Genomic DNA, 57671 nt, shown 5'->3' on the forward strand with positions numbered 1-57671 from the left:
CCGTCGCACCTTGTATAGGTGCGTGGATTGAAATTGCTATTTCACTTTCTGTGGCATGTCTTAGAACTTGTCGCACCTTGTATAGGTGCGTGGATTAAAATATTTCCTTGTCTGTGTCAGTGATATCTTTTCCAAGTCGCACCTTGATAGGTGCGTGAAATGAAATAAATCAAGCCACTTTCCAAAATACAGCCAAGCCGAACAATATAAATGTTCGGCTTGGTTAGTTCTATCAGCAATTAAAAGCGGATAAGCCTCACCTGCTGCCACATTTAAATTCCATTAAAAACCTTTTCAGGTATAATTTCATAAAAACATATTGAAACCCACACCCTATCTAAATCGTAATAAACATAAATAGAAAAGAAGATATTTCTACTGCATTTATAAACTTATTTAGAAAACTATCTTATAAAAGACTGCAAAGGAAGGGTTTATTTTGTACAAAAACATAGAAGAACCGAAACGAAAAATTTCACCATACGCTATTAATGTATGGCGGATTACAAACACAATCGGACATACTATATTTCTCCTTATTTTAGTCGTTTTACTTATCATGGACTCCCACTTTGCTTGGTATAGCTGGATTAGTTATGTATTATGGGGCTTATTAGGTTTTACGATTATCTCTGCTGTTTGGAGTATAGTTTTTGAACCGACATTACTACAAAAATATTGGCGGTATGGTTTGAATAAGGAATTTGTCCAATTAAAGCACGGAAGATGGAATTTGGCACACCAAGTTATCCCTATGACAAAAATTCAATATGTTAGTCTACAACAAGGACCCATTTTACGAAAATACGGACTATCAAGTATCTCCATTGGTACCATGGCTTCCACTCATGAAATACCTGCTATACAAGAGGACGAAGCAAAGGCTATTCGAAATGAAATTGCTGAACTCGCCAAAGTGAAGGAAGTGGAGAACTAATGGATCAAAAAAAGCGCATGCACCCCATGATGATGCCCGTATCATTTTTTACATCATTAAAGGATATCTTTTTCGTATTTATTATTTTATTTGTAATTAACTACTCCTCGGAAGCAACGTGGGTAGAAATTGGTAGAATCTTATTTTTTGTCTACCTAATTTATAAATTTGTTTCCGTTATTGTAACGTGGTGGCGTACTACATATACCATCAACGAAAGTTTCATTGAAATCGAGCAAGGCCTATTCACACGTAAACATCATCAAATTCCGTATGATCGGATTCAAAATGTCCAAACAAATACCCCGTTTTATTTACGACCTTTTCATCTAACAGCGCTGACGTTAGAAACGGGGGCGGAAGATGAGGATTCATCCTTCACTTTTACAGCCATTACGAAGGAGGAAGCTAAACAAATTGAATATGTTTTAGACCATTACACGAAACAGAAAAGTTCAGATACGATAGACACAAATATAATAGAAACAGACGAAGCCCAAGCCATGACAAAAGAAGAAAAAGTTGTCCACTTTAATCCAACAAAAAAAGACATTTTAAAAGCTTCTGTCTTATCATTTAGCTATTTATTGCTTATCCCTGTATTAGCATCATTGTTTAGTAATATTGACGAAGTATATGATCTATCTGCAACGGGAAATAAGATTATTCAATTTGTAAAGGACTCCTGGTTTTGGATTGGTACTCTAATCATCCTATTTATTATCGTTGCAATTGGTTTTGGAATAATTCGTACTTACTTAAAATATGGTCGTTATGAAATCTCATCTGATCATGAACGGGTTTATATTCGTAAAGGTGTATTAAACGAGCAACACTTTTCCATTCGAAAGCAAAATGTGCAAGCCGTTCATATTGAACAATCATTGTTAAAACGCATGCTTAAAATAGCTGAAGTAAAGCTAATTAGTGCCGGTGGGGTTGACCTTTCAGGGGAAGAAGTAAATTCCCTTTATCCATTTTTACCAATTCATCGCGCATATACGATCATTGAAGAAATACTACCTGAATTCCAAGTACAAACAAATATGGAATCACTCCCGAAGAAATCGTTAGTAGCACGAATGTGTCAAATACCTGTACTTTGGATCATTGGCACCATTATTATTGTTATTTTCTTTCCAAAATGGTGGCCTATATCAATCATTTTGTTCCTATTCACGATCATGTCACGCTTACTAGATTATTATTTCACTCGCTTTTTAATTCATGGAGAAACACTGCAAGTCCGTACAGGAGGAATCTTCATGACAACAAGCATTACAACCCGAGAAAAAATCATTGAATTGAAGCTCGAACAAAATTTTATTCAAAAACGTTTTGACCTAGCAAATATAGAAACAGCAAATCGAAGTAAACCTGTTCATACCACTCCCTTATATAACATTCCTATGCATATGACACAACGTGCATTTATCTGGTATACAGGTCGAAACCCAAGAATAGAAGGAGGATTGGATGGAGAATAAAATTTATATTGAAGATAATTTTTTTTTCGTCTGGAAAAACGAGCATTAAAAACAGTCGTAACGAAAGGATTGGCGATCTAGATTTAAAAACCGCTTTTTCAACTAGTATTACGGTGTATGATATCCACAACCGAGAGCTTGCAGCAGGGAAGTTTAAACATTTCTTTTCGAGTAACTGGTTAGTAAGTAGCTCTGGAGAAATACGAGGAACATTAAAGGCAAACTGGTTTTCATTTGCAAAAAAGTATACGTATACGACACATAATAGGGAACATCAATACACCATTACTTCCCCTGTTCTGTCGAAATCATTTACGATTATGGATGAAAGATATCAAGATGTGGCAACCTTCACACGTGTTAACAGTTTTTTCTCTTCTTCCGCTTATGAACTGACCAACTTAACGGATCAATTATCAGCAGAAGAATTCATTGTCGTCGTCATGGGTATTAATGCAATGGAAAAAAATCAAACGGCGGCTACTAGCAGTTAGCAACCATAAACAATAACCAAACCTGCATGAAAGATACCATGCAGGTTATATTCCTTTTACTATATACTATAAGCTAGTACTTTTATCCGAGCTTTTTTTCCTGTGCTATCTCTACGGTTTGTTTATACTGCTTACTAGGCGAAGCTAAATAAGCGTAGATGCCTCCTAAAAAGAAACCACCTCCGACAATATTTCCAATCGTAACAGGAATTAGATTATAAATCGCTCCTAATAAGGTAATAGATTCTGGGTGAGGTGCTGTTAACGCTAATGAAAAAGTAACCATATTGGCAACACTATGCTCAAATCCTGACGCAACAAAACCGAACACTAACAACAGCATAACAAATATTTTAGCGCCATCGCCTTTAATATGCATAGGAATCCATACAGCTAAACAGACAATCAAATTACATAATATGCCTCGAAAAAATAGTTCCCATATGCCTAAATCCATTTTAGCGGCAGCTGTTTTCATTAAATAATGACTACTTTCTGTGGAAGCATACAATCCTGTTCCAACAATTAACAAGGCAAACAATACTCCGCCAATCAAATTCCCACTATAACAGGCAAGCCAATTTTGCACCGTATCCTTGACTGTCGTTTGCTTCCTCAACGTACTCATCGTAAAGTACATCGTGTTACCAGTAAATAATTCGGCACCACCATAAATAATTAACACGAGGGCAACACCAAAAAAGATCGATGCCATAATCGTTGCAGTCGGAGATTGAATATCAAAATATCCTTCTGCTAGCTTAAACGATAATATTAATCCTATACCCACATAAATTCCTGACAAACCCGCTCGCAGCATATATCTTATGAATGATGTATTTAATAATTCCTTCTTTTTTATAGCAAGATTCACCGCTTGCTCGATTGGCTGTCGCTCCATATAAAGTCACTCCTTTTACACGTATATAAACATTACGTGAATAATTTCACATTAATATTGACGGAAACACAATGTTTGTTTAACCCTAATGTTCACCATGAAGCTATTTGTTTAAACAAACATAATTAGATATTACCGTAAAATTCACGTAAAGAAAAGATGTTTCACATAATTGCAATAAAAAAGAGGGTGAACAGCATGGCTTCGAAAAGCAAATGACCTCTCTCCCTTTTACATTGCCACCTAAAAGAAGCATACGACGAAGTCTCTATAACAACTTATACGCTAAAACGTTAAATGATCTACTTCCCTATCGTGTAAAAAAAATCATGATAGTAAGAAAGATGAAAATCTGCTTCTGCATGCTCATTTTGAAAACTGCACGTCTTAATCCCTAGTTCTTTTGCAGGTAACAAATCAAGTTCTCTGTCTCCTATCGCCATATCAATACGGTGCTTATGATGTAAATAAGCATAGGAAGCGCTATCCGGCTTACGTGGAAATCCATCATCACTTGTAACGATATCATTAAAATAAGAAGTCAAACCATGGTAGTCCAAGATGCGTTTCACGTTTTTATAATCCTTATGTGTCATAATGACATTAATATCTGCTGCCTGTAATACGCGCTCCAAACCGTCAAAAGGTTTCACTTCCTCTGGTTGAATTTGATTAATAAGACGGCGCACCTCTAATTCCTGCTCTTTCGTCATATGAAAATGGGCAACGGCATGAGAAAAGGATCTTTTCAGTTCCCCATATATTTCCTCCTCTGTTACTCCTTTTCCTAAAACTTGCTGAAAACATTTCGTATACATCGGGTACGTATTTATCAGTGTCCCGTCAAAATCCCATAATAAGTGCATCTATTTTCCCTCATTTCTTCCTATAATGAAGCTATCTCCTATAAAGAAGATAGCTACCGATATTTTAATAGCCTTTATCAAAATGAACGGCATTCACTTTAGGTGTTTTTCCTTGAAGATATTGCTGTAAGTTAGGGAGAAAAATATCGTCTATAACTCGTTCATCATAATACTCCGTTGATCCAGCAGTATGAGGAGTTATAATCACATTTTCCATTTCCCAAAGTGGGCTATCTTCTGGCAAAGGCTCTTTAGCAAAAACATCTAAACCAGCTCCAGCTATTTCATTTGCTTGCAATGCTTTAATCAAATCCTCCTCCTGCACAATAGCACCACGCCCAATATTTATCAGTAGAGCTGAATCTTTCATCTGTTCAAACTGTTTTTTTGCAAACATATGTCTCGTTTCTTCTGTTAATGGCAGTGTAATAACAATAATATCGCTCTCTGCAAGTACGTGATCTAGTTGTTCAGGCTTGTACATATTATCCACATACGCAGTAGGCCTTCCAGAATGACGCACTCCGAGCACTTTCATGCCAAATGCTTTAGCAATTTTAACTGTTTCCTGACCAATTGCTCCAACACCGATAATACCGATCGTCTTGTGGTGTATTTCCTGATTCAAACGCGCATGATACCAAACTTTATCTTGTTGCTGCTTCACATACGTATGAATCTTTCGAGTAAGTCCCAATATAAGCGCAAAAATGGTTTCCGAAATTGGATAAGCATGCACACCATTCGCACTCGTAACGTGAACCCCTCTTTGCTCAAGCTCTGATAATGGCAGGTTATCAATTCCCGCACTCCATGTTTGCACCCACTGCAAATTCTTGTTTTCTTCAAATACAATGGATTCCATATCTTTTTTCCAATGCAACATAATTTCAGCTTCTTTTATATCGTCCTGCACTTCATCCAACGCTTTATTTGCCACAATTTTCCAATCTGGCAATGCCTGCTGAATGCTTTGCACATGTGCTTCTTTTATATCTACATTCATTACTAATGTCCGCTTAGTCATCCCATCCTCCCTTTCTAAATACACGACGGTTATTGCTTGTATAGAAGAATTTAGCTTGTCGCCAAAGGCTTTATGGAAAAAGCTCGTCCAATTTATTTATGACCATTTCCTATACTTTCAGTCCTGGCGTTTCAATGCTTTCCTACAGTGGAAAAACCCTTGTCCTAGAACCTTGTTCCGGATTAACTTTCACCCTCCTCCTGAAGGAGAGGACTTTATCGTTCAGAAAACATCTGTAATGCCCCTTTTTTAAAATTCGGTTCCTGTTGTACGGAGCTTTCAGAAAAAATAAATGTCCACGGCATGCTACACTTGGCAGGAACGATTAATCGCTTATCAGAAAAAACTTCCGTGGCAATAAGCTTATTTGCTTCGTAGTACGACAACTGCTCCCCACAAAGAACCCAGTCCGTTTCCAAACCATTTTGAATGAGCACCGTTACAAGCAAATCGTTACGATGATTACGCGCTTGGCTTAAGATAAAAAACGATTGCGATTCTTTCATTTCCTTTACTTGTTCAAAAATTTTTTCTATTTCTTCCCGATCTCTAGCATCGATTGTCTTTTCCCATGCAGCCTCAAAAAGTAAACGTTGCATCTTTTCACCTCATCTACGCTTAAGTATACCATCTGTCATCTTCTTTGTGTGCATAATCATCTACATCTACTACTTAGAGAAAGATTCTCCGAAAAATTTAGCTTATAATTATCCGTCGTGTAAAAATAAAATAGTGGTACAAGCTACATACTATGAATACAATAGTATGGAAATATACATAGCTGTTTTCTCCATGATGCGCCATCCAATCATTTTAAAAGAAGGTGAACGAATGAATTTCTTTAGCTATATCTTATTAGGAATTTCTCTCTCTGCACCCGTTGGACCGATAAACGCGGCACAATTAAATAAAGGGATGAATCACGGTTTTATCCATGCTTGGTTAGTTGGGCTCGGTGGAATGATTGGCGATCTGGTTTTTATGTTGCTCATTTACTTTGGCGTGGCGCAATTTTTAACGACGCCACTTATGAAAACTTTCCTCTGGCTATTTGGTTTTTTCATTCTTGTTTATACCGGAATAGAAAGTATCGTCAGCGCAAAAAAATCATTACACATTCATCGTTCTTCTCGACAAACATCAAAATTCAAATCATTTCGCGCAGGTTTTCTACTTGCTATTTCAAATCCGTTAAACATTATTTTCTGGCTAGGTATTTACGGTGCTGTATTGGCAAAAACAAGTGATTTATATAGTAATTTCCAGCTAATTATATATAGTAGTGGTATTTTTCTTGGTATTCTTATTTGGGATTTGGTGATGGCGAGTGTAGCTACTTCTTTTCGCAAATTTTTTCATGCAAAAGTGCAGTATATCATTACCGTTGGAGCTGGGATCATGCTTATCGGCTTTGGCGTCTATTTCGGATACGAGGCTTTCCTGCTGTTAACAAAGTGATATTTTACTTAACTCCTAACTTCATCATGCGTATAGGCAAGCACCTAATATGCCCCTTTTTCATACGTTACCACTAGAAAGGGGAAGTGAAAAATGGGTGCATTATATGAGAAACACTCACTTGATGCGGAAATAACCAATTTGCCACAATGGAAACAGCAAGCCTATCAGACCTTCACCAGTATGCTTATAGATACGAATACGTACCCTTGCGTTCCTGCAAGACAAGGTTTTTTAGACAATCAGCTTCGTTTCTGCTTCGTATCCGATCCACGTGAAACGAGCGCTTCAGAAGAGCTAGCAACTGCATTAAAAACATATGGCAATCATGCTAGAAGCTTTGGCAACTACACGTCATTGGCCGTGTTCTTTGAGACACCAGAGGATATGATTCGCAATTATTCCGTAGAAGATTATCGCAATTTGTTTTGGAATGCTTTGAATCAAGTTACTGCTTATGATGAACAACCGTGGCCAGAAGCAATTCCACAAGAACCTGAACACCATGAGTGGGAATTTTGTTTTGCAGGTGAGCCTTACTTTGCTTTTTGTGCTACTCCTGCACATCGAAAAAGGAAAAGCCGCTATTTTCCTTATTTTATGATAGCATTTCAGCCACGCTGGGTATTCGAAGACCTGAATGGAAACACCACATTTGGGCGCAAAATGAAAAATATTATTCGCAAGCGGCTATTGCAGTATGATGGGGTACCTGGCCACCCCGATTTAAAATGGTATGGCGAAGAGGATAATCATGAATGGAAACAATACTTCTTAAGTGACGATGATGAGAGTCCTAGCAAGTGTCCGTTTATGCGTATGAAAGAAAAAATGAGCTCGTTCTTACAATAGAAGAAGGTAATGAGAACACATGGATAGGACGCTCGTCGCCTATCCATGTGTTCTTGTGGAACGAGACAAGAAAGTAGCTAAAGCAATGAAACAAATAAAAACAAAGCTGACGAAAAAACCAATTCTACTCGTTTTCTCCACCCACGTACCAGATACAGCTATGGCAATAAGTAGCATTCCGATGAGCGGCTTTATTTTTTGCCACCCTGTTTGTTGCTTTTGTTTTAAGAACGTAGCTAATATAAACATCCAATTGTAGAGTAACATTAACCCAGCAGCAGTCGTCACATATTCAAATAAGCGCTCTGGTAACACAAGCGCAATAATAACGGATACCGCCAACCCACCTGTCGTGCATAAAAATGCTGGCCAAGGCACATTCCATTTCCCATGATGCTGAAAAATAGAAGGAGCATGGTGGTCTTCTGCTAACGAAACTAAAATCGTGAGGACTGCAAATAGTGCTGCAACCATCGTAGAAAAGCCTGCAATAATGAAGACCCCGGTAAAAATATCTGTTACATAAGGAATGGAGAACGGGTTAAGCGCTGTAATAAACGGACTTTCATCAGCATGGATCGTTTGCCATGATATAAGAACGAGAATGAGACTAATAGATATAATATAAATAGCAGTAAGGACAATCATCATTACCCTTCCAGCTTTAGGAGCCTCTTTCGTGTTTTTTAAATCAATAACTAGTAACCCCATTACCTCCACACCACCGAACGCATAAAAAGCATAAATCAATGCATGCCAAACACCGATTGGTCCTTCTGAAAATAGGTTTGTTTTGTTGAAGGAAGGTGATAAACTTTCTCCTCCTGCAAAGTTCACTAATAGAAATACCGCTACGAAAATAAACATAAGGATGGCAGCTGTTTTCATTACGCCAAATAAGCCTTCTATTTTTTCAAACCCTTTCATACCAGTTAAAATGACCAGTAACCCTAGCGCGCCATATATGGCACAAAGCAGCCATAAAGAAACATTTGGAAACCAGAATTGCGTAAATATCCCTAAGGCGATAAGTTGGCTACCCATAATTAGAATTTCTGAAAAAGCATACACCCATCCATTGCTAAAACCTGCCCAACTGCCAAATGCTTTTTGAGAATAGTAGCGAAATGACCCTTTATTTGGGTCATCCACTGACATACTCGCCAAAGAATCGTAGACGATAAACGTTCCTGCTGCCGCTAAAACAAATGCCACTATAACCAGAGGACCACTGTTTTTAATCGCCATACTACTTCCAAGGAAAAAGCCTGTTCCAATGGTACATCCCACACCTAATAAAGACAGCTGCCACCAGTTCATTTGCCCTTTTTTCATGTTGCCTATTTACGAACCAGAGGCAACGTCATACAACGGATACCTCCGCCAGCTTTTTCTAATTCGGAAACGTCTATTTCTATAAAGCGTTTGTTCTTTAATTTGGGATGGGATTTTAACATTTGCTTATGTGCTTGTTTACTAATTAATAATGTATCTGGGTTTATATTAAGAAAGTTAATATCAGGTATTGTCTCATATTTGTCCAACCAATATATGTCAAACCCATGACGATGCAAAAACTTCTCTGTCATGTCATAGCCCTTTATTCCTTCTTTATTGACAACTTGCACTGGCAAATAATACATATAGCTTTTAGCAATGACGACATCCTCTGCTGCCACATTACAATTCATATCTAAATGAAGCGTGTCTGCCCGCCTTGGCAAACTAATCAGTCCAATTTCTGTAAATCCTGCTTGAAAAATATGCCCCATCATTTGTTCCACACTCTCCAAGCTTGTACGCATACCAATATTAATAAAAACAGCATTTGCATTTAGAATGAGGACATCTCCATATTCTAATGCCTTTACACCTTCCGTGACGTCTTTAGTAAAAGTTTCTGGAAACCAGTTTCCCAAAAGTTTATGAACGTGATCATATTCTGCTCGCCGCATAAACGTCCCTGCGATCCCCGGGAGTATCGTGTTGCCAAATACACAAGCCAAATCACGTACAAAAAAACGATTAATTAATTGCTCATTTAATTGTCTCGTGACCAGATCCAAGTACAAAGCATAATCAATCACTTGAACACCTTCCTGTTTCAAAACAGATATAAGTGAATGATGATTTTCCATTGCTACATCCTGTTGAACTGGAGCATTCCATTGTACATTCTCTGCCACTTGTAGACTTGGAATACTTTGTACGGAGGGAGAACAAACGAGCACTGTTTGTAATGCACCATGCTCTGACCAGCAGTTTGGTTGCTCTAATCGCACTATGAACACCACCCTTTTTGCGTTATGGTTATATGTTTGCCAATAAAATAAAAGGTTATGTGTACGATAAAAAAAATTTAAATACATGAAATTAAATAAACAGGAAAATCTATGAAGGAAAATACACCATCAAGGAGGAATTCATTATGCACAACATGAATCAGCAAGGTAACCAGCAACAACCTGGATCGATGCCAAATCAGCAAAACACCAATCATGGAGGTCATGAATTATTTGATGCACATGAAATCATTGCGGGGATAATTAGTATGCTTGACCAATACCAAATGTATGATCAGCATATACAAGACCCCGAGTTAAAGGATATTTTACAACGACAAACCGCTTTCGTCACGCAAGCTTACAACACGATTGTGCAAACATTTCAAACCGGACAAGACCCAGCAGTGCCAACACAACAATATGAGATGCAGCAAGATAACAATGTCGTTTATGGCATAACCCCGGGTCAGCCCAAAAAACCAAACGCATCCATTAACGACTTATCTGATCAAGGGCTGTCTGCTTACATGCTCGGAAACACAAAATCTTTAAGCTCACTACTAGCGATGACAGCTACGGAAATGACAAACCCTGTACTGCGTCGCGTCATTGCAGATACCGTTCCAAACTTTATCGAAATGAGCTATGAAATCTTTCTATATCAAAACAAACATGGCTACTATCAAGTCCCACAGCTAGCACCACAAGACATGCAACATATGTTAAACAGCTATACGATCGTGCAGCAAGGTAATCAATTACATTAGATGGCGGACGGAAACGGGCATGAGCGCTTTTCCCGCGAGGTTGAGCGAAATACGCGTGGGGACGGGCGAATTACCGACTTGCTTGAGCGAAATACGCGCGAGGACGTGCGAATTACCGACTTGCTTGAGCGAAATACGCGCGGGGACGTGCGAATTGCAAACTTGCATGAGCGAAATACGCGCGGGGGCGAGCGAATTGCCGGCTTGCTTGAGCGAAATACGCGCGGGAGCGGGCGAATTGCAGACTTGCTTGAGCGAAATACGCGCGGGAGCGGGCGAATTGCAAACTTGCTTGAGCGAAATACGCGCGGGGACGGGCGAATTACCGACTTGCTTGAGCGAAATACGCGCGAGGACGTGCGAATTACCGACTTACATGAGCGAATATACGCGGGGACGGGCGAATTACCGACTTGCTTGAGCGAATATACGCGGGGACGGGCGAATTGACGACTTGCTTGAGCGAATACGCGCGGGGACGGGCGAATTGACGACTTGCTTGAGCGAATACGCGCGGGAGCGTGCGAATTGACGGCTTGCTTGAGCGAAATACGCGTGGGGACGGGCGAATTGACGGCTTGCAGGAGCGGAATACGCGCGGGGACGTGCGAATTGACGGCTTGCAGAAGCGGAATACGCGCGGGGACGGGCGAATTGACGACTTGCATGAGCGAATACGCGTGGGAGCGAGCGAATTGCAAACTTGCATGAGCGAAATACGCGTGGGAGCGTGCGAATTGACGACTTGCATGAGCGAATACGCGCGGGAGCGGGCGAATTGACGACGAACTCGAGCGACTTAAAAAAGCGTGTGTGCTTTTTCTAGCACACACGCTTTTTACTGCTCTTATTTATATATTGCTTTATGTTTTCTTGTGACTGCAGTCTTGGACATTGAAATTAATATTGTAATGATAGAAAAGCTAATTAGCACTCCGCCTGCAAAGGCATTTTGTTCCACGTGAGCTTGTTCAATGACAATACTGCCGATAAAAGAACCAAACGCAATTCCAAAATGTAAGGCAGAATTATTTAAGCTCTGCTGAATATCTGCTGTTGCAGGAGCCGATTCAATTAAATAACTTTGCAATGCTGGGGTGATCGCCCAACTCATCATCCCCCATATAATCATCACAATAATGAATATCGGCCATATAGACGTTGTGAATGGAAGGATAAATATAGATGCAGCAAAAAGAATTAATGTTGTAAGCATGGTTCGCTTTGTACCAAAACGGTCAGATATCGTTCCACCTATGCCTCCACCACTAACAGCTGCAATGCCAAACACAAAATAAATTACGCTAAGCCAACTACCACTAATCCCCATTGTTTCTTTTACAAATGGAGTGAAATAAGCATAGAGTATTGTATGTCCAGCCATAAATAAGAAAGTAGTTGAGTGCGCTAAAAATATTTTACTTTCTTTTAATGAGTTAATTTGTTCTTTTATTGGTACTTGCGGTTTAGGCTGTACTTTGTCCATGAAGAAATAAACACCGACCATGGACAGCAACGTTAATAAGACAATGAATAAAAATGGAGCACGCCAACCAAATGTATTGCCCAGTACCAACCCGATTGGTACACCTAGAACGATTGAACCGCTAATTCCCATTGATACAAAACCAATGGCACGTCCACGGTGCTTCTCACTACCAATGTTAGCAGCGATCGTTAAACAGAGAATAATTAATAGCGATCCACTTGCTGCTGAAAGCATTCGACCAACAAATAACATGCTATATACAGAGCTAAACGCAACAACTAAGTTACTTAAAGAAAAAAGCAGTAAGAAAAATAGCATAAGTCGTTTTCGCTCAAATTTTGCGGTGACAATCATTAGAATTGGTGCTGTAATGGCAAATACAAGTGAAAATATCGTAATTAACAACCCCGCTTTACCAAGACTGACATTCAAATCTGCTGCCACTAAATCTAATATGCCCCCGATGATTAATTCTACCATTCCAACTACAAATGATACGATAGTGAGTAAATATACACGTTTATCCATAAGATGACGCCTTTCTAAGAAATTGAAAAGAAAATATTTTGTTAGCAAAACTTAGCTTATCGCCACATCTTTATGGGGGAAGCTGTATTTTTTCTTATACTATAAACCATAGAAAATCAAGTTTTCCTATAGTACAAGTATAAACGCGCTGTCATCCCCAATTTTAAGCAAAAACTGGAAGGACGAAGCGCGACCTATGTTTCACAAAAACAAAATTATTTTCTTGTTGTAAATGAAAGTTCTCTTTCATCTATCCTATAATATTATAACAGATAGCTAGCTAAATTCTACCATAATAGCATTCATTTTTAATGAAGTTCAGGCCAATATTGCTTATTTGCTTCCATTAAATCATCAAGCAATTGCTTTGCTACTGTTGCACTTGGAACAGTTTGTGACAAAGTTAAAGCTTGCCATAGCTTTTGGTATGACTGATCGATCCATGCTTCTACTACTAACTTTTCAACAGCTACCTGCTGCTCCATAAGTCCTTTTTGGAAGGTAGGTATTTCTCCCATTGCTAACGGCTCATAACCATCTTTGCCGACAATACAAGGTATTTCCACCATAGCATCATCAGGGAAATTTTTAATAGCGCCTTTATTTTCAACAATAATTAACATACGTTCTTGCGTATTAAATGCTAACGCCGTTGCTAAATCAACAATAAACTCAGCATGTATGCCAATTTCAAGACTCGTGCCTTTGGAATGACCATTTTTTTCAATTTCCGCACAAGCTGTGAACACTTCCGTCTCTCTGCCGTCGATTACTTCATTGGCTCGTGTATAGCTTGGATCTGTATGTTCTACCACATAATCCGGATAGAGGTAATATTTTAAATACGTATTTGGAATGGTCGTAGGTTCGACAGCAACTAAATGCTTCGCAAATAGATTCGTCTCAAACCAACTATCTTTATTTTCCGTTGCCATTCCTTCTTCCCCATTAATAAAACCATATTGCTTCATATGTTCAATTAACGCTGGAAGTAATTCTTTTCCGGTTTTATCTTTTATAGAAGTATACCACCCGAAATGATTAAGACCGTAATAGCGAATATCTAAATCTTTACGAGAAGGAACACCAACAATATCAGCAATGCCATGTTCCATTCCGATTGGCATATCACAAATATTAATGACCCGTGAATTTGGTCGTAGTCTCCGAGTCGCTTCTGCCACAATAGAAGCTGGATTCGAATAGTTTAACATCCAACAATGCGGAGAATATTTTTCCATATAATCAATGTTTTCAATTACCCCGCCAATAGAACGCATGCCATATGCTATTCCACCTGGTCCGCATGTTTCCTGTCCTACACAATCGTATTTTAATGGTATTTTCTCATCCAATTCACGCATAGGTAATTGACCTACACGTATGTGCGCTAAACAAAAATCCACATCGGTATACGCTTCTTCAGGATCTGTTGTCGCCACATATTCAATCGTTGGGTCTTTTTCTTTAATTAAAATCTCGCATGCTTTAGCAACCTTATTTTGCCTTGCTTCATCATTATCATATAGCTTAATTTTGCGTAAAGGAAGGCGATCTAGGTTGTCCAACAGCATTAGAATAATTTCTGGCGTATACGTACTCCCTCCACCTGCAATAACGACAGATAATTTGTTTTTCATGCAACGTCCCCACTTTCATAAAGTATATCGCATAAGCTTATGTACTTTAGATGAAAAGGAAGTTCCGTTCACTCATGAATTGTCCTAGACTTAAAGTACCGGTGCTTGGTTGCACCTTTAGCATATCAATAACGTATCACCCACTCAATTAAACTTTTTCCGCTTACTTAGGAAACAAACTAGCTGTACTAATCTTCCACAAGTGTCAAGTAAACAAGAGCCAAAACCTCAATAAATGAATACCATTGTCCTTTTTCTCTATTTTAATGAAAAAACATCCAAAGAGCATCGTACTTTGAAAAAGTGATTTATAATGATGAAGAGTAACTTCATCCAATGCAACTGCACATAACTTAATTATCACTTTCTCAACCTTAGACAATTTTTATCACTACTTCTATTACAAGAAGTGAGAACATAAAAATTGTAAAACTATTATTAAGTGATAAATCTAGTCGAGCGACAGTAAAAAAAACCTTATTCAATTAAGAATAAGGTCAAGACGTTTGGACTTATTTTTTTCAAACCGTTTGGGACAGATAAACTCCCCCTCCTGACTATCTAATAAAAAGTCTCGTAGATTAAAAGAATGCTTTAATACTTGATAGAACTACTAGTATACCCACAATAATGACAAATGCGTTGGTAATATAATGTTTTCTGTATTTAGCTAGTGCAGGCACTTTATAAATTGCATACATTGGTAATAAGAATAATATTAACGCAATTAGTGGTGCATTAATCATATCGATAAGATCAAGAATACTTGGGTTCGCATAAGCAACTAGCCAGCATGTCACAATCATAAAACCAACAATGATATTCTTTACTCTTTTACTATTTATATCTTTTCCACGGGATTTAAAGGCTTGCACAATAATGTCCTCTAGCCCTTCATATGCACCTACGTAATGGCCAAGAAACGATTTTGTAATAGCAATAAAAGCAATGATAGGAGCTGCATAGGCAAATAACGGCATACTGTATTTATTAGCAAGAAACGAAAGTATTGGTAAGTTTTGTTCTTTGGCAATTTCCAATTCACTAGTAGTGACACTTAAAACAGAACTGAATACAAAGAACAACACAACTGAAATCGTTATGATATAACAAACTTTTTGTATTTTAGCACACTTCTGGTCTACATTTTCTATTCCATAGCTTTCCCGTTGCTTAATAACAAAAGTAGATATCATAGGAGAATGGTTAAACGAAAATACGATAATTGGTAGGATAAACCAAGTCATTCCTAAAACATCTGTAAAACCTACACCTCCATTTACAGATGCAAAATTACCAGCTAAACTTAAATTTGATAAATCCCATTGGGGAATTAAGTATAAAGATAAAAACACCAAGGCTGCTATAAATGGATATACAATCCAGCTCATTACTTTTACAGTGACATCATGACCAAAGTTCACCATAAAAATTAGACCAAGAACCAAAATAAGCGATAGGATAATTCTTGATGGCGCCTGCATATTCAATTGGTGCTCCATGAAACTTCCTGCAGTATTCGTTAACGAAACTGCATACATAAGTAAGATGGCATAGATCGAAAAGAAATAGATGATATCAAAAACCGTACTAGCTTTTTTTCCGAAATATTCCCTCACTGTAGCAGTAATCCCGCCAGCAGCAGATTCGGAAGAGTAGATCATTTTAGCCATTGCCCGATGTGAAAAGTACATGACAGGAAATGCAAGTACCGTAATTAAAAGTAAAGATAATATCCCCCCTGCCCCAGCATTAATTGGTAAGAAGAGTACCCCTGCCCCAATTGCTGTTCCAAAAAGACTCATTGCCCAAGTGGTATCTTGCATATGCCATTTATTAGGATTTTTATATTGTTTAACATCTTCTGTAGTTTTTTCAACTTCCTGTACTTTAGCCACAGTTTGACCCATTTTAATTTCCTCCTTGTGAGGTATAAATTTTAATTATTGTTCATAATTTCACAATTTGTTAGAAATAAATGTTTTATTTATAATGTAGTTCTCGCCCAAAAAGGTCACTTCGTCATTTTAATATATTGATTTATCATATTGTGGTTTTACGTCACTTGCTTTTTGGATAATCTTTTTGGGCGTTAACCTACTCAAATGAAGGATAAAACTTATTCTTCTTTTCCAAGAACTTTATTTCTAATAGCAATTCCTGTCGGCGTGTCTGCAACCCCACCTAATCCAGTTTCCCTTAATTCCCGTGGCATCTGTCTACCCACTTTATACATTGCCTCAACTGCTTCATCAGCATTTATTAGATTTTCTACACCAGCTAATGCTAAATCTGCTGCCACTAATGCATTAGCCGTTCCAACGGCATTCCTTTTTACACAAGGAACCTCTACTAAACCTGCGACTGGATCACAAACTAAACCAAGTAAATTTTGTAGAGCGGTCGAGAAAGCGTGCGCTGATTGCTCTGGTGTCCCTCCTGCAGCTTCTACTGCCGCTGCAGCCGCCATTGCGGAGGCACTACCTACTTCTGCTTGACACCCTCCTAAAGCTCCTGCAATGCACGCATTATTTGCTACAATCATGCCAAATAATGATGAAGTAAACAGAAAATGAATCTGTTCTTCACGACTTAACTGTAATGTTTCTTTAATAGTAAATAGCACACCTGGTGTGGTACCACTTGCCCCAGCGGTTGGCGTAGCGCAAATAACCCCCATAGCTGCGTTCACTTCATTTGTACCTATAGCATTCTGGACACCGTTCATCATTATATCACCAGAAAGCGTTTTCCCGTTAGCACGATATTTTTTTATTTTTACCGCTTCTCCTCCAGTTAACCCTGTCAGGGAAAATACGCCATCGCCTTCAGTGCTTTTATTCACAGCATTTTCCATCGTTTTTAAATTTTTTTCCATCTTACTCCAAGTTTCATCAAAAGTAGATCTCATTACTTCCATTTCCTGCTCTATTGCTAATGTATAAATGGGTACCTGTCTTTCATTTGCAGTATCTACTATTTCTTTAATGGACATATACATACCTGTTTCACCCCCTAGTAATAATTAAAGTATAATGACATTAGCTGTCTCACTGAGTTTTTCTAATTCTTTCCGAGCATCACTACTTAATTGTGAATCCAAATCGAATTGGTATAAGTATTTTCCGTCTTTCTCCAAACTGGTAGAGTTATTAATGTCCACGTCGTGTTTTTTAAATATTCTGTGCAATTCAAGTTCCAGATTGTCGCTTCCCGAAATTGCTATCATGATCGGTAATGAACCTTCGAGTTGTAAGGTAAATCCATCGATTTCAATATGTTTCACTTTAATCAATCCGCCACCAACTGAAATGCCCATTGTTCGAATATATCGGCTATCATCCTCGAGGTAAATATCAGCAGTATTGGGATGTCCAGCAGGGCTATCTCCTGACTTTTCTAAAAAAGTAATATCAATACCTTTAGATTCTGCTATTTTAATAGCCTCTAGCACCCTGCTATCATCAGCCTCAAAACCTAATATACCAGAAATAATGGCTAAATCTGTTCCGTGTCCTTTATGCGTTTCTGCAAAAGATTCGTAATACTTTACTACCACTTTTTTTGGAAGTTTTTTAAATAATTTATTTGCAATCAATCCCATTGCTAAAGCGCCTGCCGTATGTGAACTAGAGGGTCCTATCATAACTGGTCCAATCACATCAAAACAACTTTTGTAACTGACATTCTTTTTTTCTCTCATCGTTACTACGCTCATGACCAATCCTCCCTTGAATTTAATTAATTTCACAGAATAATCTTGAGATAACATTTATTAAAATGAAAACGCATTTAAATCCGGTTAAATTTTATTTGAAAATGCTTCTAATGTGGTCAAAGTGAATAGTTTACTAAATATTTGAAATTTTATAACAATATGAAGTTAAACCACTTGTTAGACTAGAAAAATAATAAAAGCAATAATTCTAAAATTGTAGTAATTACTTTATTTATTACGGATAGCAAGAACTACATATAACAAAACCGCTTTCAAAATACGTCAAATAATCGATAAGAAAACCGTTTCTAGTTGGTTATTTCTATTTTAGATTTCACCTCCTAATATTATTTTGAAATGATGCAAGAACAAGTTACCTAGTCTTTTTTTAAATAGCGCACGACTGTTCTGATAAAAAATTTCTAGCATAATAATTTATTATTACAAATTAAGAATATCACATGCAATATAAAGCGTCAACATATAATAATAAAATATTTTTATAACAAAAATTTATTATTATTATATTGGATTGTCTTTAAAATCTGTTATAATTATCTGTATAAAAAAGCGTTCCATTCTACCAATTTTTAAATGAAGAATGTTTATTATCTTCTTGTTTAGCAGTTGAAATCCGAGATGTTCCATTGCAAAACTTGTTCGTCTAGCATAATTTGTTTAATAAGTTTAGAAATATGTTTTAGCCGATTGTGAATTGAATAACAATAAATAACAAGGAAAAATGAATGGGATAAATGAAGAATGGGCATTTATTAAAGAACGAACAACCCTTTTTGAACTCTTTTTATCATCAGTAGTTGTTATACATTCATGATGATAAACAATTCGCGCTTAAATTTATCTTAAAAATGCATAACCAATCATTCAAAAAAAGAGTTATAAAAAGGAGGAGTACCGATTTGGATGATCAACTTTTTCGACACTATAAAAATATAATGAATTATTTTGGTGAAATTTGTGGTTCTAATTATGAATTCGTATTACATGTTTTAGATTCTGATGGAGGTTCTCACATTGGTCACATCATCCATGGCGAATTAAGTGGAAGATCATTAAATAGCCCCTTAACGAACTATGCCAAAAAATTAATTGAGGACAAAGTATATTTAAAGAAAGATTTTGTTGTAAATTATGTTGGAGAAGGGCCAAAGGGTAAGAAATTTCGTTCGTCTACCATGTTTATCAAAGACCATAACGGTCAATTACAAGGTCTTTTATGTATAAACTTTGATGCAGATGCCTATCGGAAAGTCGCAAAGGATTTATTACATTTAGCTAACCTAAGCTGGGATATAGAGTATATAGACAAACAAACCGAACAGGAACAATCCGTTGAAAAACTGACCGAAAATATTCACAACATTATTTATACACAAGTAGACAAAGATATATTAGAATCGGGTGCCCAATTATCAACTGAACAAAAAAAACTCGTTATTTCCAAATTAAAGGAACATGGTGTATTTGATATTAAAGGTACGGTAATGGACGTTGCTAAAGTCATGGGAATGTCTGAATCAAGTGTTTACCGTTATCTACGAATCGTATCGCTTAACGAAAATAACAATAATTGAAATATTGGGTTGCTAAACGCAGATATGTACAGTGGTAATATCCAGAAAACAAATGGAATAAATAAGATTGTCTAAAGGTTGCCTTCCGTGGTACGATGGGAGGCCAGGTTTAAAAGTTACTATGTTAAGTGCAGACAAAGCTCCTGACTATCATTTTTAGGTAGTGATAAAGATCTCTTCATCTATAGGCGCTCAATAAATGCACCGTGCTGTGGCAGGATTCCATGCATGATGGAGTTTTTTTGGCTCAGAGCCCATTTAAGAAACTTTAAAATGAAACGTATACGCGAATTAGTTGACATTAATGGGTAACGATAAGATCAACTAGATTTTCTGGAATCATGTTCGTTACTAAAATACTTGACGCGAATAAAACCGCCTTTTATGAAGCACAAAGCACGAAGCCATGAACAAAGGTGCAAGCATCTGTATACAGCGTTGCGAATGGAACGAATTAACGGGAAAAGGAATCATGCCATGAAAACAGGGAGATGATGCCGTTGGCCGTCAAACTCATTTTTAGTCGGCATGCCTCTTAGGGGCAAACCATGATGACGTATCGTAAAGCGTTTTCGTGAAATCACCTAGTTGGTAAGCAATGACGCAGACGTGTTAGTAAGTTTTTTCCGATCCACTAGCACCTGATTTTATACTTCTTATCTTTCTAAAAACGTAATTTATCTTATCGGGGAAAGCTTCTTATTTCTCCGATAATCCTGTCAAGATATATTTATCTACAACGTCAGTAAATCCATAACCCATTTCTAGGGATACTTCAAACAATTTTTTAAGGTGGTGACCACATATGAAATACAATTCTGTGTTCGATATTATTGGTCCTGTTATGATAGGACCATCCAGTTCCCATACTGCTGGTGCAGCGCGAATTGGTAAAGCAGCTAGAAATTTATTAGGGTCTGAACCGAACTGGGCCAAAATACATTTATATGAATCATTTGCTAAAACGCATAAAGGGCATGGTACAGATTTCGCTATAGCGGGAGGATTGCTTGGCTTTGAAACAGATGATCCACGTATGAATCAATCGTTAGAAATGGCAAAAGAACGCAATTTTTCCATTGATTTTATTGAAGATACAGCAGCTGTAGACCACCCTAATACAGCCCGATTAATCGTTGGTAATGATCAAAACCAAGTCGAGTTAGTCGGCATATCCATTGGTGGTGGCAAAGTCGAAATTACGGAATTAAATTGTTTTAAGCTACGTTTATCTGGCAACCATCCTGCACTGTTAATCATGCATAATGACCGCTTTGGCGCGATCGCTTCCGTAACAACCATTTTAGCCAAACATGAAATAAACATTGGTCACATGGAAGTAAATCGAAAGGATATTGGTGATGCTGCGTTAATGGTTATTGAAGTCGATCAAAATATCAAAGATACGCTTTTGAATGAATTACGCCAAGCACCACATATTACTAATGTTTGTACAATTATTAGTTAATTTAAGACGAAATATTTAAAAATCAGGCGATATAATGCTTATTTTATATTATAGCCTGTAAAACAGAAAGGAGTTTGTCTATGTTTCGAACAGTAGCCGAACTGGTGGAAATCGCCGAAAAAGAAAATATATTACTATCAGAAGTAATGATCCAACAAGAAATGGATGTTAAAGAACAAACGCGTGAAGAAGTAATCGCAAGTATGGAAAAAAATCTTGAAGTCATGGAAAATGCCATTGAAGAAAGTTTACAGGGCGTGAAATCTGTTACTGGCTTAACAGGGGGAGACGCCGTCCTAATTCAAAATTATATGAAAGAGAAAACACCACTATCTGGTCATCTGCTTTTAGATGGCGTCAGTAAGGCCATGGGAACAAACGAAGTAAATGCTGCCATGGGAACGATTTGTGCAACCCCAACTGCAGGGAGCGCCGGGTGTGTTCCAGGAACGTTATTTGCAGTTAAAAACCAATTACATCCTACTCGCGAGCAAATGATTCGCTATTTATTTACTGCCGGTGCATTTGGCTTTGTCGTAGCAAATAATGCATTTATCTCAGGAGCAGCTGGTGGTTGCCAAGCAGAAGTAGGATCAGCTGGCGCTATGGCTTCAGCAGCTATTGTGGAAATGGCTGGAGGAACACCTCAGCAATCTGCAGAAGCATTTGCCATGACTTTAAAAAACATGCTCGGGCTCGTCTGTGATCCTGTAGCAGGCCTTGTTGAAGTTCCTTGTGTAAAACGAAATGCTGGCGGCTCCGCACTTGCAATTGTATCTGCAGACATGGCATTAGCAGGTGTTACAAGTAGAATTCCTTGTGATGAAGTGATTGGAGCTATGTATCGAATTGGAAAAACAATGCCTTCTGCGTTACGAGAAACAGGAGAAGGCGGACTTGCCGATACTCCAACAGGACGCTGGTTGAAGGAAAGAATATTTGGCTAGAGGTGCATAGCCAAGCAGTCGTTGACCTACTATTCTACATCATGTTTGGCTATATTATCAGTCATCATGTGCTCCAACTAGATGGATTTACAAATGACAAAGAAATTATGATCCAAACAATTATCGATTTATTTCTGCACGGTATTAAAAAATAGGCTGCACCCTTACTTAGAGATGCAGCCTTTTTCACGTTCTAGCATAATATGGTTTGCAACCGTGGATAACTTATTAATTTATTAAGTCCCGTCCAGGTCCAGCGCCCAGCAACTAGGCGACTTCACGAATCGCCCTACGATCAGTCAGTCACCATCGGTTCGTCCTAAATAGGAAGACCGACTAAAGACGCTAGCATACCCCTGTTTTAGTGGCATGATTCCTAAAACTTCAGTTGATTCGTTCCACTCGCTACGTTACTAAACGGGCGACTCGAGCCTTTGCTCTTAAAACTGGTCTGGGCTATAAACAAATGCATTTGGCACTGCATTTTTTGGATCATACGTCTCCAAAATTTTACCGTAACGCTCACGATAATCATTGTCTACTTTCATTTGTGGGATAACCTTGGTTCCTTCTTCAAAGAAATGTTTGGAACCGCGTCCCATTTCTTTTCCTCGTTTTGTATGCTTATCCAATGCTACGTCCATAATTTCTGGTTTTTGCCCCATTGCAAAACCTTTAATTATAATATTTTTTAAAAAGTCACTCGATCTATCTTTCGTGCTTTCACATAAAATACGGATGGCATGAATAAAGTACATCGGCTGGTCACCATCACTGTATGGGAAATTTTTACGCATTTCATTTAAGTTTTGCACATGAATAGCAGCATCCAGATTACCAAATCCAATATCTTCTACAGAAATAGTTAATAATCTTCTCCACATTCTATCGAGTAATTGCGGGGAGCTAATATATAATTCATAAGCATATGCACAAGCTTCCTCCACCATCGCTCTGCGGATAGATTTTTGTAAAGATGAAACAACTTCATCCACCTGTAAATTATTTCTTGTTTTCGTTTCCGCCCATATATTATACGTTTCACTCATGTCTATTTATCTCCTTCATTATATAATCTACTATTCTTATCCTTTTAATAGGATTTTAGCTTATTTTGCCTGATGAATTTCCATTAATTCTTGCACTAATATTTTTATCGTTTCTGCATTCATAAGCTGGTCTTCTGCATGCACAAGTAGTAATGTTACTTGTGGCTCCAACTCTTTCATTTCATCAGATAATGCAGAGGCATGTACATGATGCGCCTCAGCAAATACATCGGAACCTTCTTGTAACTTTTTTTGCGCTTCTTCTACATTACCTTTTTTCGCATCTTCTAAAGCCATTAAATAATTCGATTTAGCAAGCCCTGCACAGGTAATAATTTTCATTGCTATTTCTGATAATCGCTCTACCTTGGACATAAATTATGCTTTCCCTTCCTCATGCATTTTGAAAGCTTGTTTCAAAGCCTCTTCACCATTCGCCATGGCATAAGTTCGTGGCTCCACAGCAGCAACCGGAATGCCTAAAGTTGCTTTAATAGAGTCAACCGCATAGATAATTTGTGGGCCTACTAAACAAATATCCCATTTTCCTACTTCTTCGTTAATAGCATTGTTCGATCTCGCTTCTACGACTACATCCAAATTTTGTGCAGCTGCAGCCTTTTTCATTTTATCTACTAAAATCGAGCTGGACATTCCAGCATTACATACTAATAATATATTCATTTCGTTCTCTCCTCTTTTAGAAAAACGTAAAGCTTATGGCAACAGCTTTCGTTTTTCGTCTACAGTAATTTAGTATAAAATTATTACAAAGTTACTCTATATAATGTTTGTTAAAAAACGATGTCGATAAGGCGATAATCTTCTCTAAAAATGCTTCTTTTCCATCTGCATCTAATAAACTGGCAATGGAATCCTGATCTAAAGCTAATTGCTGCATAAAGTGAAACAACGTGCTTACGTCATCATCCATTTTATTTTCAATGGCTAGCAAAAACACCAATCTAATTTTTTCTCCTTTATGCAAAAGAGGTTTTTTCAGCACCGCTACATGAACGGTTGTTTTATTGGCGAATGAAGACAATGGGTGTGGGATCATAAAATGTTTTCCAATCGTTGTTGGATAATTTTCCTCACGTTGGATAACATCCTTTACATACCCTTCCATATCCGTGATGCGGTGATGTCGTTTTAATTTCTGCGCCATAGTTTTAATTAATTCCTCAAACGTCAGCTGCTCTTCCTCATAGATGTCAACAAATTCTTCGCTGAACATGCGCAATATCAGCTTTTCATATCGATTACTATTTTTAATTTTGTGTATTTTATTCGTAAGTGAATAATAATCACTGCGCTCAGGAATGCGCTCAATAACATGACAAGGAATAGCTTGATTAAGGTTTAAAATATTCGTCGTAATGATTAAATCCACTTGATGATTTTCCACATAGCTGTCTAATGCGATTAATGGCATGCATGCAACTACCTCCACATGGTTCCTAAAATTGCTAGTGAGCCAATTGTGAATAATATCATTAATTCCCATGCTCGTATCGCTAATCACAATCGTCTTCAAACGGTTATTATTTTTTCGTAAAAATATTTCAATATAGATCGCAATATAAGAGATTTCATCATCTGCTAAATACTTCTCTTGATAACGATATACAATATGAACAATTAACATCGCTACTTCATACGAAAACGGATACCGTTTTTTTATATCATTTATGATTGGATTGGATAGTTCATAATTCGTATCTAAACGGCGGAGCATATATTCCATATGCACTTTCAGATTTTCCATCGTTTCTACGCTTTCCTTTAGATCGATACTATATTTATCCAATACTTCTCTACGAAATTCATTTAAAATGGTTAGTGCTGTTATACTAATATTTTCTTCTAACGAATTTGAGCTTGTTGGAATTTTAAGCGACCAGAAAAACCGATTAAGACTCGTTTTATCTTTTTCCTTGATATCGATGCCTGATTCCATTAATTCCTGTAATAAGGAACTAACATTACCGTTAAAATAGGACTGTACATCAGACTTTATTGTAAATCCAAATCGATTCCTTAACACCGTAAGATAAATAGCGCCAACCATCATTTCAAACGACTTATCATCTATAACGAGCTTCTGAGAGGCTAAATAATTTTTCATTTTAATTGTTAATAAATCAAACTCTTTTTGATCAAGGTGACCATTTACTAACAGGTTGACATCGGATAAATAATCGGGCTTGTCCGATAAAATAAGCTCCTTTAAAATTTTAAACAACAAATATCTAATTTCTTCTTCTGAGACAGAAAAATGAATTTGATTATGCTGGATTTCCATTGGCTGTATTTTATACTTCGTTTCCAAGAGTTGTCTTATTTTGCTTAAGTCCTTAAAAATCGTTTGTTCGGACACGTAGAGCTCATCCGCTAATTGAAAGCAATCCTGCTCTTTTAAAAACAGCACCTTTCCTAAAATAACATATAAACGTTGTTCCTGATTTTGAAATCCTTGACGTTGTATGTTGGTGGTAGGATTCATAAAAGCTGTTAAAGTCTGTATATATGCCGGCAAAAGATAATAGCCTTTTTTATTCGAAGACAAAATGCGCAACGATTCATGAATTAGCGTTTTATTGATGGAGGCAATATCGTTTCTTACGGTTCTTGTGGACACATTTAATTTATCAGCTAATTTCGCGCCAAAAATACCATTTGGATTTTTTAAAATTAACTCAATAATTTCCTTTTGTCGTTCCGTAAACATCGATATCACCTACTTATTATCTTTATTTTACTAAGGTTTCCTAATGAACACGCATCTTATAAAGCGGCACTTAAACTGTTTTTTCGCTCTCTTTTTTTATTTCGTTTGCTTCCATTGCTTTAAAGAATGGCAAATAGATAAGCGTCATTAAAATTAAACTAAGGAAAACAAATACAACTGCTCGCCAATCCAATGTCATGAGGAAGGCTCCTACCCCAGGTGGTAAAAATCCTGGTGGGTTAGCAATTGGCATACCCATTAGACCAGATGTCATGCCAAAATAAGTTAATGTCGTAACAATAAGTGGACCAAAGACAAAAGGAATAAACATAAATGGATTTAGTATGATTGGAGCGCCAAAGATAAGTGGTTCGTTAATTCCAAATAACGAAGGAATAATGGACACTTTTCCAATCGCATTTAAATTTTTCGCTCTTGAACGCATCATAAGTAATACGAGCCCTAATGTAAGTCCAGAACCGGACACTTGTAATATGTTATAGTATAACCCAAATGTAAAGATATGGGTTACATCAGCACCCGCTGCGTAGTTGGCAATATTTTCCGCTTGGTAGGTGATCGCAAATGGCGCCCATACAGCAGAAGTAATTGCTGGACCGTGTAAACCAAAAAACCAAAGAAATTGCGTTAGAAATATAACAATTAATAAGGATGGCAAGCTATCCATCGAACTGATTGCTGGTGCTAGCACATTCATAATTACTTGCGGAAAGGCAACCTCTCCTAAACTCGTTGATAAAATAGCTATAGTAGAACCGAGTAGAATATTAACAATCATTGGAAATAAATTACTAAAGCTGTCTCCTACCATTTGTGGTACGCTGTCTGGCAATCGAACAACCATTTTTTTCTTAATCATAAAGCGAGTCACTTCAACGCTTAAAATAGCAGATATAATACTAACGAATAACCCTTGTGCTCCTAAATAAGTCATATCAAGTCCATTTTCCGTAACAACACCGCTCAGAATCACATGGGTAATTACAGCTGTAATCCCATATTGCGCAGAATGCATCGCATACTTTTTCGCCAAGGAATCAGCAATAAAGAATGCAGCATAAACGGATAACAAACCATTTGTAAACTTATCTGGATACGTTAATTTATCAATATGGTTAGCAAAAAACTCATGAATAGGGCCGCTTTGGAATACATTCATAAATGCAATCGGCAATATAAAAAACGAACCTATGATGATAATTGGAACAATTGCAATCATTCCGTCTTTTATTGCTTGTAAATGCTTCTGTTGCTCCACTTTATTCGCAATCGGCATCAGCCATTTCATTAAAGTGGACTGAAGTTTTGAGCTGTTCATAGTGACCTCCTGTTTGTGAAGTATTTTTCTTGCTTGCTATAGCTTAACTATAATTGAAAACGGTTTTTACCAGCAAATAAACATTTTCCGCCATGCTAGGAAACGGCATGACATGTAGGGGAAATTCCTAGGTAAAAAAGAATGAAAGCCGTGCGTATTGTGCTATGTTGTTACACACAATCCCCTCTTTCCTATATGCAAGAACAAAGGCTCAGGGCGCCCGGTTAGCAACGTAGCGAGTGGAACGCGAATCAACGAAAATTTTAGGAACCATGCTCCTGCAACAGGAGTATGCGGGCTTCCTATTTAGAACGAACCGATGACTTAGCGTAGGGGAATAGAGTGAAGTCGCCTAGTTGCTGGGCGCTGGAGTCGGACGTGGTAAATAACTTAGTTAGTTTATCTACAGCTGCAAAATTTTATAATTTCCTAGATCATAAAAAAAAGACCCGTTCTAATATACGAACAGGTCTGCTTTACATAAATCCACAGACTTTACTTATAACACCTATTTATTCATGCTATCCTTCATAATAATTTTAGCTATGCTTCGTTTTACGAATACATAACAAACAGACGTCTCATTTATCCTCGGCTTTTGGCACATGCTTAAAAATATCACCAGACTCAAAAAATTCAATAAGCCGACTTATCCAATCCAAGTAATCGAGCGAACCTTTAATTTCTACTAATAAATTATCCAATTGTGCTTCTAATTCTGCGTTAAGCACACCTTCCTCACGCAAATGCAACAATTTTTTATATAAGCTATGTTCATGTAATCTACTTTTACTAATGGTTTTCCGCCAATTGGCTGTAAACAAAGCAATAAACGTCTGATAATAATCGTTTTCTACTTTTACTAAATCCTTGCGAACACCTTTCATAAAAACTTTTTCTGCGAGGTTTAATTCAATCATTTCTCGAACAACCTGGCTCATCCGCATTTTACTCATTCCCATAGCTTCAGACAATTGCTCAAGCGTCATCGGATCCCTATTTAACGAAATAATACCAAATACACGTCCAACTGTCTTGGAAACTCCAAATGTATACACATTATCTGCTATCTTTTCAACAACTTGATTCTCTAATTTTTCAATTTGATTTTCCAAGTTTTCCATGCCATTTTTCTCCTTGAACAATTTCTATGTACAAGTAAATATACCACAGTTTATTTTAAAAACAAAAAGACAAAGGAGTAGCTATTGTAAGAAAAATGAAGCATTTATAAGAATACTCTATTATAAAAAGTGTAAAATATATTTTTTATATATGTTATACTATATATGAGCATATACGCTATTTTGTTTTTAATATTCGATATTTTATAATTAATTCATATGGCGGCGCGGAGCCAAGCAAATCAGTTTGACAACATTAAAGGGGGTGCTTTGTTTTGCTTCGATTAGAACATGTATCAAAAATATTTGAAGACGGGACAAAAGCAGTCGATGATATTAACTTAGAAATAGGTAGTGGAGAGTTTGTTGTTTTTATTGGCCCAAGCGGTTGTGGGAAAACAACCACCATGAAGATGATTAATCGCTTAATTGAAACGACAGAAGGTAACATTTTTATTGAACAAGAAAATATTAAGGACAAAGACGTTGTGGAACTAAGACGTTCGATCGGCTATGTGATACAACAAATTGGCTTATTTCCTCATATGACGATCGCAGAAAATATTTCACTTGTTCCCAAATTACTTCACTGGCCGGAGGATAAGCGTCGTGCACGTGCAGAAGAATTACTACAGCTCGTAAATATGGATCAAGCTTACTTAGATAAATATCCAAACGAACTAAGTGGTGGGCAACAACAACGAATTGGTGTCCTACGTGCTCTCGCCGCTGACCCACCACTTATTTTAATGGACGAACCGTTTGGAGCACTCGATCCAATCACTCGTGATAGTTTACAAGAAGAATTTAAAAAGCTACAACAATCGTTAGGAAAAACAATTGTATTTGTTACGCATGATATGAATGAAGCTATCAAACTAGCAGATCGTATCGTCATTATGCGCCAAGGAAAGATTGTTCAAGTAGGAGCACCAGAAGAAATTCTTAGTCAGCCAGCGAATGCGTTCGTCGAAGAATTCATTGGAAAACACCGCCTCATTGAATCTAGACCAACATTACAGACCGTACAACAAATTATGAACGAAAACCCAATTTCCATTAATGAAGAGCAAACCATCTCTGAAGCCATTCGTCACATGAAAGATCATAAAGTGGACTCTTTACTCGTCATCGATGAAAAACATGTACTGCAAGGGATGATTGACATCGAAATGATTGAACAAAACAGAAAAAAACAAGGAAATGTGAAAGATATCATGGAAACGTCCATCTATAAGGTAGAACAACATGCGCTTTTACGTGATACAGTTCACAAAATTTTACGTAATGGTTTCCGCTACGTACCTGTTGTCGATAAAGAAAACAAGCTAATTGGCATTGTAACGCGCGCCAGCTTAGCGAATATTGTCTATGATTCCATCTGGGGAAACAACGAAAGCATTTCTGTGTAAAGCTTTCATGTAGTGGACAAGATGTCGTTCTCTATTCTTAAAACAGGCAAAGTTAGAACAACTTGGTTTTTGCCAAATCTCTATGGCGATGTAATACCGCCGTGCTGCTTAGCTATCGTATCAATCCATTCTCCCATTTACAAAGGAAGTGATAACGTGGAGACAATGCAAACATTTTTTTCGGAATACGGAAACCAATTGCTATTTAAAACGTGGGAACATCTATATATTTCACTCATCTCGATAACTTTAGGAATCTTCGTTGCTGTTCCACTAGGAGTGGCCTTAACACGTATTCCTAAAGTGGCGGACAAAATCATGTCCCTCGTAGGTATTATCCAAACATTCCCAACCTTAGCGATATTAGCCTTCTTCATCCCTCTTTTAGGAATAGGGAAAGTGCCTGCTATCGTTGCCTTATTTTTCTACTCTCTGCTCCCTATTCTGCGTAATACGTATACAGGTGTATATAATGTAAGTGACAACATTATTGAAGCCGGTAGAGGGATGGGCATGACAAACTGGGAACGAATACGCATGGTGGAATTACCACTAGCAGTCCCTGTAATCATGGCAGGCATTCGCATATCTACCGTCTACTTAATCGGTTGGGCAACGCTCGCCTCTTATATTGGCGCAGGAGGTTTAGGCGACTTTATTTTTGATGGTCTGAATTTATTTAAAACCGAATTCATTTTGGCAGGAGCGATTCCGACGACATTGCTCGCTTTAATGATTGATTATGTGTTAGGTCGACTAGAAACACGTCTAACCCCTACAGGACTTAGAAATCCATCGGAAGCTGCATAGAAAGGAGATTACGTACATTGTTGCATGTTAGAAAGATACTCATCATCCTGACGATCATCTTACTGCTACTAAGTGGTTGCTCGTTACCTGGTCTAAGCGGCTCTTCCAAAGATACATTAAAAATTGGCACCTTAAACACGTCTGAATCGATGACTGTTGGGTACATTATTAAGCAATTAATTGAACATAAAACCGATTATCATGCAGAGATTATTGGAAATATGGGTTCATCCATTGTCCAGCACCAAGCACTTGAACAAGGAGAAGTCGATATAACAGGAACGAGGTATACAGGTACTGACTTACCTGGCGCTTTACAAATGGAACTGATTACCGATCCAGATAAAGCTTTGAAAGTAGTACAAAGGGAGTTTAAGGAACGTTTTGACCAAACTTGGTTCAATCCTTATGGTTTTGAAAACTCCTATGCATTTACCGTTACAAGTGAACTAGCTAAAGAAAAAAGTTTAGAAAAAGTTTCCGATGTGGAACCGTATGCTGCTGATTTACGTCTTGGAGTGGATAATTCTTGGTTAAACCGTGAAGGGGACGGCTACCAAGGGTTTATTGATACGTATGGGTTTGAATTTGGCAAAGCATATCCGATGCAAATTGGACTAGTCTATCAAGCTGTTGATAGTGGCAATATGGATGTCGTTCTTGCCTATACAACAGACGGGCGAATTGAAGAATTTAATCTTGTCAACTTAGAAGACGATAAAGACTTCTTTCCACCATACGACGCATCACCTGTAGCAAGAAACGATGTACTGGAAAAGTACCCTGAGGTACGTGATATCTTGAATTCTTTAGCCGGAAAAATTGATGAAGAAACAATGCGTCATATGAACTATGAAGCAGATGTAAAAATGAAAGAGCCTTATGTTGTCGCAAAAGAATTTTTAGAAGAGCATCATTACTTTGAAGATGAATAAGGAAGGATAGTAGGTGATTTTTTGGAAACGTTAGTGGAGTTATGGAACTATTATGCACAAAATTATGCTTATGTATGGGAAGAATTTTACCGACATTTTCTCATGTCTGCTTACGGAGTGTTGTTTGCAGCTATTGTCGCTATTCCTGTAGGCATTTTCATTGCCAGAAATGCTCATTTAAGTAAGTGGGTATTTTCATTTACAAATGTTATTCAAACCATTCCAGCATTAGCAATGCTAGCAGTGTTAATGTTGGTACTAGGGTTAGGTCCAAACACCGTTGTCGCTGCATTATTTTTATATTCCCTACTTCCAATCGTTCGTAACACATATACAGGCATCCGCAATGTAGATCAAGCATTCATCGAATCAGGGAGAGGAATGGGAATGACAAAGTTGCAATTATTACGAATGGTCGAATTCCCCTTAGCTCTTTCCGTCATCATGGCTGGGCTTCGAACAGCACTCGTAATAAGCATTAGTATTGCTACAATTGGTGCTTTTATTGGAGGTGGCGGTTTAGGAACGATCATCATCCGAGGCACGAACGTATCCGACGGCACAGCCATTATTTTAGCTGGAGCCATTCCGACAGCACTCATGGCGGTCGTTGCTGACTTGGGCCTGGGGTGGATTGAAAAACGACTGATGCCGCGGTAAGATGCGTTTTCGTCGTGAGGTTTTAGATGAGTAAACCATATAAAGTGAATCTTCAATGAGTGGAGGTTTTCTCGCTTCTTTCACTGATTGTTAGTAGCTCAAGGGTATGATTTAAACGCCTCTTACAAAAAAGGGGCTTTAGGTGCTGTTATACTCTCGCTTAAATTTGTCCAGATCCAATCTACAAATTCTTGAAATGGCAGTCTTACAGCACCTTATATCACGGATAAACTTAGAAAAAAATAGAGAGAGAGGAATAATTTATTTAGAAAAACACAGCAGAAGATGTTGCTATCTATAGAACCACGCTGTCAACAATCATGCAGACAGCGTGGATTCTTCCCTTCTTTTTTGTTTTAATCGTGCCCAATATACGATCGGTATTAACATAAGCGCGACAGATGTACCAATAAACCCTAACATCGCATAGCTTGAATAAGCTACGATAACACCGGATACAACACTTCCGAATGAACCACCAAGTGCTACCCAAACATCAATGGACCCTTGTGTTTTTGCTCGATGATGAATCGTTGTGGAATCGATAATAATGGATGTTCCACTGATAACCCCGAAGTTCCAACCAAGACCTAATAGAATAAGAGCGATCGTTAAACCAATGAATGAATCACCAGGGACAAAAGCGGCCAAAACTCCAGATATAGCTAACGTAATTGCTGTGGCGACCGCCATGGCATTTCTACCAATCCGATCTACTAACGCTCCTGTAGCAAGTGATGGCAAATACATCGCGGCGATATGAAGACCAATCACCATTCCAATTGCTGTTAAGCCGCCACCATGATTTTGCATATGAACAGGCGTCATGGTCATAACCGCAACCATAACAACTTGAGATAACACTAGGAGCATTGCCCCAGCAAATATCCCAACGCGACTTACTTTTTGAGCTGGAATAGATTCTACAGATTCAGTATGCTTTTGCTTTACTTCATAAGCGGCTAGAGCCCTTGCAATGATTAAAGGGTCTGGTCGCATAAACAAGAAAATCGTTAGCCCAGCTAACAAATAGGCTACGGCAGCAAGAATAAACGGACCAGCTAATGGGTGCATTCCGATAGCCTTAGCCACTTCTCCCATTGGTGTAACTAAATTAGGACCAGCCACAGCGCCAAATGTCGTGGCAACCATAGCAATACTAACAGATTTAGCCCGTTGTTTTTCAGAAGCAAGGTCCGTACCCGCATAACGAGCCATTAAGTTCGTCGCTGTACCTGCACCATACACAAAAAGAGATATAAATAACAACAGTACACTATTCATGTTCGCAGCTACTATGACGCCAATAGCGCCAACGCCCCCGGAAATAAATCCAAAGGTCAATCCGTGACGACGTCCTAAACGTTGTGTCAAACGCCCTACAAGATATGCAGCTAGTGCCGAACCAAGCGTAAATAAAGCTGCCGGTACCCCTGCAAAACTTTCTGTTCCTAGCATATCTTGAGCTAGCAGTGCTCCAACAGTAATACCAGCAGCTAATCCTGCACCGCCAAAAATTTGCGATAGTAAAACAATCCATAAAGATCGTTTATACAGCTTTTGCCTTTCTTCCTGTGACTCCATATATTGTTGAATCATTTTCTTCTTTTCTTTCATTGCCCCTCCCCCTCTCTTAAATCCGAACAAAGATAAGCTTATACTATAATAGAACTAAATAGCATTCTCACCAAAAAAGCTATGTAGTTAAGCTCATCACTATATTCAGCTTCAACAACCCACCATTACCATATTTATATTTGCAACACAGATATTTTTAAGTAGAGTACTATTTGTTAAAAACCATATCGGTTCATCCACCCTATAAATACCTACCAAGGTATTATACAAGACGATTTACCTTAATGCTATCTATCTGTTTAAGAATATGTAATTACAACTATACAGATGCTTATGGTTTAATGATAGAATGATAACATTAAACCATACGCAACGAACTGAAAATTCACAACCTAAAATAGAGGAGGAAACGATAAATGAATGGCTTGAAAAATATTATTAAAGCCCTAGACCTTTAATAATATATTACAACGTTTGTTGTTTTTAACGTTTGCTTTAATAAAAACTAAACACCAATAATAAAAATGTTTCGAGGAGAAGCAAATAGATTAAATATCGACCATATTTAAATGTATTTTCGTCGTTATTTGAGTTTTTGAAAGTCAATCCAAATAAAATGAGGACTGTAATTGCCAAAAGAATTTTCACTATCGTTAAACTCGACATATTGAACACTCCTTCCTAAGTTCTCTTTTTCCACCAAAATTTCACCCCTCTTTTCTGTAAAATGAGATGTGCTCTCCCTTTTTTTACCCAATTAATCATTTCCATAAATATGAAGAAAATCCTTCCTAAACTTCCTATATATCTTTCTTACCAAAGTGCTTAACGAATATGCACAACAACTGTTCGCTAGTGATATATTTACAACTTCTCGTACAAAATATACGGTACACACCGTACAATTAACCGTACGTGACCTTGGTTACGCTAAAGGAGCTACTACGTATGAGCTGTTTAAACGAGCGAGCGACCTCGGTTTAAAATTATGCCCTCTTGAATTAGCAGTCTACCTCAGACTGGAATACGTAGATCAGCCATAATATAGCTTGAATAATAGTTCAAAACGCCATCAAGCTCCATCCGGCTCCATTACAATAGCATCACAAATAGAAACAGAAGACGATTATTTCCCTAAAGGGTTCTACCTAAGGAGAATTAACGATGTATTATGGCTTCGAGGTTACCTTGCTGATCATTTGCACGTATGGAACCCAGGCGACCACTTTATTTTTTGTCAAACAAATTTCAGAAAAACTTAGCTATCATGACAATAGCCATAATTTTTCTTATGCTATAAACCATTTAAAAAGTTATACTTTCCTATAGTGAAAAAAAGCAATGCATTCCCTCTGTAAACTAGGAATAAAATTGCTTTTTTTCAAAACATTAAACGGGGGATAAATGTTTAGTCAACCTATCCTATTTGATGTTTCTTATCCGCTATACACAAATATTCTCACCTAATCCATATAGGTTCTCATTGTTAACAAGTATGGCACTAACTGCGACATCAAATAAATGACTACCATCGATATGGCACTTCCTTCACGTTATTAATGATCTCTCTAAAATGTAAACTTCGTCATCAACTGATGAAGCTTGTCTGCTAACTCCTCCATTCTTTCTGAATTACGCACAATCTCTTCCATAGAACTACTTGTTTCTTCTGTAGTCGCAGATATTTCTTCTACCCCAGCAGCAGCCTGTTCTGCACTAGAAGCAACCTCCTCAATCGAACGATTCATATCTTGGCTTGACGCTGTCATATCACGGAGATGATTGGACATGTTTGTAATATGCTCTCCCATTTGAGCGATAGATGTGTTGATTTGCACAAATGTTTCTAACGTCGTTTGAATTTGGCTTGCCCCCACTTCCACCTCTTGGTATCCTGTTTGCAAAGATGTCGTTACGTTCATTGATTCTTGTTGAATATTGCCAACAATTTCCGTAATATCCGTTACAGATGTTGCCACTTCTTCTGCAAGCTTTCTTATCTCCGCGGCTACTACGGCAAAGCCTTGTCCATGTTCCCCTGCACGAGCAGCTTCTATAGAAGCATTCAAAGCTAATAAATTCGTTTGATCTGCAATATCATGAACGATCGTAATTAATTCACTAATCTGTTTTGACTGCTGATCAAGACCCCTTACTTTTTCAACCGCCTCATGAACAATATGATAAATGGTATCCATTTGTTCCTTCGATGCTTGCATTCGCCTGCTTCCCTCATCTGTTAAGTTTTGAACTTTTTTAGAGTTCGTCTCCGTCAGCTCCCCTTTTTCATTCACATCTTTCATTTTCGTGTCAAATTCACCCATCCCATGAGCTAACTGATTCGCACTATGAGCTTGCGTCTCTGAACCTGCAGCAAGTTCCTCCATCGTTGCAGCAATTTGGTCTGTACCAGCATGTACTTCATTCGCAAATTGCGTTAAGTCTTCACTATGATGACGAACCGCCTCGGAAGCTGTCTGCATTTCATCCAGTAAATGCCGCATATTTTCCCCCATCTTATTAGAAGCACGAACGAGTTGCCCTGTTTCATCTGCTGAATGTGAGATTAATGGTGGGTCGCTCAAGTCACCAGCAGCAATCTTATTCATGCGATACATAACAGATTTAATCGGTTTTGTTATTCGATTCGTAATGAGCAAGGAAAGAATGACACCGATAATAATAACGATAATCAAAGCAACAACAATAGGTATAATGACACTTTTGGCTTTACTGGCAAATTCCGCTTGATCTACTGTTCCACCAATAACCCAGCCAGTAGTTGGATTTGTAACAAAGCTGATCACTTTCTCTTCGTCATTTACTTCGTATTCCAAAGATCCTTGCTTTTGCGTATTTGTTAACTTTTCAAACAAAGTCTCATCCATCTGCTGTCCTACTTTTTCTTCCTCTGGATGAACAATATAATGCCCTGCTTGGTCAAGTACCATTGCATAACCCGTTTCTCCTATACTTACCTGATTTACCATATCCATTAATGTATTGATCGTTACATCAACAGCAAATACACCCTGCAACTTCTGTTTATCATAATAAGCCCTTGCTGCTGTCAACACCGTTTTTCCTGTACCCTCATCCACATAAGGGCGCGTCCAAATCGTCTCTCCATCTGCTTTTACAGCCTGTTGATACCAAGGTCTTTCTTTCGGGTTGTAGTTTTCATCTAAATCACCTGTAGGATCAATCATATCCCCTGTCTTTTCATCACCTGCATATATAAACGCAATCGAAGCATGAGCATCTTTAGTCTCTTGTAAACGTGATATTAATTCCGCATGATTTTCTTGTTTATACTCCAACAACAAGCTATTAACAGTATACTGTTGAATAATATTGTCTGTATTACTAAAAAACATGTCAAAAGTTTCACTCATGCTTTTCATTTGGCTTTCTGAACTATTTGTCAGTTCATTCACCATCATTTTAATGGTAAAATTATAACTAATAAGTGCAACTGTTCCACCTGCAAATAGAATGAGCAGTGTAAAAGGAATAAGTAATTTTGTTTTTATTGATTTTTGTTTAAAAATATGTCGGTTATTCTTGTTAGTGACCATATCTTCTCCCCTAACAATGTAGTTATAAATGATAATACTTGCATGAAGCAACTGGATTTTCAATATTAGAAAAACTTAGCTAATCATTTTACTTACACTATATTCCTTAAAACTTACACTTTCCTAGTACTAAAAATTCGTTTTTAATAACAAAACCAAGAAAGTTCGAAGGTAAATCCAGTCACAAGGAAGTTCAAGATAGAGTGCTCTTTCATTGGCAGCTGTTCGTAACCTTTGGAAACGTAGCTTATCATCGTTGAAAGCCGTTGTGTTACATCTTCTATAAAGACTATAATTTATACTTCCTAAAACCCCCTTAGGAAACAGCGTATTTAGATGATAGACTTATCCAATACATAGCATCCATTCTGGTGAAAACTAGAATTCTTTTAAATTTGTCGTTGTAAGGAAATTTATGGAATTAAATCGATATTCTATGTTATTCGCCTCCATTTTCGTTCGGCAAAGCAATAAACAGTTGTCGTCTCCGCTAATAATACCAGCAATCTCTTTCCAATGAAGGCACTCGATGAAATAACCAATCGCTTTAGCATTGCCTGGTTCTGACTTTACAATTACAAAATTACCTGAAACATGAACAGATAATATCGTATCAGAAAATAATTCTTGCATTTTTTTTATCGGGTGATTCGTATATTTATTAAACTTCTCAAAAAAGCCATATACGTTATCCCCATTTGGGAAACGCTTTTTACCTATCTCCATTTCTTTTAAATCTTTAGAGAGTGTGGACTTTGCTACATGATAGCCAGCGTCAGACAATCGTTTGCGTAATTCCGCTTGCGTTCCAATTTCATTTGTCATAATAAGTTCTCTTATTTTGCGTTGGCGCTTTTGCTTATTCATACTAGTTTCCCCCTGGAATATGTGAGAGAATCTGTAAACATGTAAATGCATGTTTATACTCTTTTCATTACGATCCACAAAACGTAAAGCTAACCCCTTCGACATATTATGATGGAAAGATACACCCACATCATTTACATTTACGATTCTCTCCTATTTTTCCTATGCTTTAACGATCGTTCCAGCACGACCCTCTATCGCTTCTAATGCTTTATTCAGTGACGTAATAATGCATTTCCTTCCTAGTTTTGATTCAGCAAACGCGATGGCAGCCCTTATTTTGGGAAGCATACTACCCGCAGCAAACTGTCCTTCTTCAGCAAATCTTTTTAGAGCTTCTACCCCTACTTCATGAAGCGCTTGTTGCTGTGGGGAATTATAATTCGTATATACATGCTCGACTTCAGTTAAAATCATTAAAGTGTCTGCTTGAATGAGTTCAGCTAATGTCTCGGAGGCAAAATCTTTATCAATGACTGCTTCCAAGCCAAATATTTTATTGTCTTGTCGATATACTGGAACACCTCCGCCTCCTGTGCTAATGACAACAGTATCGTTATTAACCATTGTTTTAATGACCGCATGCTCTAAGATGCTGACAGGCTGTGGGGAAGGGACAACTTTCCGAAAGCCTCGTCCAGCATCCTCACGAAATTGTACATCATCTGTTTGCATTTGTTTTTTAGCCTCCTCTTCGGAGTAAAAAGGACCAATAGGCTTTGTTGGATGACGAAAAGCTTCATCAGTAGGATCTACTTCTACACGTGTAACAATAGAAGCAACTTCTTTATTCAATCCTTCTTTCTGCAACTGTTCGTCTAACGCATTTTCCAACCAATAACCAATCATTCCCTGACTCATTGCCCCACATGTATCTAAAGGCATGGCAGGTGTTTGTTCACTATCTGACTGTATTTGCTGTAATAATATATTGCCAACTTGAGGACCATTTCCATGGGTAATAGCTACTTGATAACCTTGTTTTATAATCTCAATTAATTGTTCTGCTGTTTGATTTAATGCTTTCTGTTGCGCTATAGCAGTGGCGCTTCCAGATTGAATCGCATTTCCACCAAGCGCAATAACGATGCGTTTACCTCTCATATTTCCACTCCTTTTACTGAATCTTTCGTTATTTAAATGTTTATTTTTCCTGTCAATAATCCAGCTAGTGCGATAACACCTAGGATAACAATGATAAACATGAACATTCTTTCTATTTTTGTATCTTGTTTTTGAATATTATTTTCTTTTAATGCCCATTTATAAAGAATAATGCCTGGTGCATACAGCAACATTGTTAACAATAAATAATCGATTCCAGCTGCATATACAAGCCATATTGCATAAATACTTGCAATGACACCGACGATTTTTTCCTTTTTACGTTTTTTCACTGATTGATACGTTTCGCCCGTTAAAGTCAGTTTTACTTGATAAAATGCAGACAGCATATACGGAATTAAAATCGCTGAAGATGCTAGAGAAAAAGTAAAGTTATAGGCCGTTTCTGAAAATAAAAGAGTAATTAGAAATAGCTGTACGAGTCCATTTGTTAGCCATAAAGAGTTAACAGGTGCTTTATTTTTATTTTCTTTGGCTAACCATTTAGGGAACACATTATCTTTTGCAGTGACATAAGGCAATTCAGCCGCAAACATCGTCCATCCTAGCCATGCTCCCATAACAGAAATAATTAGCCCGAGGTTAATAACAATGGCTCCCCATTTTCCGACAATTTCTTCCATCACATAAGCCATAGCTGGGTTAGGCAATGCGGCTAACTCCTCTCTAGGCATAATCCCTAAGGAGAGTAAAGAAATTAAAATATAAATAAGCAAGACACTGATCAAACCAATGACAGTTGCTTTTCCAACATCAGAGCGATTTTTCGCCCTACCCGACATAACAACTGCGCCTTCAATACCAATAAACACCCATAATGTTACAAGCATCGTACTTTTCACTTGGTCTGCAACAGATCCCCACGAAAACCCTTCACTTCCCCAAAACTCAAATGTAAAAGTATCCCATTTGAATCCAATAATTGCAATGATAAGAAACAGGAATATGGGGATTACTTTTGCAATCGTAGCAATTGTGTTAATAAATGCAGCAGAGTTTATCCCTCGCAGTACAAGGTAGTGCACGAGCCATAAAGCAACAGATGCTCCTAGTATACTGGCTATATTTTGCCCCCCTTCAAATACTGGGATAAAATAACCAATGGAGGAGAATACCAACGTCGCGTAGGCTACGTTTCCTAACCAAGCGGATAACCAATAGCCCCAGGCACTATTAAAGCCTAAAAACGTGCCAAACCCATCTTTCGCATAGCTGTATATACCACTGTCAAGTTCGGGTTTTCTCATTGTTAAATTTTGAAAGACAAAAGCAAGTGCTATGATCCCAATTCCAGTTATAATCCAGCCGATAATGACAGCACCAGCATTGGCTCCAAGCGCAATATCTCCCGCTAAGTTAAATGCGCCTCCACCGACCATGGAACCAACTACAAGCGCAATCAACGCAACGAGACTTAGCCTTTTATCGTCTTCGCCCATTTTATTCACCTTCTTTTAAAGAGTAGGGAGAAAAACGTTTCTCCCTCTTAGCTTTTTACATTTCCGTTTGTCGCAGCCATCACAGCTTTAATTGTGTGCAACCTATTTTCTGCTTCTTCAAATACAAAGGAATTTTCACTTTGAAAGACCTCATCTGTTACTTCCATTTCTTTAAGACCAAATTTTCCATAAATTTCTCTACCTACTTCCGTCTCTAAATCATGAAAGCTTGGTAAGCAGTGCAAAAACATCACTTGCTCATTCCCTGTTTTTTCGAGCATTTTTTTATTTACTTGATAAGGAGACAGTAATTCTATTCGCTCATTAAATTGATCCTCTTCTCCCATAGACACCCAGACATCTGTATAAATTACGTCAGCCCCCGAAACTGCTTCATCAATGTTTGATGTAACTGTTATTTTTCCGCCAGTCTCTTTAGACACTTCCTTGGCATAAGCAATGACGTCTTGTTCAGGAAACAAACTTTCAGGTGAACAAATGCGTACATCCATACCGACTTTTGCACCACCAATTAGCAAGCTATTTCCCATATTGTTTCTGCCATCACCTACATAGACGAGTTTCACGCCTTTAAGATGGCCAATATTTTCTTTAATTGTTAATAAATCAGCAAGAATTTGCGTCGGATGAAATTGGTTCGTTAATCCATTCCAAACTGGTACGCCTGAATGTTCGGCTAGACCATTAACTGTGCTTTGTTCAAATCCTCGAAATTGAATACCATCAAACATTCTTCCTAGCACAATAGCTGTATCACGAACAGACTCTTTCTTACCAAATTGAATATCATTCTTTCCAAGGTACTCTGGGTGAGCTCCTAGGTCGATACAAGCAACCGTAAAAGCACATCGCGTTCTCGTTGACGGTTTTTCAAATAATAAAGCAATATTTTGCCCCTCCATGTAGCGATGCGTGATGCCGACTTTTTTCTTTTCTTTAAGATCGCTAGCAAGATCAAGCAAATAGTGAATTTCTTCTGTTGTAAAATCTTTTAATGTTAAAAAATGTCTACCGGCTAATTGATTTGTTAAAGTTGTCCCCATATTTCTTCCTCCTCGTAGTTGGGTAGAAGAAGGTAAATGGATAAGATGTTCCTTCTTCTATCCACATTCATTTGATCAAAATCTCACAAAAACTGTTTCTTCCCTATTCTTCTTTCACCTAGAATTGATTTAGATATCTTTACGAACAAGCGGCATACTCATACAACGCGGACCGCCACGCCCTCTAGATAATTCAGAACTGATAACCTCTATAACTTCGATTCCATGTTCGCGAAGTAGTTTATTGGAAACATAGTTTCGGTCATATGTGACAACGACGCCTGGTGCAATCGCCAATGTGTTCGATCCATCGTTCCATTGTTCTCTTGGTGCCGCAATAACATCCCCACCACCACATGGAATTAACGTTACTTCCTTCAAACCTAGCGCCTCTTTCAACGCCTCCATTAAATTCGTTTTGTGGGTAATCTTGACTGTATCTTCATCTCTTCCTTTTTCAAGAATATAAATATTCATTTCGCCTTTTTTATTTTGAATTTCTGGATGAATGGTGAATTTATCGTAATCCACCATTGTGAAAACAGTGTCTAAATGCATGAACGCTCTGGATTTTGGTATTTCAACAGCAACGACTCGTTTCATATCTGCTTGTCGTTTAAACAGGTTGACAGCTAACCGTTCAATAGATTTCGCCGCTGTTCTAGCACTAATTCCAATAGCAACGGTATCCTTGCTTAACACAAGCTCATCGCCACCTTCGATTGGATGCGGGTAGTCTCTGTCTAACCAGATTGGAATATCATATTGCGCATATCTTGGATGATGATGAATAATGTAGCTCATAAATAAGGATTCTCTCCTCCTAGCTACTTCTCGCATCGTATTAATCGTTAAACCATTGCCAATCGTTGCTGCTGGATCCCTCGTAAAATATAAATTCGGCATTGGGTCTAAATAGAATGGATAATGGTCATCTAATAACTCATACAAATGCGTCTTTTTATTTACTGGAATCTCTGATTTCCTAATACCAGCCATTATTTTTTTAACCATTGCTTCTGTTTCAAACGATAGTAAATAATCAACAATTTGTTGCGAAGAACCATTCATGCTTAAATTGGATTCCTTAAGCACATCTGCCACAAATTTCTTTTTTAAGTCATCTGTATGAAGTGCTTCTGTCAATAAAGTTGTAAGGTACAACACTTCTATTCCTCGATTGCGTAATGTTTGAGCAAAGTAATCATGTTCTTTTTGAATAAGAGGTAAATATGGAATGTCATCAAATAGCAAATGTTGTAAGTACTCAGGAGTTAAATTTTCAACTTCCTCACCTGGCCGATGTAATAAAACAGTTTGTAATTCACCAATTTCTGACGTAACATGTAATGGATGTTTCATTTTAATGACCTCCTAAAATAAATGTTTTATCTTTCACTATCTATCTTAGTTTTCTTTCGTTTCCCCTGGTGTGTAAGCGATTACGGTAAAGTTGTGAAATTTTTCTTTATCTCACTGGCAAATATCGACAACTTTTGTATAAGAAAACCACACGCTAAATGTGAATTTATTCACATTTAGCGTGTGGTTATTTTGTTCTTACACCCTCTCGTTCTATTTTATAGATGAGGTGGCGAACATTTTTAGACGAACAGGAGCGAACTTCTACACATATTTTGCAATACAAATAGCCGAACAATTATCATTAGATTGTTCGGCTTCTCATGTAAAATATTTTACATTTTTTCTGGTGCATGTACACCAACCATACGAAGTGCGTTGTCAAGCGTTATTTTAACTGCTTGTAGCAACGCTAGCCTTGCTTTCGTTACTTCTAACTGACTTTCATCTAACACTTTCTCTGCATTATAGAAACTGTGCAATTGAGAAGCTACATCAAATGCGTACTGCGTTATTTTATGCGGAATTCGTTTCTCCGCGGCGTCCAACACCAGTTGCGGAAATGAAGCTAATAGCTTTAACAAGTTTATTTCACTCGTTTGTTTTAATAAAGAACTATCATACTTTTCATAAGCATACCCACTTGCTTCGGCTTTATCTAGTAACGTACAAATGCGTGCATGGGCATATTGTACATAATAAACCGGGTTGTCATTTGATTGGGAACGGGCAAGTTTTATATCAAAATCCAAATGTGTATCACAAGAGCGCGTATTCATCATGTAACGCATGGCATCAACGCCTACGTCTTCCATTAGTTGCCTTAGTGTGAGCGCCTTTCCAGACCGCTTACTCATTTTCACTCGCTCGCCGTCTTCAAATAAATTCACCATTTGAATAATCTCCGTCTCCAACTTCTCTTTTGGATACCCTAATGCTTGGATTGCCGCTTCCATTCGCGGAACATAGCCATGATGATCTGCTCCCCATACGTTAATTAACTGATCAAAACCACGCTCCAGTTTATCATTATGGTAAGCAATATCAGACGCTAAATACGTGTAGCTGCCATCTGATTTAATAACGACGCGATCTTTATCGTCGCCATATTTTGTCGTCCGAAACCATGTAGCACCATCCTGTTCATAAATGTCACCAGATGTGCGCATTTTATCAAGTGCTTGATCTACTTTGCCCTTTTCATATAAAGACATTTCCGAAAACCATTGGTCAAATGGCACCCGAAATTGGTTTAAATCATGCTCGATCTTTTTCAATTCAAAGTCTAATCCGTAGCGCCGAAAATAGGCTAAACGCTCTTCTTTCGGTTTGTGCAACCATACATCGCCTTCATCTGCAGCTAATTTTTTCCCAATATCGATAATGTCTTGCCCGTAATAGCCATCTGCTGGCATTTCCGCTTCTCGTCCTAGCGCTTGCATATACCGCGCTTCCACTGATAAAGCAAGGTTATGCATTTGATTCCCAGCGTCATTGATATAATATTCTCGCTCGACGTGATAACCAGCAGCTTCCAATACGTTACCAAGCGCATCTCCATAACTCGCACCACGAGCATGCCCTAAATGAAGATCCCCTGTAGGATTGGCAGAAACAAACTCAATTTGAATACGATAATCTTTCGTATCATGCTTGCCATAATTCGCTTGTTCTTCCAATATATATGGTACTAACGGTGTTAAATAATCATAGTCTATAAAAATATTAATAAAACCAGGTCCAGCAATGTCCACCTTCTGTATATATGTACCCGCTACATCGATGTGGTCGACAATAGCTTGGGCAATTTGTCTTGGCGGTTGCTTTGCCACTTTTGTTAGTTGCATCGCAATATTCGTTGCGTAATCCCCGTGCTGGTCGTTGTTTGGCTTTTCCAAGACAATTGGAGGAACATCCGATATTTTCTCTATCCACTCCGTTTTTAAAACCGCTTGCTGTATTACATTTCTTATTAGATCTTCCGCCTCCCGTAGAATATTCATTTTCTTTCCCTCCTTATTTGTTCAATAAATCACAATTATACATGATCGCTTGTTGCTTTTATTGGAAAAACTTAGACTGTCTCCAAGTCCTTATGGTGAAAGGCGTAGGTTTTGCTTATACTATGAACCTTTAAACTTTCATACTTTCCTACAGTGCAATGATATGACCTAAAGGCATCTAAACGAAAAAAATAAAGCGCTACTGCTTTCTAGCCTTCACCAGATAACAACTTCTCATTATCGTGAAACTTACAACACCACATTATAAGAGATAAATAGGTGTTCGCTCATGAACAGCCATACTGGTTTTATGGTTTCCTACACGGTAAAATAATCCCTATCATATATAATAAAACGCCTGTCCTTTAATATAAGAATACCGGATTTCTTTAAATCATTATAAATATGCGAAACAGTTTCACGAGACGCTCCTGTTAATTTCGACAGCTCCGTTAACGTCATTGGTAAATCGATAATCCACCTCCCGTTATCCTTATAACCAAAATCTTTGATCAAACATGCTAGAGACTGCTCTACCCTATCTCTTACGTTTGAAGTGGTTAAAGTTTGGAGGCGATTTTCATGATATTCCAAAATTTTCGATAAATGATGAATGATAGCGAAAATTTGCTTCGTATTATACATTGCCTTTTCTTCTAAAATTCTTGTGGGGATATAATAAACAACGATATCCGTTAGCGCAGATGCTGAGAAATGATAAAAATTATCTTTAAAAAAACCACCGTACGGAAACATATTATATGCTCTTACATAGTCAACATAAAGCATGGTTCCTTCCGAACTAACTTTTTCTAATTTTACAAACCCTTCCTTTAAAAAATAAATCCTCTCTCTAGGATCACCTTCCATAAATAATAATTGGTTCTTTTTATATGTTCTTAAAAACAAAAAGTTCTCTAAATCAAATAATTCCGCTCTCGTAAAATACGATAAAAATTCAAATTGACTATAGTCTATTGTTTCTTTCACTTTCATACTAGTATGCCACCCCCATAACTATGTAGAAGTGTAAAGCGAATTTTCAATCATATAAAACTTTTTCATCTTCTTCCCCGCTGTTTGTCGTCCCATATAAAAACTTGACATATTGCCAATTCTTTATAAAGAAAGACGCTGTATTATTCTTTATTCGATAGACCCTTACTTTTATACTTTTTATGGTGCAAAAGCTCATTTAGTATGTTTCATTTCAACTCGTCCGGTACACTTAAAAACTTTATTTTTGAAAAGCTTGCGATGTCATTATGGCGATGAAATGTCAATGTTTTGTGCTTATACGATAAATCCTAAAAGTGTTACACTTTCCCAACGCGCAAGTGAAAGTAAGGAATAACGCATCGTTTTCCTTATCGTTCATCCTATAAGATAGCGCTTTCAATAATTGTTCGTTTTTGTTGTCTTTACAAACAATACATGATGAAGAACGCAAAATCGGAAATAGTCATTGTGACATAATAAATAGTGTTATTATTGTTTCAAGTCGACATAAGAAAAAGAACATCTATAAGGTAAATCGAATGAGCATATTTAATGAATAAAACGTACTTAAAGACTCGTTCATACCACAAGATCTAAGTTCTATTGCTGTTCTTATAGTTGTATGAGCAAATGTTTTACATAGTTTAAGGTAGACTTGATTTAGCGTCAAAATTGTAAGTAAAAGCCAAAATTTGCATTCTTTATAAGGTTGAAATCCTATTCAATCTCGCAATATGCGACGGCCTTTTTTCAAAATATCAAATGTTAGAAAAACTTGACTTACCGTCAAAAGCTTCATTGGAAAAGCCACCATTTTGTATATACGATAAAACCGAAAATTTTTACTTTCTAAATTAGAAGCATATTGGGCATACCTAAGTGATATAAAAACATGCTTATTTCTAGGCACAATAAGCAAGGAACCGTTCATATTCCTAAAGGCAAATTACCAATTTGGTAATTAATTTTATAATAGCTTTTTTTCTTGATCATGTCAAGCAGTAAATTACCAAACTGGTAAAAGAGGTGAGCATTTTGAATGATATTGGAAAAAGACTCGTTCATTTAAGAAAATTAGAAAATCTAGGTCAAAAGGAGGCAGCAAAACTGATAGGAATTTCTAGTGTTAATTTATCCCGTTACGAAAAGGGAAATCGAACTCCTAACCCTGACATGATAAAAAAACTAGCAAAATTTTATTGTGTGAAACCATCCTACCTAGCCTTTGGTGAAGAAGAGCATTTAAATTTTCTATCTGACATAACGAAAGAAGAAGCAAAAATGTTAAAAGATTATTTGATTAGAATTCGTGAAGAAAGACAAAAGCACGGAGAAGAAAATTTATAAGAAGAGATGAATGAATGATGTTCCAAAAAAATTAGGCTTGTAGTTTATAAGAAGCAAGGACCTGTAACATTAAATGTAACTGCTTAACTGTTTATAAATACATTTAATGTTACTACCTTGTTCTCTCTAATGATAAAGAGATCTATTCCTAACCCAAAGGCAATAAAATACGAATTACCGTCCCCTCTCCTGGCTTACTTTGCACCCGAATTGATCCATTGTGTAGTGCAATCAATTGTTTGGAAATCGCCATACCAAGACCTGTTCCGCTATCTGTTTCGGTGGTATTCGTACCTCGATAATAACGGGTAAATAAGCGGTTGACGGTTTCGTTATCCATGCCCACACCATTATCTACAATCTTAATCACCATTACATGCTGCTCGATCAACTCGGTGGATATGGTAATCATTGTCCCTGCAGGGTTATATTTGATTGCATTTGCTATGACATTATCCATAATTCGCTGAAACCATTTACGGTCAATGAAACCGATAATTTCGTTGTGAGATGGTTGAAAGCGAAGTTCCTTATCCGCATACAACTTATTGTTCATAAACTGAAGAATGGTTCTACGAATACATTCGTTCATGTCTGTCCGCTCTTTTGAAATAGGCAATTCTCGGTTTTTTAATTGATACGTTAAGTTTAAATCTTCAATCAGATCTTTCATATACGTTGATTTTTTGCTTATTACAGAGGCAAATTCTCTTATTTCAGCCTCATTCCAAGAATACGCATCAGATTCCATCATGTTCGCATATCCTTGGATAGAGGCCAACGGTGTTTTTAGATCGTGAGAGATACCACTCACCCATTCTTCCCTTGACCGTGATATACGTCTTCGTTCTACATCTCTTTCCCGTAGAATATCCGTTAATTGTGTTAACGTAAAGAATAGATCTTTATAAAGTCGATACTTTCTTTTTATGTCACCATATTTATTGAACAACATAGGTTGTCCAGTTCTTGGATGTACTGGTTGCTCATAGATGCCATGTCCAAGATTTTGAAGCCACCTTATAAACATAAGTAATGGGGAGCTAAATTTGTGTGCATACCAGTAAGTGGCCAATAACAAAAACAAGATAACGAAAACAGCCACTACAATGACACTATTACTAATCTTCCCCTCCATGTTTCCTGCAAGGCTAGAAGAGGAAGTTGGCTCTTTTCCAACAATTAAAGTAAGTCGAGAAGGCTCATGAAAATAACTTTCCGCATGACTCCATTTTTGATCCGCTTCGATAGCAATTAAATCTTCTGTCAGATAAGATGTTGGAGCATCTTTCCCATAGCTGTCTAATGTCTTTCCAGTATAATCCACAAGTAACGCCCAACCATCTATCTTATCCAGCTTCGTTTTTACCGCCCCTAAAAGCTCCAGCTTTTGATTCTTCCAACTTATATTTTCTTTTATTGCTTGCATAATATTTTTTTGCCACTTATGTTTGCCAAATACGACATAGTACTGCTTTTCTGCAAATTCTCCCCATACCCAGTATGTACTTATATTATTGTCTTCAGAATACAATAACGTTTCCATACGTTTGCCTTTCAAGCTTGGAGGGGTGTTATGAGAACCAATGACTTTGCCTTCTTCTGTTAAAACAGCAAGCCAACCATCTTGTTCTTCCACTCGTATTTTTAACCCCTGTTCGATCTCGGCCGTTCCTGCTTTTACTTCTACACGATTTTCAATAAATAGATCACTAGCCTTTGTCAGATCTTCCACTGTCTCTGTTTGCTCTGAGAAATAGGAGATTAAGATAAATATCGTTATGTTGAGTACAAACGCAAATACAAACAGCATCAGTAATTGCAAGAGCAATTGCACGATAAATCTTCTATGTATTTGCATGTGATTTACCATTTGGTATAAATTTATAACCAAGCCCTCTCACGGTAATTACATAGCAAGGCATACTTGGATTTTCTTCTATTTGTTCCCTTAATTTACGTATATGTACCATGACGGTATTATCTTCTCCTAAATACTCCTCGCCCCAAACTTGCTCATAAAGCTGGCTTTTACTAAACACTTGATTCGGGTGCTGACAAAAAAATAATAACAATTGATACACTTGTGCTGGCAATGTAACTTTTTTCCCTTTCAGCATCACTTCAGCAGACAGCGTGTTGATCCGTATATTCCCATCATCATAATACGTTTTTTGACGGTGAGCCGTTCGACCTTGCTTTCTCCGCAAGTGCGCCTTTATCCGAGCGACGACTTCAAGTGGATTGAACGGTTTCGTAATATAATCATCCGCTCCTACCGCAAAACCAGATAGCTTATCCAAATCGGACGTCCGAGCTGTTAAAAAGAAAATAGTTGCATCGGAAATAGCTCTAATTTTAGGGCAGACATCAAAACCATCCTCCCCAGGCAGCATGACATCTAATAGAATGACGTCGTATTGCTTACTTTTACACAGTTGGATAGCCCCTTCAGCCGTCTTTGTAACATCAATATGGGTGAATCCTTCTTTACTTAATATAGTTTGTAGCATTTGTAATATGGCTTGTTCATCGTCCACAATTAATAATGGAGAATGTTGCATAAAAACACTCCTAACAGCAGTTTTATGATAGATATATCGAACCTGTTTAGAACTTGGCCTTTTATCAAAGTTTTTAGACGATTGCCGTCGTTTTTCTTATACTATAAACCAAATAGTGCAAGATGTGGCAGTTACAGCTGGACAAGTCTCCATAGAAGATAACAGCATTTAACCACGATTGGATAAAAGCCCCTCTAAATATTGATTCACTTTATCTATTCTTTATCATACCATCGCCTTAAACAAAACATCGATCAATTAAGGAAAAATTAAGGTGTTAGTTGCTTCACGTTAAGGTTGGCTATTTATAATAGATTTACAGAGGTTGTTCAAAAAGTACATTAAAGTGGAATGCTCATGTTTTGAGCTAGTACGCTTTGAACGGAACCTTACATTGGAATGAGGAGGAGAAATCATGCTTGCCATTAGCAAAAGAGAGTTTATTGAATCTTTTAAAGGAATTAAACCAATTATTATCATCGCTATATTTTTAATTACCGCCTATTATTCAGGCAAATTTTCCGATTTGCTATTATCTGCAAATATTGATTTTACAGCTGAAGAACTAGAGGGCATTCACACAATTGCCATTTCCGGACTCTTAATTATATTTGGTATGCTATTTGTTATGGGACTATCACATGATACGATGAATCGTGAAATGCATGAGCGTACCATTCGTTTTTTAGTGACACGTACTTCACGCTCTGCCATCATTATTGGAAAGTTTTTAGGTATTTGGTTTTTTTGGATCGTTTGCTTAGTTACTTCCTTCATGGTCATTAGCATATTTGTACATAAATTTGACATGATTACTTTATTCCAGGCTACAAGCTTGGTTGCGTATTATCTTGCTCTCACTATTTTATTATCCGTACTCATCCCGAAACCAGGCTTTACCATGTTTCTTAGTATTGTACTTGGAATAGCATTTCCTATTTTTAATTCATGGACTGTATTCACTTCCAATCCTTGGGTAAGCTGGATGAAATATCTACTTCCCTTCTATTATATAAATGATCGTAATTTCTATTTTGTTGGGATTTTATTATTAGTCGGTGTTATCTTATTTATTGCAATAGCAATATTTAACAGGAGGGAATGCTAGATGTTTGCTATTGAAACAAAGCAGTTAACGAAAACCTTTGGAAAAAACAAGGTTGTCGATCAGATTGACTTGCAAGTGAAATCAGGAGAAATATTAGGTTTTTTAGGTCGCAATGGTGCGGGAAAATCGACTTTTATTAATATGCTAACAGGGATCATCCAACCTAGTTCGGGATCGTACTCTCTTTTAGACGTACAAGGCCCGAATGATGACATAAAAAAGCAGATTGGCGTCATGCCCGATTACTCTGCTTTAAATGCTTCTATGACTGCGATGAAACACTTGAAGTTTTTAGCAGCTGTTTCTGAAAAGCCTGTATCTGATGAACGTTGTATGGACATATTAAAACTTGTTGGGCTTGAAGAACAAGCGCATAAAAAAGCGGGCAAATTTTCATTTGGGATGAAAAAGAAGCTTGCTATTGCTCAAGCAATCATTCATGACCCGCAACTAATCTTCCTTGACGAACCGACGTCAGGCCTTGATGCGGAATCGGTTATTCACATTCATCAATTAATTCAGCAATTACATCAACAAGGAAAAACTATTTTTATGACATCCCACAATTTAGATGAAGTAGAAAAGATATGTTCCCGTATCGCTATTATGAAAGACGGAAAAATAGGCAAGATGGGCTCCATGGATGAATTACGTGCATACTATCAATCTACCATTACTGTAACTATTAAGCATTCACCAATCCGCTCTACTCATTTACCAACACTCGAACAATGGCTCACTTTAACAGGCACACAGCTAGAAATGAAAACTTCCCAGTTTACGATTCATGTTACGAGTGAAAAAAAGATTGCGGAAATAATTCGCGCTCTTGGTAAATACAACATAGATATTTACCGCGTAGACGTAAATGAGCCTTCTCTGGAAGAAATATTTTTAGATGAGTAAAGCGGAGAAAATCGTTACTAAGAAAACAGGCTTTATAGTGAAAGCCGTACATTTTGTTTATACGATAGTACCTAAAAAAATAAGAATGGAAAGCAACCTTGCTAGTTCTAAATAATGAGCTGGCAATATCTGCTTATGGTTTCCTATCGCACTCGAAAGCTTCCCTTTACTTCTTCGCCCCATTTCAATGCATACGTTTCACCATGATGAATCGGCCCGACTCCTTCAGGTGTGCCAGTATATATAATATCTCCTGCTTTTAAACTAAAATTTGCTTGCAAGTAATCAATTATTGCTTGAAATGAGAAAATCATGGAAGCAATATTTCCTGTCTGCACTATCTCTTGATCACGTAATAAGGTGAAGTTGTTTTCTAAACAAGCTGTTTGTCCAGGAAAATCCCAGAAATTCGTATACACCGCCGCATTTTTAAACCCCTTTGCTAGAAGCCATGGATGCCCTTTCTTTTTCAGTTCTGTTTGCACATCGCGCAACGTTAAATCAATTCCTAAAGCCATTCTTGTCACTACATCATCCACTTTATCTCCTGCTGAAACATCTTTGCCAACATATAAAATAATCTCTAATTCATGATGGATTTCGCCTTGGTTAGCTGGAAAATCAATAGGAGTGCCATCAGCAATTACCAACGAGTTGGTAAGTTTTGAAAAAATTAAGGGTTTTTCTGGTATATCGTTCCCTAGCTCGATAGCATGATCTGCATAATTACGGCCAACGCAAAATATATTGTTTATTTTCATATGTATTCCCCTCCGTTTAGATACTGCTTTTAAATCATTATTTTACTCGAATAACTTCTATATTAAACTTTAAATTATCGGATACTTATTGTTCTTATTTTTCTATTATTGTATCATACATGCTACAAGTCGGGGCTCACAAACTTACAAAGCGTTTATGCAACATACAAAACACAATTACTAAGAGATTTAATGTAAAATGAATTCATTTTCATGCGTTAAACTATATCCTTTTTGTTGTAAGTGCTACAATAATAGTAGATGAGCTGTTCATTTAAATGAAGCTGGCTTTTTGCGTTGTAGAGCATGTCTATCGTAAAAAAAGCTACTTGTGGCAGACATTTATTTAATACGGAACCTTTGAAATCAAAGGTTATATTCCCCAGATTGAACAGTCACTAAAATCTGTTGCTTCTGTCACCTTCTTATGTATAATTCGTTCTGAGCTGAAGAAGCTAGCACTATTACTAAAAAGGAGTGGAAATCATGCAACAACAACAATTTGAAAAAATGAAAAACGGCAAAGGTTTTATTGCCGCACTTGATCAAAGTGGAGGCAGTACACCGAAAGCATTAGCTGCTTACGGAATTTCTGAAGACGCTTATTCCAACAAAGATGAAATGTTTGATTTAGTACACGAAATGCGTACACGAATCATTACATCGCCTGCATTTGATTCAAATTACATTTTAGGGGCTATTTTATTTGAAAAAACAATGGATCGTAAAATTGAAGGAATGTATACAGGCGATTACTTAGCTGAGAAAAAAGGGATTGTACCCTTTCTAAAAGTAGACAAGGGACTTGCCGAGGAAGCCAATGGCGTCCAACTCATGAAGCCTATTACAGACCTTGACGAAACATTAAAACGGGCAAACGAACGCCACATATTCGGTACAAAAATGCGCTCTGTGATCAAAGAAGCAAATGCGGAAGGAATTAAAGCTGTAGTAGATCAACAATTTGACGTTGGTAAACAAATTATCGCTACTGGTTTAGTTCCAATTATTGAGCCAGAGGTAGACATTAACAGCCCAGAAAAAGAAAAATGCGAGCAGATGTTAAAAGTAGAAATTCTCAAACATTTAAATAACTTAACGAAAGATGAATTCGTAATGCTAAAATTAACCATCCCTACTGTACCAAACTTGTATAAAGAGCTTATCGATTATCCAAATGTTGTGCGTGTTGTTGCGTTATCAGGTGGTTATTCAAGAGATGAAGCAAACGCCAAACTAAAAGAAAATGATGGATTAATTGCCAGCTTCTCTCGAGCACTTAGCCAAGATTTAAATGTTAGCCAGACAGATGAAGAATTTAACCAAGCATTGCAACAAGCGGTTAAATCGATTTATGAAGCTTCCATTTAATGCATTTTCATGCTTTTTATAAAGAGAGTTTTCAATCCTTGGGGGGAGTTTTTATCCCCCTAAGGATTTTGTTTAGATGAGCGAATTACATATTTAGTTGCTGTTATCTCCCAATTATTTGTTGTTCAACATCTTTCCATATGAAAAAAATAAATTCCTCATAAGAATGAGAGACTTTACGTAACATACCTTAAGGGTATTAAATGGCATTATATAGACTAATTGAGATGTTTGCAATCATCATATGCAGCTATTTAGTTTTTATTAACAATTTCTTCAAGTGGAATAACAATTTTGCTTCTATTACTTACTTAACGCCCTATTATCCATTATTTTTTATATAAGTAGGTATATACCTAACACGGAAGGAGTTAAGGTGCATAAAATAGGATTGTGATATTTAACTACATTTAGAAAGGGTGTAATATCGTGTATTGTTCTTATACTACACCACACCATATCAAACAAGAAACATTGTCACAGATTGGACCGTGGGTACAGTACGGTTTAAACGAAGCTCAAAAAACATCTGTCCCTCATGTAATGATGGAAACTGCAGCAATTGCCTATCTGATGGGTAAAGGATACGATCCAAGGGTGGCACATCAAATGGTCGAATCATGGGAAATTAATGAAATGTTTTATTAGCGATATGTGAATCAAATGCAAAGAAATAAAATGCTACAGCTTTAAAAGAAAGTTTAGTCAAAAGTATCCGTAAAAACTCATTTTAAGGCACATAAAAGAATCCATTTTAAAAAAAGACTGATTAAAATGGATTCTTCTCTATTTATGATCTTCAACAATAGCGCCCGATAAACATTAACTATAATATTAACAAATGCCTGTGCTATAATAACTATTTTTATTAGGAGGAATTTTAATGGGTAATTATTCAATATTTGTAATAACTACCGCACATTTCATCTAAGTTTTAACGCTTAATAACAGAAGGAGAATTAGTGCATGGGTATTTTTAGTATTTCGCGAATTAACCCCTTAATTTTGCTAGCGATTGAAATAACAAAGATCCCACCGTGTGGAGCTTTTAAGTATCCATTGCCATACATACAGCTCCTCCAACTGCTGCTCCAATTATATTTTGCTGGGATTATTCTTAATGGATCTGCAGCAGCAAACGGAATTGCTCCTCTTTTTCTGCTAATTTTTCCTTATTTCCGAAACAGTTACCAATTCATAACCTTCTCCAACTAAGTAATCCAATACGGATTGCATCCCATTTACAGTAGATGTATGTATATCATGCATCAACAAAATAGAACCATCTGTTGTATGACTTTTAACTTCATTTAGAATTGCCACTGGATCAAGCGACTCCCAATCTCGTGTATCAACAGTCCAAAGAATGGATGGTAAACCTACAATTTGTTCTATATTTCCATTTGTCGCTCCATACGGTGGACGAAATAAAGTAGAATTTTTCCCCGCAGCATTACGGATAGCTTCATTGGCCTTATCTATTTCTTGTCTTATTCCTGCTACACCTAATTTTGTTAAATCTTTATGGCTCCAAGTATGGTTACCTAATTCATGCCCTTCATCCTTCATTCTTTTAACGACGGTTGCATTTGCAGCTACTTTATTTCCCAGCATAAAAAATGTTGCTTTCGCGTTATACTGTTTTAGTAGATCAAGCACCTTTGGAGTATTTTGCGGATGTGGACCATCATCAAATGTAAGAGCAACTCGCTTCTGATTCGAAGAGTGACGCTTTTCTTCATTGACTGAGGAAGAATTTGAATTTTTTTCTTCCTGCTTTATAGCCGAATTCGCTTGCTTATCCTCTGTGTCTTCTTTATCCTCCGTGCTTTTATTATTCTCTGTACTATCATTATCCCCGGTATTTGCTTTGTTCTCAGTACGTTTATTATTCTCTGTATTATTACTATCCTCAGTGCTTTCATCTCTAATCATATCTTTCCACTCATCTGTTAGTACATCTTGCATTTTCGATAAAGGGATAGTGATTTCCGCTTCTTTATCTATCACTTTATTATTATCAAACTGAAAAACGATCGATTCATCTGCAAGATACATATTGGAAAAATTGTTGTCCTTATCATAGACCCACTCGGATAATTTTTTTCTAGAAAAGTGTTCTCTATATGTATCAGATTGTTCAAATGCATGCTTCAGCAATTGAAAAAGAGTATCTCGGTTCTGTTCTGTATCTTGTAGGATATCAGTTTGATCTATGTAATTACTATTCTTGCTATCTACTATAATGATGTCAGATAAGTCTTGACATTGTTTTTCATGTAAGCAACTCTTTTCATGCATTGCAACAGAATAAATGTGATCTGAAAACTTTTGCATGTCTGAACGGATAGCGAGTGTCGCCTCTTGACTCTTTAATTGTTGTTTATTTTTTTCTACATCGTGTAAAAAGTCTTCTTTAGCTATTTTTACAAATTCTTTCATTTTTTGGTTTAATTTCTTACTCTGAAACTGCGGATAATCAATCTCCATGCTATATACTTTGTCATGTGCTTTTTCAGTAACAACCTGAACTTCTGGATAATTAGGATGCGCTTTTTTTTCACTACTCGCCGTAGTATGGGTAGCAGCAACATCCTTATCTATAGATTTAAACAATGAGCTAACTGTTAATCCAATGGCAATCAATCCGATAACTATCAGTATTCCGTATGTCAATTTAGTGGGCTTCATCACTAATACTCCTTTTGCTTATTGTGTATCCGTGTGATATATAGGCATAGTTCGAGCTATTTCTCCTGGGTAGGACATTTATATGAAAACAAACTTTCATTCCCTTATAAACCAAGGTTGAGATGACTGCACATCTACCAATCGTTTATAAGCATCGCTCTTCCATAAAAGATAACCTCTTATTATTTCTACAATAAGATATAAACCTCTTTTTTTTCTATAAATATTCATTTCTACTAAAATATATGGAATTATATAGTTATTTTACACGATAAGCGGGGCATAGGTCATCTTATATCATTACATTTCACTGTAAAGCGAATTTTCAATCAAAGGGGGGGCGATAGAATATTATTAGCCAAGGGGAACGATCTTTTACTACCTATTAA

Annotated in this window: 49 protein-coding genes and 1 pseudogene; 20 read left to right on the plus strand and 30 right to left on the minus strand. The window is 37.2% G+C overall.

The features are described from left to right. Positions 1-439 precede the first annotated feature (439 nt). The 3 genes from BUB45_RS09905 to BUB45_RS09915 are packed head-to-tail and all read left to right on the plus strand — an operon-like array spanning position 440 to position 2918. Positions 440-937: a PH domain-containing protein gene (locus BUB45_RS09905; RefSeq protein ID WP_073008184.1), complete on the plus strand. Its 498-nt coding sequence runs from the start codon at positions 440-442 to the stop codon at positions 935-937. Beyond that, entirely contained in the window at positions 937-2424 is a 1488-nt protein-coding gene (locus BUB45_RS09910) for a PH domain-containing protein (protein WP_073008187.1), read from the plus strand. The genes BUB45_RS09905 and BUB45_RS09910 overlap by 1 nt, the downstream gene beginning before the upstream one ends. A gap of 8 nt (positions 2425-2432) precedes the next feature. Continuing rightward, positions 2433-2918, plus strand: a complete 486-nt coding sequence (locus BUB45_RS09915; RefSeq protein ID WP_073008191.1) for an LURP-one-related family protein — start codon at positions 2433-2435, stop codon at positions 2916-2918. Positions 2919-3000: 82 nt separating this feature from the next. Here the strand turns inward: BUB45_RS09915 and BUB45_RS09920 are convergent, their stop codons facing one another. From BUB45_RS09920 to BUB45_RS09935, 4 genes are all read right to left on the minus strand, one after another. Further along, the gene (locus BUB45_RS09920; RefSeq protein WP_073008194.1) at positions 3001-3819 is read right to left on the minus strand and encodes a formate/nitrite transporter family protein; all 819 of its coding nucleotides are present in this window, start codon (positions 3817-3819) and stop codon (positions 3001-3003) included. A 302-nt stretch (positions 3820-4121) separates the two neighbouring features. After that, on the minus strand, positions 4122-4685 hold the full coding sequence (locus BUB45_RS09925) for an HAD-IA family hydrolase (RefSeq protein WP_073008196.1): 564 nt from the start codon (positions 4683-4685) through the stop codon (positions 4122-4124). 64 nt (positions 4686-4749) lie between these two features. Then, positions 4750-5712, minus strand: coding sequence for a D-2-hydroxyacid dehydrogenase (locus tag BUB45_RS09930; protein ID WP_073008199.1), 963 nt, complete (start codon positions 5710-5712; stop codon positions 4750-4752). Between the two features lie 215 nt (positions 5713-5927). After that, a complete protein-coding gene (locus BUB45_RS09935; protein WP_073008202.1) occupies positions 5928-6311 on the minus strand; it encodes an SLAP domain-containing protein in 384 nt (127 codons plus the stop codon). A 232-nt stretch (positions 6312-6543) separates the two neighbouring features. On the opposite strand from BUB45_RS09935, the gene BUB45_RS09940 reads away from it, so the two are divergent. Together BUB45_RS09940 and BUB45_RS09945 are read left to right on the plus strand one after the other, a co-directional pair. Continuing rightward, complete coding sequence (locus tag BUB45_RS09940; RefSeq protein WP_073008462.1) at positions 6544-7170, plus strand: LysE family translocator; 627 nt, start codon at positions 6544-6546, stop codon at positions 7168-7170. A gap of 93 nt (positions 7171-7263) precedes the next feature. Next, on the plus strand, positions 7264-8022 hold the full coding sequence (locus BUB45_RS09945; RefSeq protein WP_073008221.1) for a YqcI/YcgG family protein: 759 nt from the start codon (positions 7264-7266) through the stop codon (positions 8020-8022). A gap of 39 nt (positions 8023-8061) precedes the next feature. Here BUB45_RS09945 and BUB45_RS09950 read toward each other — a convergent pair whose 3' ends face one another. Together BUB45_RS09950 and BUB45_RS09955 are read right to left on the minus strand one after the other, a co-directional pair. Next, positions 8062-9342 (minus strand): amino acid permease, encoded by a 1281-nt coding sequence (locus BUB45_RS09950; protein WP_244527709.1) that lies wholly within the window; start codon positions 9340-9342, stop codon positions 8062-8064. 20 nt (positions 9343-9362) lie between these two features. Continuing rightward, entirely contained in the window at positions 9363-10304 is a 942-nt protein-coding gene (locus tag BUB45_RS09955) for an arginine deiminase family protein (RefSeq protein ID WP_073008227.1), read from the minus strand. Between the two features lie 146 nt (positions 10305-10450). On the opposite strand from BUB45_RS09955, the gene BUB45_RS09960 reads away from it, so the two are divergent. Further along, complete coding sequence (locus tag BUB45_RS09960; RefSeq protein WP_073008230.1) at positions 10451-11074, plus strand: spore coat protein; 624 nt, start codon at positions 10451-10453, stop codon at positions 11072-11074. Positions 11075-11921: 847 nt separating this feature from the next. Here BUB45_RS09960 and BUB45_RS09970 read toward each other — a convergent pair. The 5 genes from BUB45_RS09970 to sdaAB (BUB45_RS09990) form a co-directional block, all read right to left on the minus strand. Then, positions 11922-13091, minus strand: a complete 1170-nt coding sequence (locus tag BUB45_RS09970) for an MFS transporter (RefSeq protein ID WP_073008235.1) — start codon at positions 13089-13091, stop codon at positions 11922-11924. A 308-nt stretch (positions 13092-13399) separates the two neighbouring features. Next, the gene (locus tag BUB45_RS09975) at positions 13400-14731 is read right to left on the minus strand and encodes a 6-phospho-alpha-glucosidase (RefSeq protein WP_073008237.1); all 1332 of its coding nucleotides are present in this window, start codon (positions 14729-14731) and stop codon (positions 13400-13402) included. Positions 14732-15312: 581 nt separating this feature from the next. After that, the gene (locus BUB45_RS09980; RefSeq protein ID WP_073008240.1) at positions 15313-16641 is read right to left on the minus strand and encodes an aromatic amino acid transport family protein; all 1329 of its coding nucleotides are present in this window, start codon (positions 16639-16641) and stop codon (positions 15313-15315) included. A 209-nt stretch (positions 16642-16850) separates the two neighbouring features. Then, positions 16851-17732 (minus strand): L-serine ammonia-lyase, iron-sulfur-dependent, subunit alpha, encoded by an 882-nt coding sequence (gene sdaAA, locus BUB45_RS09985; RefSeq protein WP_073008244.1) that lies wholly within the window; start codon positions 17730-17732, stop codon positions 16851-16853. Between the two features lie 24 nt (positions 17733-17756). Continuing rightward, entirely contained in the window at positions 17757-18449 is a 693-nt protein-coding gene (sdaAB, locus tag BUB45_RS09990; protein ID WP_371413670.1) for an L-serine ammonia-lyase, iron-sulfur-dependent subunit beta, read from the minus strand. Between the two features lie 920 nt (positions 18450-19369). On the opposite strand from sdaAB (BUB45_RS09990), the gene BUB45_RS09995 reads away from it, so the two are divergent. The 4 genes from BUB45_RS09995 (at position 19370) to BUB45_RS20175 (ending at position 22614) form a co-directional block, all read left to right on the plus strand. Further along, a complete protein-coding gene (locus BUB45_RS09995) occupies positions 19370-20044 on the plus strand; it encodes a helix-turn-helix transcriptional regulator (protein WP_073008250.1) in 675 nt (224 codons plus the stop codon). 805 nt (positions 20045-20849) lie between these two features. After that, the gene (gene sdaAB, locus BUB45_RS10000) at positions 20850-21512 is read left to right on the plus strand and encodes an L-serine ammonia-lyase, iron-sulfur-dependent subunit beta (protein ID WP_073008253.1); all 663 of its coding nucleotides are present in this window, start codon (positions 20850-20852) and stop codon (positions 21510-21512) included. Positions 21513-21592: 80 nt separating this feature from the next. After that, the gene (gene sdaAA, locus BUB45_RS10005; protein ID WP_073008255.1) at positions 21593-22459 is read left to right on the plus strand and encodes an L-serine ammonia-lyase, iron-sulfur-dependent, subunit alpha; all 867 of its coding nucleotides are present in this window, start codon (positions 21593-21595) and stop codon (positions 22457-22459) included. Between the two features lie 2 nt (positions 22460-22461). Continuing rightward, the gene (locus tag BUB45_RS20175; protein WP_212590761.1) at positions 22462-22614 is read left to right on the plus strand and encodes a hypothetical protein; all 153 of its coding nucleotides are present in this window, start codon (positions 22462-22464) and stop codon (positions 22612-22614) included. 285 nt (positions 22615-22899) lie between these two features. Here BUB45_RS20175 and BUB45_RS10010 read toward each other — a convergent pair whose 3' ends face one another. The 6 genes from BUB45_RS10010 to BUB45_RS10035 form a co-directional block, all read right to left on the minus strand. Next, positions 22900-23508 carry a hypothetical protein gene (locus BUB45_RS10010; protein ID WP_073008278.1) on the minus strand — a complete coding sequence of 203 codons (609 nt, stop codon included), beginning with the start codon at positions 23506-23508 and terminating at the stop codon, positions 22900-22902. Between the two features lie 60 nt (positions 23509-23568). After that, positions 23569-23883, minus strand: a complete 315-nt coding sequence (locus BUB45_RS10015; protein ID WP_073008281.1) for a PTS sugar transporter subunit IIA — start codon at positions 23881-23883, stop codon at positions 23569-23571. Between the two features lie 3 nt (positions 23884-23886). After that, entirely contained in the window at positions 23887-24192 is a 306-nt protein-coding gene (locus BUB45_RS10020; RefSeq protein WP_073008284.1) for a PTS sugar transporter subunit IIB, read from the minus strand. 91 nt (positions 24193-24283) lie between these two features. Further along, positions 24284-26239, minus strand: a complete 1956-nt coding sequence (locus BUB45_RS10025; protein WP_073008287.1) for a BglG family transcription antiterminator — start codon at positions 26237-26239, stop codon at positions 24284-24286. A gap of 70 nt (positions 26240-26309) precedes the next feature. Further along, positions 26310-27578 (minus strand): PTS sugar transporter subunit IIC, encoded by a 1269-nt coding sequence (locus BUB45_RS10030; RefSeq protein ID WP_073008290.1) that lies wholly within the window; start codon positions 27576-27578, stop codon positions 26310-26312. Positions 27579-28159: 581 nt separating this feature from the next. Further along, positions 28160-28702 (minus strand): GbsR/MarR family transcriptional regulator, encoded by a 543-nt coding sequence (locus BUB45_RS10035; RefSeq protein WP_073008293.1) that lies wholly within the window; start codon positions 28700-28702, stop codon positions 28160-28162. Positions 28703-28977: 275 nt separating this feature from the next. On the opposite strand from BUB45_RS10035, the gene BUB45_RS10040 reads away from it, so the two are divergent. The 4 genes from BUB45_RS10040 (at position 28978) to BUB45_RS10055 (ending at position 32519) form a co-directional block, all read left to right on the plus strand. After that, complete coding sequence (locus tag BUB45_RS10040; RefSeq protein WP_073008297.1) at positions 28978-30114, plus strand: betaine/proline/choline family ABC transporter ATP-binding protein; 1137 nt, start codon at positions 28978-28980, stop codon at positions 30112-30114. 156 nt (positions 30115-30270) lie between these two features. Further along, positions 30271-30924 carry an ABC transporter permease gene (locus tag BUB45_RS10045; RefSeq protein ID WP_425303963.1) on the plus strand — a complete coding sequence of 218 codons (654 nt, stop codon included), beginning with the start codon at positions 30271-30273 and terminating at the stop codon, positions 30922-30924. A 17-nt stretch (positions 30925-30941) separates the two neighbouring features. Next, positions 30942-31859, plus strand: a complete 918-nt coding sequence (locus BUB45_RS10050; protein ID WP_212590762.1) for an osmoprotectant ABC transporter substrate-binding protein — start codon at positions 30942-30944, stop codon at positions 31857-31859. Positions 31860-31880: 21 nt separating this feature from the next. Next, complete coding sequence (locus BUB45_RS10055) at positions 31881-32519, plus strand: ABC transporter permease (protein WP_073008300.1); 639 nt, start codon at positions 31881-31883, stop codon at positions 32517-32519. Between the two features lie 318 nt (positions 32520-32837). Here BUB45_RS10055 and BUB45_RS10060 read toward each other — a convergent pair whose 3' ends face one another. Beyond that, the gene (locus BUB45_RS10060; protein ID WP_073008319.1) at positions 32838-34136 is read right to left on the minus strand and encodes an MFS transporter; all 1299 of its coding nucleotides are present in this window, start codon (positions 34134-34136) and stop codon (positions 32838-32840) included. A gap of 782 nt (positions 34137-34918) precedes the next feature. On the opposite strand from BUB45_RS10060, the pseudogene BUB45_RS20180 reads away from it, so the two are divergent. Next, a pseudogene (locus tag BUB45_RS20180) lies at positions 34919-35359 on the plus strand (helicase); the annotation flags it as partial. A 306-nt stretch (positions 35360-35665) separates the two neighbouring features. Here the strand turns inward: BUB45_RS20180 and BUB45_RS10065 are convergent. The 8 genes from BUB45_RS10065 to BUB45_RS10100 form a co-directional block, all read right to left on the minus strand. Then, positions 35666-37675: a methyl-accepting chemotaxis protein gene (locus tag BUB45_RS10065; protein WP_084723602.1), complete on the minus strand. Its 2010-nt coding sequence runs from the start codon at positions 37673-37675 to the stop codon at positions 35666-35668. A gap of 378 nt (positions 37676-38053) precedes the next feature. Further along, entirely contained in the window at positions 38054-38542 is a 489-nt protein-coding gene (locus BUB45_RS10070) for an arginine repressor (RefSeq protein ID WP_073008323.1), read from the minus strand. A gap of 162 nt (positions 38543-38704) precedes the next feature. After that, complete coding sequence (arcC, locus tag BUB45_RS10075; RefSeq protein ID WP_073008326.1) at positions 38705-39646, minus strand: carbamate kinase; 942 nt, start codon at positions 39644-39646, stop codon at positions 38705-38707. A gap of 32 nt (positions 39647-39678) precedes the next feature. Further along, positions 39679-41106 carry an arginine-ornithine antiporter gene (arcD, locus tag BUB45_RS10080; protein ID WP_073008329.1) on the minus strand — a complete coding sequence of 476 codons (1428 nt, stop codon included), beginning with the start codon at positions 41104-41106 and terminating at the stop codon, positions 39679-39681. Between the two features lie 47 nt (positions 41107-41153). Further along, entirely contained in the window at positions 41154-42170 is a 1017-nt protein-coding gene (gene argF / locus BUB45_RS10085; RefSeq protein WP_073008332.1) for an ornithine carbamoyltransferase, read from the minus strand. 129 nt (positions 42171-42299) lie between these two features. Continuing rightward, entirely contained in the window at positions 42300-43532 is a 1233-nt protein-coding gene (gene arcA, locus BUB45_RS10090; RefSeq protein WP_073008335.1) for an arginine deiminase, read from the minus strand. Between the two features lie 335 nt (positions 43533-43867). Further along, positions 43868-45535 (minus strand): arginine--tRNA ligase, encoded by a 1668-nt coding sequence (gene argS, locus BUB45_RS10095; RefSeq protein WP_073008338.1) that lies wholly within the window; start codon positions 45533-45535, stop codon positions 43868-43870. A gap of 318 nt (positions 45536-45853) precedes the next feature. Further along, the gene (locus BUB45_RS10100; protein WP_073008341.1) at positions 45854-46531 is read right to left on the minus strand and encodes a Crp/Fnr family transcriptional regulator; all 678 of its coding nucleotides are present in this window, start codon (positions 46529-46531) and stop codon (positions 45854-45856) included. Positions 46532-47569: 1038 nt separating this feature from the next. Here BUB45_RS10100 and BUB45_RS10105 point away from each other — a divergent pair. Next, entirely contained in the window at positions 47570-47881 is a 312-nt protein-coding gene (locus tag BUB45_RS10105) for a helix-turn-helix domain-containing protein (protein ID WP_073008344.1), read from the plus strand. Between the two features lie 148 nt (positions 47882-48029). Here BUB45_RS10105 and BUB45_RS10110 read toward each other — a convergent pair whose 3' ends face one another. Beyond that, a complete protein-coding gene (locus BUB45_RS10110) occupies positions 48030-49742 on the minus strand; it encodes a sensor histidine kinase (protein WP_073008347.1) in 1713 nt (570 codons plus the stop codon). Continuing rightward, a complete protein-coding gene (locus BUB45_RS10115) occupies positions 49729-50445 on the minus strand; it encodes a response regulator transcription factor (protein WP_073008351.1) in 717 nt (238 codons plus the stop codon). The genes BUB45_RS10110 and BUB45_RS10115 overlap by 14 nt, the downstream gene beginning before the upstream one ends. 415 nt (positions 50446-50860) lie before the next feature. Between BUB45_RS10115 and BUB45_RS10120 the strand changes: the two genes are divergently transcribed. Together BUB45_RS10120 and BUB45_RS10125 are read left to right on the plus strand one after the other, a co-directional pair. Further along, a complete protein-coding gene (locus BUB45_RS10120) occupies positions 50861-51553 on the plus strand; it encodes an ABC transporter permease (protein WP_073008354.1) in 693 nt (230 codons plus the stop codon). Next, on the plus strand, positions 51554-52459 hold the full coding sequence (locus BUB45_RS10125) for an ABC transporter ATP-binding protein (RefSeq protein ID WP_073008357.1): 906 nt from the start codon (positions 51554-51556) through the stop codon (positions 52457-52459). A gap of 143 nt (positions 52460-52602) precedes the next feature. Here the strand turns inward: BUB45_RS10125 and BUB45_RS10130 are convergent, their stop codons facing one another. Continuing rightward, positions 52603-53220 (minus strand): fumarylacetoacetate hydrolase family protein, encoded by a 618-nt coding sequence (locus BUB45_RS10130; RefSeq protein ID WP_170861741.1) that lies wholly within the window; start codon positions 53218-53220, stop codon positions 52603-52605. Positions 53221-53706: 486 nt separating this feature from the next. Between BUB45_RS10130 and BUB45_RS10135 the strand changes: the two genes are divergently transcribed. Next, complete coding sequence (locus BUB45_RS10135) at positions 53707-54591, plus strand: fructose bisphosphate aldolase (RefSeq protein WP_073008363.1); 885 nt, start codon at positions 53707-53709, stop codon at positions 54589-54591. Between the two features lie 429 nt (positions 54592-55020). Then, the gene (locus BUB45_RS10140; protein WP_073008366.1) at positions 55021-55239 is read left to right on the plus strand and encodes a hypothetical protein; all 219 of its coding nucleotides are present in this window, start codon (positions 55021-55023) and stop codon (positions 55237-55239) included. A gap of 513 nt (positions 55240-55752) precedes the next feature. On the opposite strand, the gene BUB45_RS10150 is transcribed toward BUB45_RS10140, so the two are convergent. Further along, entirely contained in the window at positions 55753-57282 is a 1530-nt protein-coding gene (locus BUB45_RS10150) for a polysaccharide deacetylase family protein (protein WP_073008369.1), read from the minus strand. Positions 57283-57671: the final 389 nt, after the last annotated feature.

The sequence above is a fragment of the Virgibacillus chiguensis genome, assembly GCF_900129865.1.
Taxonomy (GTDB): Bacteria; Bacillota; Bacilli; order Bacillales; family Amphibacillaceae; genus Virgibacillus; species Virgibacillus chiguensis.

Excerpts from the sequence above, each read along its gene's own strand:
- BUB45_RS09910 (WP_073008187.1), top strand. The coding sequence starts at position 937 with ATGGATCAAAAAAAGCGCATGCACCCCATGATGATGCCCGTATCATTT.
- BUB45_RS09920 (WP_073008194.1), bottom strand. The coding sequence starts at position 3,819 with ATGGAGCGACAGCCAATCGAGCAAGCGGTGAATCTTGCTATAAAAAAG.
- BUB45_RS09925 (WP_073008196.1), bottom strand. The coding sequence starts at position 4,685 with ATGCACTTATTATGGGATTTTGACGGGACACTGATAAATACGTACCCG.
- BUB45_RS09930 (WP_073008199.1), bottom strand. The coding sequence starts at position 5,712 with ATGACTAAGCGGACATTAGTAATGAATGTAGATATAAAAGAAGCACAT.
- BUB45_RS09935 (WP_073008202.1), bottom strand. The coding sequence starts at position 6,311 with ATGCAACGTTTACTTTTTGAGGCTGCATGGGAAAAGACAATCGATGCT.
- BUB45_RS09940 (WP_073008462.1), top strand. The coding sequence starts at position 6,544 with ATGAATTTCTTTAGCTATATCTTATTAGGAATTTCTCTCTCTGCACCC.
- BUB45_RS09945 (WP_073008221.1), top strand. The coding sequence starts at position 7,264 with ATGGGTGCATTATATGAGAAACACTCACTTGATGCGGAAATAACCAAT.
- BUB45_RS09950 (WP_244527709.1), bottom strand. The coding sequence starts at position 9,342 with ATGAACTGGTGGCAGCTGTCTTTATTAGGTGTGGGATGTACCATTGGA.
- BUB45_RS09960 (WP_073008230.1), top strand. The coding sequence starts at position 10,451 with ATGCACAACATGAATCAGCAAGGTAACCAGCAACAACCTGGATCGATG.
- BUB45_RS09970 (WP_073008235.1), bottom strand. The coding sequence starts at position 13,091 with ATGGATAAACGTGTATATTTACTCACTATCGTATCATTTGTAGTTGGA.
- BUB45_RS09975 (WP_073008237.1), bottom strand. The coding sequence starts at position 14,731 with ATGAAAAACAAATTATCTGTCGTTATTGCAGGTGGAGGGAGTACGTAT.
- BUB45_RS09980 (WP_073008240.1), bottom strand. The coding sequence starts at position 16,641 with ATGGGTCAAACTGTGGCTAAAGTACAGGAAGTTGAAAAAACTACAGAA.
- sdaAA (WP_073008244.1), bottom strand. The coding sequence starts at position 17,732 with ATGTATATGTCCATTAAAGAAATAGTAGATACTGCAAATGAAAGACAG.
- sdaAB (WP_371413670.1), bottom strand. The coding sequence starts at position 18,449 with ATGAGCGTAGTAACGATGAGAGAAAAAAAGAATGTCAGTTACAAAAGT.
- sdaAB (WP_073008253.1), top strand. The coding sequence starts at position 20,850 with ATGAAATACAATTCTGTGTTCGATATTATTGGTCCTGTTATGATAGGA.
- sdaAA (WP_073008255.1), top strand. The coding sequence starts at position 21,593 with ATGTTTCGAACAGTAGCCGAACTGGTGGAAATCGCCGAAAAAGAAAAT.
- BUB45_RS10010 (WP_073008278.1), bottom strand. The coding sequence starts at position 23,508 with ATGAGTGAAACGTATAATATATGGGCGGAAACGAAAACAAGAAATAAT.
- BUB45_RS10015 (WP_073008281.1), bottom strand. The coding sequence starts at position 23,883 with ATGTCCAAGGTAGAGCGATTATCAGAAATAGCAATGAAAATTATTACC.
- BUB45_RS10020 (WP_073008284.1), bottom strand. The coding sequence starts at position 24,192 with ATGAATATATTATTAGTATGTAATGCTGGAATGTCCAGCTCGATTTTA.
- BUB45_RS10025 (WP_073008287.1), bottom strand. The coding sequence starts at position 26,239 with ATGTTTACGGAACGACAAAAGGAAATTATTGAGTTAATTTTAAAAAAT.
- BUB45_RS10030 (WP_073008290.1), bottom strand. The coding sequence starts at position 27,578 with ATGAACAGCTCAAAACTTCAGTCCACTTTAATGAAATGGCTGATGCCG.
- BUB45_RS10035 (WP_073008293.1), bottom strand. The coding sequence starts at position 28,702 with ATGGAAAACTTGGAAAATCAAATTGAAAAATTAGAGAATCAAGTTGTT.
- BUB45_RS10060 (WP_073008319.1), bottom strand. The coding sequence starts at position 34,136 with ATGAAAGAAAAGAAGAAAATGATTCAACAATATATGGAGTCACAGGAA.
- BUB45_RS10065 (WP_084723602.1), bottom strand. The coding sequence starts at position 37,675 with ATGGTCACTAACAAGAATAACCGACATATTTTTAAACAAAAATCAATA.
- BUB45_RS10070 (WP_073008323.1), bottom strand. The coding sequence starts at position 38,542 with ATGAATAAGCAAAAGCGCCAACGCAAAATAAGAGAACTTATTATGACA.
- arcC (WP_073008326.1), bottom strand. The coding sequence starts at position 39,646 with ATGAGAGGTAAACGCATCGTTATTGCGCTTGGTGGAAATGCGATTCAA.
- arcD (WP_073008329.1), bottom strand. The coding sequence starts at position 41,106 with ATGGGCGAAGACGATAAAAGGCTAAGTCTCGTTGCGTTGATTGCGCTT.
- argF (WP_073008332.1), bottom strand. The coding sequence starts at position 42,170 with ATGGGGACAACTTTAACAAATCAATTAGCCGGTAGACATTTTTTAACA.
- arcA (WP_073008335.1), bottom strand. The coding sequence starts at position 43,532 with ATGAAACATCCATTACATGTTACGTCAGAAATTGGTGAATTACAAACT.
- argS (WP_073008338.1), bottom strand. The coding sequence starts at position 45,535 with ATGAATATTCTACGGGAGGCGGAAGATCTAATAAGAAATGTAATACAG.
- BUB45_RS10100 (WP_073008341.1), bottom strand. The coding sequence starts at position 46,531 with ATGAAAGTGAAAGAAACAATAGACTATAGTCAATTTGAATTTTTATCG.
- BUB45_RS10110 (WP_073008347.1), bottom strand. The coding sequence starts at position 49,742 with ATGCAAATACATAGAAGATTTATCGTGCAATTGCTCTTGCAATTACTG.
- BUB45_RS10115 (WP_073008351.1), bottom strand. The coding sequence starts at position 50,445 with ATGCAACATTCTCCATTATTAATTGTGGACGATGAACAAGCCATATTA.
- BUB45_RS10120 (WP_073008354.1), top strand. The coding sequence starts at position 50,861 with ATGCTTGCCATTAGCAAAAGAGAGTTTATTGAATCTTTTAAAGGAATT.
- BUB45_RS10125 (WP_073008357.1), top strand. The coding sequence starts at position 51,554 with ATGTTTGCTATTGAAACAAAGCAGTTAACGAAAACCTTTGGAAAAAAC.
- BUB45_RS10130 (WP_170861741.1), bottom strand. The coding sequence starts at position 53,220 with ATGAAAATAAACAATATATTTTGCGTTGGCCGTAATTATGCAGATCAT.
- BUB45_RS10135 (WP_073008363.1), top strand. The coding sequence starts at position 53,707 with ATGCAACAACAACAATTTGAAAAAATGAAAAACGGCAAAGGTTTTATT.
- BUB45_RS10150 (WP_073008369.1), bottom strand. The coding sequence starts at position 57,282 with ATGAAGCCCACTAAATTGACATACGGAATACTGATAGTTATCGGATTG.